The 47615-nt window shown below is 64.2% G+C and carries 43 protein-coding genes (1 of these 43 cut by a window edge); 30 read left to right on the top strand and 13 right to left on the bottom strand.

Translation table 11 applies throughout. From position 1 onward, the window contains the following. Positions 1–414 precede the first annotated feature (414 nt). Both BM382_RS23065 and BM382_RS23060 read right to left on the bottom strand, forming a co-directional pair. A complete protein-coding gene (locus BM382_RS23065; RefSeq protein ID WP_011059103.1) occupies positions 415–1908 on the bottom strand; it encodes a CoA-acylating methylmalonate-semialdehyde dehydrogenase in 1494 nt (497 codons plus the stop codon). A 73-nt stretch (positions 1909–1981) separates the two neighbouring features. Continuing rightward, positions 1982–3331: an omega-aminotransferase AptA gene (locus BM382_RS23060; RefSeq protein WP_011059102.1), complete on the bottom strand. Its 1350-nt coding sequence runs from the start codon at positions 3329–3331 to the stop codon at positions 1982–1984. 125 nt (positions 3332–3456) lie between these two features. On the opposite strand from BM382_RS23060, the gene BM382_RS23055 reads away from it, so the two are divergent. The 7 genes from BM382_RS23055 (at position 3457) to BM382_RS23025 (ending at position 11388) form a co-directional block, all read left to right on the top strand. Continuing rightward, entirely contained in the window at positions 3457–4377 is a 921-nt protein-coding gene (locus tag BM382_RS23055; protein WP_011059101.1) for a LysR family transcriptional regulator, read from the top strand. A 130-nt stretch (positions 4378–4507) separates the two neighbouring features. Then, positions 4508–5902 carry a uracil-xanthine permease family protein gene (locus tag BM382_RS23050; RefSeq protein WP_011059100.1) on the top strand — a complete coding sequence of 465 codons (1395 nt, stop codon included), beginning with the start codon at positions 4508–4510 and terminating at the stop codon, positions 5900–5902. Positions 5903–5989: 87 nt separating this feature from the next. After that, positions 5990–6658: a TetR/AcrR family transcriptional regulator gene (locus BM382_RS23045; RefSeq protein ID WP_011059099.1), complete on the top strand. Its 669-nt coding sequence runs from the start codon at positions 5990–5992 to the stop codon at positions 6656–6658. 5 nt (positions 6659–6663) lie between these two features. After that, positions 6664–7245: an IMPACT family protein gene (locus tag BM382_RS23040; RefSeq protein WP_019092788.1), complete on the top strand. Its 582-nt coding sequence runs from the start codon at positions 6664–6666 to the stop codon at positions 7243–7245. A gap of 533 nt (positions 7246–7778) precedes the next feature. Then, positions 7779–9344 carry an ABC transporter ATP-binding protein gene (locus BM382_RS23035; protein WP_072444013.1) on the top strand — a complete coding sequence of 522 codons (1566 nt, stop codon included), beginning with the start codon at positions 7779–7781 and terminating at the stop codon, positions 9342–9344. Between the two features lie 11 nt (positions 9345–9355). Beyond that, on the top strand, positions 9356–10462 hold the full coding sequence (locus BM382_RS23030) for an ABC transporter permease (protein ID WP_053156213.1): 1107 nt from the start codon (positions 9356–9358) through the stop codon (positions 10460–10462). Beyond that, on the top strand, positions 10462–11388 hold the full coding sequence (locus tag BM382_RS23025) for an ABC transporter permease (protein ID WP_072444011.1): 927 nt from the start codon (positions 10462–10464) through the stop codon (positions 11386–11388). The genes BM382_RS23030 and BM382_RS23025 overlap by 1 nt, the downstream gene beginning before the upstream one ends. Here the strand turns inward: BM382_RS23025 and BM382_RS31915 are convergent. Further along, on the bottom strand, positions 11385–11537 hold the full coding sequence (locus tag BM382_RS31915) for a hypothetical protein (RefSeq protein WP_170866339.1): 153 nt from the start codon (positions 11535–11537) through the stop codon (positions 11385–11387). The genes BM382_RS23025 and BM382_RS31915 overlap by 4 nt on opposite strands. A gap of 162 nt (positions 11538–11699) precedes the next feature. On the opposite strand from BM382_RS31915, the gene BM382_RS23020 reads away from it, so the two are divergent. The 3 genes from BM382_RS23020 (at position 11700) to BM382_RS23010 (ending at position 15054) form a co-directional block, all read left to right on the top strand. Further along, positions 11700–12383 carry an SDR family oxidoreductase gene (locus tag BM382_RS23020; protein WP_011059094.1) on the top strand — a complete coding sequence of 228 codons (684 nt, stop codon included), beginning with the start codon at positions 11700–11702 and terminating at the stop codon, positions 12381–12383. A 192-nt stretch (positions 12384–12575) separates the two neighbouring features. Beyond that, positions 12576–13934: an 8-oxoguanine deaminase gene (locus BM382_RS23015; protein ID WP_011059093.1), complete on the top strand. Its 1359-nt coding sequence runs from the start codon at positions 12576–12578 to the stop codon at positions 13932–13934. A gap of 199 nt (positions 13935–14133) precedes the next feature. Then, a complete protein-coding gene (locus BM382_RS23010; protein ID WP_019095709.1) occupies positions 14134–15054 on the top strand; it encodes a formylglycine-generating enzyme family protein in 921 nt (306 codons plus the stop codon). On the opposite strand, the gene BM382_RS23005 is transcribed toward BM382_RS23010, so the two are convergent. Next, positions 15051–16139, bottom strand: coding sequence for a calcium:cation antiporter (locus BM382_RS23005; protein ID WP_072444009.1), 1089 nt, complete (start codon positions 16137–16139; stop codon positions 15051–15053). The genes BM382_RS23010 and BM382_RS23005 overlap by 4 nt on opposite strands. 324 nt (positions 16140–16463) lie before the next feature. Between BM382_RS23005 and BM382_RS23000 the strand changes: the two genes are divergently transcribed. From BM382_RS23000 to BM382_RS22990, 3 genes are all read left to right on the top strand, one after another. Then, positions 16464–17546 (top strand): BMP family ABC transporter substrate-binding protein, encoded by a 1083-nt coding sequence (locus tag BM382_RS23000; protein ID WP_011059090.1) that lies wholly within the window; start codon positions 16464–16466, stop codon positions 17544–17546. A 65-nt stretch (positions 17547–17611) separates the two neighbouring features. Next, on the top strand, positions 17612–18577 hold the full coding sequence (locus BM382_RS22995) for a 2-oxoglutarate and iron-dependent oxygenase domain-containing protein (RefSeq protein ID WP_072444007.1): 966 nt from the start codon (positions 17612–17614) through the stop codon (positions 18575–18577). A 179-nt stretch (positions 18578–18756) separates the two neighbouring features. Continuing rightward, complete coding sequence (locus BM382_RS22990) at positions 18757–19710, top strand: adenosine deaminase (RefSeq protein WP_011059088.1); 954 nt, start codon at positions 18757–18759, stop codon at positions 19708–19710. Positions 19711–19788: 78 nt separating this feature from the next. Here BM382_RS22990 and BM382_RS22985 read toward each other — a convergent pair whose 3' ends face one another. Together BM382_RS22985 and BM382_RS22980 are read right to left on the bottom strand one after the other, a co-directional pair. Beyond that, complete coding sequence (locus BM382_RS22985) at positions 19789–21165, bottom strand: MFS transporter (protein WP_072444005.1); 1377 nt, start codon at positions 21163–21165, stop codon at positions 19789–19791. A 135-nt stretch (positions 21166–21300) separates the two neighbouring features. Then, entirely contained in the window at positions 21301–22212 is a 912-nt protein-coding gene (locus BM382_RS22980) for a LysR family transcriptional regulator (protein ID WP_065364934.1), read from the bottom strand. A 116-nt stretch (positions 22213–22328) separates the two neighbouring features. On the opposite strand from BM382_RS22980, the gene BM382_RS22975 reads away from it, so the two are divergent. The 3 genes from BM382_RS22975 to BM382_RS31910 all read left to right on the top strand — a co-directional run bounded on the left by BM382_RS22975 (position 22329) and on the right by BM382_RS31910 (position 23990). Further along, positions 22329–22622, top strand: coding sequence for a putative quinol monooxygenase (locus BM382_RS22975; protein WP_011059085.1), 294 nt, complete (start codon positions 22329–22331; stop codon positions 22620–22622). Between the two features lie 34 nt (positions 22623–22656). Then, positions 22657–23670: a zinc-binding alcohol dehydrogenase family protein gene (locus BM382_RS22970; RefSeq protein WP_072444003.1), complete on the top strand. Its 1014-nt coding sequence runs from the start codon at positions 22657–22659 to the stop codon at positions 23668–23670. 143 nt (positions 23671–23813) lie between these two features. Continuing rightward, entirely contained in the window at positions 23814–23990 is a 177-nt protein-coding gene (locus BM382_RS31910) for a hypothetical protein (protein WP_015634024.1), read from the top strand. Between the two features lies 1 nt (position 23991). On the opposite strand, the gene BM382_RS22965 is transcribed toward BM382_RS31910, so the two are convergent. Next, the gene (locus tag BM382_RS22965; protein WP_011059082.1) at positions 23992–25188 is read right to left on the bottom strand and encodes a multidrug effflux MFS transporter; all 1197 of its coding nucleotides are present in this window, start codon (positions 25186–25188) and stop codon (positions 23992–23994) included. Positions 25189–25281: 93 nt separating this feature from the next. Next, complete coding sequence (locus BM382_RS22960; protein ID WP_011059081.1) at positions 25282–25479, bottom strand: heavy-metal-associated domain-containing protein; 198 nt, start codon at positions 25477–25479, stop codon at positions 25282–25284. A gap of 145 nt (positions 25480–25624) precedes the next feature. Here BM382_RS22960 and BM382_RS22955 point away from each other — a divergent pair, with 145 nt between their 5' ends. The 3 genes from BM382_RS22955 (at position 25625) to cueR (ending at position 28955) form a co-directional block, all read left to right on the top strand. After that, positions 25625–26008 (top strand): hypothetical protein, encoded by a 384-nt coding sequence (locus BM382_RS22955; protein ID WP_011059080.1) that lies wholly within the window; start codon positions 25625–25627, stop codon positions 26006–26008. A 149-nt stretch (positions 26009–26157) separates the two neighbouring features. After that, on the top strand, positions 26158–28554 hold the full coding sequence (locus BM382_RS22950) for a heavy metal translocating P-type ATPase (RefSeq protein WP_072444001.1): 2397 nt from the start codon (positions 26158–26160) through the stop codon (positions 28552–28554). Then, positions 28551–28955 (top strand): Cu(I)-responsive transcriptional regulator, encoded by a 405-nt coding sequence (gene cueR, locus BM382_RS22945; protein ID WP_011059078.1) that lies wholly within the window; start codon positions 28551–28553, stop codon positions 28953–28955. The genes BM382_RS22950 and cueR overlap by 4 nt, the downstream gene beginning before the upstream one ends. Positions 28956–29193: 238 nt before the next feature. On the opposite strand, the gene BM382_RS22940 is transcribed toward cueR, so the two are convergent. After that, positions 29194–30090, bottom strand: coding sequence for a PA4780 family RIO1-like protein kinase (locus BM382_RS22940; RefSeq protein ID WP_011059077.1), 897 nt, complete (start codon positions 30088–30090; stop codon positions 29194–29196). Positions 30091–30533: 443 nt separating this feature from the next. On the opposite strand from BM382_RS22940, the gene BM382_RS22935 reads away from it, so the two are divergent. Beyond that, on the top strand, positions 30534–32480 hold the full coding sequence (locus tag BM382_RS22935; RefSeq protein ID WP_011059076.1) for a methyl-accepting chemotaxis protein: 1947 nt from the start codon (positions 30534–30536) through the stop codon (positions 32478–32480). Between the two features lie 83 nt (positions 32481–32563). Here BM382_RS22935 and BM382_RS22930 read toward each other — a convergent pair whose 3' ends face one another. Next, complete coding sequence (locus BM382_RS22930; RefSeq protein ID WP_072443999.1) at positions 32564–33841, bottom strand: acetyl-CoA C-acetyltransferase; 1278 nt, start codon at positions 33839–33841, stop codon at positions 32564–32566. A 130-nt stretch (positions 33842–33971) separates the two neighbouring features. Between BM382_RS22930 and BM382_RS22925 the strand changes: the two genes are divergently transcribed. Together BM382_RS22925 and BM382_RS22920 are read left to right on the top strand one after the other, a co-directional pair. After that, positions 33972–35324 (top strand): 3-oxoacyl-ACP reductase, encoded by a 1353-nt coding sequence (locus BM382_RS22925; protein WP_072443997.1) that lies wholly within the window; start codon positions 33972–33974, stop codon positions 35322–35324. 2 nt (positions 35325–35326) lie between these two features. Next, positions 35327–36181 carry a MaoC family dehydratase gene (locus BM382_RS22920; RefSeq protein ID WP_011059073.1) on the top strand — a complete coding sequence of 285 codons (855 nt, stop codon included), beginning with the start codon at positions 35327–35329 and terminating at the stop codon, positions 36179–36181. Between the two features lie 6 nt (positions 36182–36187). Here the strand turns inward: BM382_RS22920 and BM382_RS22915 are convergent, their stop codons facing one another. Then, entirely contained in the window at positions 36188–36637 is a 450-nt protein-coding gene (locus BM382_RS22915; protein WP_011059072.1) for a DMT family transporter, read from the bottom strand. A 416-nt stretch (positions 36638–37053) separates the two neighbouring features. Here BM382_RS22915 and BM382_RS22910 point away from each other — a divergent pair, with 416 nt between their 5' ends. Both BM382_RS22910 and BM382_RS22905 read left to right on the top strand, forming a co-directional pair. After that, positions 37054–38673 (top strand): collagen-like triple helix repeat-containing protein, encoded by a 1620-nt coding sequence (locus BM382_RS22910; RefSeq protein ID WP_053148892.1) that lies wholly within the window; start codon positions 37054–37056, stop codon positions 38671–38673. A gap of 191 nt (positions 38674–38864) precedes the next feature. Then, positions 38865–40541 (top strand): ShlB/FhaC/HecB family hemolysin secretion/activation protein, encoded by a 1677-nt coding sequence (locus BM382_RS22905; RefSeq protein WP_011059070.1) that lies wholly within the window; start codon positions 38865–38867, stop codon positions 40539–40541. A 75-nt stretch (positions 40542–40616) separates the two neighbouring features. On the opposite strand, the gene BM382_RS22900 is transcribed toward BM382_RS22905, so the two are convergent. Further along, positions 40617–41027: a response regulator gene (locus BM382_RS22900; protein ID WP_011059069.1), complete on the bottom strand. Its 411-nt coding sequence runs from the start codon at positions 41025–41027 to the stop codon at positions 40617–40619. Positions 41028–41209: 182 nt separating this feature from the next. After that, entirely contained in the window at positions 41210–41416 is a 207-nt protein-coding gene (locus BM382_RS22895) for a Flp family type IVb pilin (protein WP_011059068.1), read from the bottom strand. 327 nt (positions 41417–41743) lie between these two features. Between BM382_RS22895 and cpaB the strand changes: the two genes are divergently transcribed. The 6 genes in view from cpaB to BM382_RS22865 are tightly spaced (at most 19 nt apart) and all read left to right on the top strand, a layout consistent with a single transcriptional unit that may run on beyond the window. Continuing rightward, entirely contained in the window at positions 41744–42679 is a 936-nt protein-coding gene (gene cpaB / locus BM382_RS22890; protein ID WP_011059067.1) for a Flp pilus assembly protein CpaB, read from the top strand. 19 nt (positions 42680–42698) lie between these two features. Beyond that, entirely contained in the window at positions 42699–43952 is a 1254-nt protein-coding gene (locus tag BM382_RS22885; RefSeq protein ID WP_011059066.1) for a type II and III secretion system protein family protein, read from the top strand. Continuing rightward, a complete protein-coding gene (locus tag BM382_RS22880) occupies positions 43949–45136 on the top strand; it encodes a CpaE/TadZ family protein (RefSeq protein WP_011059065.1) in 1188 nt (395 codons plus the stop codon). The genes BM382_RS22885 and BM382_RS22880 overlap by 4 nt, the downstream gene beginning before the upstream one ends. Then, a complete protein-coding gene (locus BM382_RS22875) occupies positions 45133–46407 on the top strand; it encodes a TadA family conjugal transfer-associated ATPase (protein WP_072443995.1) in 1275 nt (424 codons plus the stop codon). Before BM382_RS22880 ends, BM382_RS22875 begins: the two co-directional genes overlap by 4 nt. A 16-nt stretch (positions 46408–46423) precedes the next feature. Further along, the gene (locus tag BM382_RS22870; protein WP_011059063.1) at positions 46424–47305 is read left to right on the top strand and encodes a type II secretion system F family protein; all 882 of its coding nucleotides are present in this window, start codon (positions 46424–46426) and stop codon (positions 47303–47305) included. 1 nt (position 47306) lies between these two features. Continuing rightward, positions 47307–47615, top strand: partial view of a type II secretion system F family protein gene (locus BM382_RS22865; RefSeq protein ID WP_011059062.1) — the start only. It continues 576 nt past the right edge of the window; only the first 309 of its 885 coding nucleotides appear in the window; its start codon is at positions 47307–47309; the stop codon falls past the right edge of the window.

Below are 47615 nucleotides of genomic sequence, written 5' to 3'. Positions count from 1 at the left end.
CATTTGCTGTCAAGTGATTTTTTTAAGAAGTTTTCAAAGTTTCCTTTTTAACTTCAACCACTTGCGCTTCCGATCTCTCGTTAGCGGGAGGCGAATTCTACAGCGTTACACGCTGCTGTCAACACCTCTTTTCAACCGCTTTCGACCGAGAGGATCGAATCGTTAACAAGGCGAAAACTGACTGCCTTACCAACTGCTTCTGGCTTCGATGAACTGAAGCGTAACCGCTATCGAAAACTGCATAACTCGTTGAATCTCAAGGAGTTTTCCGTTTCGACTGCGCCGGAAGTGGGGCGAATTATAGACCTGTAGAATCTGCCGTCAACAGTTATTTTCATAAATCTGTCATATCGGTCAGAAAAGCCCATAAAAGCAAAGGCCGGCCCCAAGGGGCCGGCCTTTATCGCTTCACTCTTACAGGCTAGGGAAGGCGAACTGCGAGGCTTCGTGGCTGGCGCGTTGCGGCCAGCGCTGGGTGATCGCCTTGCGACGGGTATAGAAACGCACACCATCGGGACCGTAGGCATGCAGGTCACCGAACAGTGAACGCTTCCAGCCACCGAAGCTGTGATAGGCCACAGGTACCGGCAGCGGCACGTTGACGCCCACCATGCCCACTTCGATCTCGTCGCAGAACAGACGTGCCGCTTCACCGTCACGGGTAAAGATGCAGGTACCGTTGCCGTACTCGTGATCGTTGATCAGTTGCATGGCCTCCTCCAGGCTGTTGACCCGGACGATGCACAGCACCGGCCCGAAAATCTCTTCCTTATAGATGCGCATCTGCGGGGTAACGCGGTCGAACAGGCAGCCACCGAGGAAGAAGCCGTCTTCATGACCGGCTACGCTCAAACCACGACCGTCCACCACCAGTTGCGCACCTGCGGCCACGCCGTCTTCTACATAACCACTGACCTTGTCACGCGCCTGGGCGGTAACCAGCGGCCCCATATCCAGGCCACAGGAAGTACCGGCACCAATCTTCAGCGCCTTGATCTGTGGCACCAGCTTGGCCACCAGGGCATCGGCCACCTGGTCGCCCACGCACACGGCTACCGAGATCGCCATGCAACGCTCACCACATGAACCGTAGGCCGCGCCCATCAACGCACTGACGGCGTTATCCAGATCGGCATCCGGCATCAGCACCGCGTGGTTCTTCGCCCCGCCCAGAGCCTGAACGCGCTTGCCGCGCTTGGTGCCTTCGGCATAGATGTACTCGGCAATCGGCGTCGAACCGACAAAACTCAGCGCCTTGACTTCCGGTGCCTCGATCAGCGCGTCCACCGCAGTTTTGTCACCGTGCACCACGTTCAGCACGCCCTTGGGCAGGCCGGCTTCATGCAGCAGCTCGGCAATCAGCAGGGTCGAGCTTGGGTCACGCTCAGAAGGCTTGAGGATGAAGCAGTTGCCACAGGCGATCGCCAGCGGATACATCCACAGCGGCACCATGGCCGGGAAGTTGAACGGGGTAATGCCGGCCACTACGCCCAGCGGCTGGAAGTCGGACCAGGCGTCGATGTTAGGGCCCACGTTACGGCTGTACTCACCCTTGAGGATTTCCGGCGCGGCGCAGGCGTATTCCACGTTCTCGATACCGCGCTTCAATTCGCCAGCAGCATCTTCCAGGGTCTTGCCGTGCTCTTCGCTGATCAGCTTGGCAATACGGGCTTCGTTCTGCTCCAGCAATTGCTTGAAGCGGAACATCACCTGGGCGCGCTTGGCCGGTGGCGTATTGCGCCAGGCCGGGAATGCCGACTTGGCCGAGTCGATGGCTTGCTGGATGGTTTCACGGCTGGCCAGCGGCACTTTATGGATCGCCTGACCGGTGGACGGGTTGAATACGTCGGCGCTGCGACCGTTGTCGCTTACCAGCTCACCGTGGATCAGGTGTTGGATCAGACTCATGCGGGGACTCCTGAAAGAGGGAAAGCGCAGGCGCGAAACACTTCGCGCCTGCTTCTATATAAGAAGGATCGAATCAGTCGAGCTTGCTCAGCACTTCGCCAACCGCGTCGAACAGGCGATCGAGGTCCTGCGGCTTGCTGTTGAAGGTTGGGCCGAACTGCAGGGTGTCGCCGCCGAAGCGCACATAGAAGCCGGCTTTCCACAACGCCATGCCAGCCTCGAACGGACGCACGATGGCATCGCCATCACGGGGTGCAATCTGGATCGCGCCAGCCAGGCCGAAGTTACGGATGTCGATCACGTTCTTCGTGCCCTTGATGCCGTGCAGTGCATTCTCGAAATGCGGGGCAACCTCGGCCACGCTCTGCACCAGGTTTTCCTTCTGCAGCAGGTCCAGTGCCGCCAGGCCCGCAGCGCACGCCACCGGGTGCGCCGAGTAGGTGTAGCCGTGGGGGAATTCCACCGCGTACTCGGGTGTCGCCTGGTTCATGAAGGTCTGATAGATCTCGGAGCTGGCAATCACCGCGCCCATGGGGATCGCGCCGTTGGTGACCTGCTTGGCCACGCACATCAGATCCGGCGTCACGCCGAAGCTGTCAGCGCCGAACATGGCACCGGTACGGCCGAAGCCGGTGATCACTTCGTCGAACACCAGCAGGATGTTGTGCTGGTCGCAGATTTCCCGCAGGCGCTTGAGGTAACCCTGTGGCGGCACCAGCACACCAGCGGAGCCGGCCAGAGGCTCGACGAAGACCGCGGCAATGTTGGAAGCGTCATGCAGTTCGATCAGTTTCAGCAGCTCATCGGCCAGAGCGATACCGCCCTGCTCCGGCATGCCACGGGAATAAGCGTTGCTGGCCAGCAGGGTATGGGGCAGGTGATCGACATCCATCATCGCCTGGCCGAACAACTTGCGGTTGCCGTTGACGCCACCGAGGCTGGTGCCGGCGATATTCACCCCGTGGTAGCCACGGGCACGGCCGATCATCTTGGTCTTGGTCGACTGGCCTTTCAGGCGCCAGTAGGCGCGCACCATCTTCACTGCGGTATCGGCGCATTCGGAGCCGGAGTCAGTGAAGAACACGTGGTTCAGGTTGCCCGGGGTCAGGTCGGTGATCTTCTCGGCCAGCTGGAACGACAGCGGGTGGCCGTATTGGAAGCCTGGGGAATAGTCCAGGGTGCCCAACTGCTTGGCGACCGCTTCCTGGATCTCCTTGCGCGAGTGACCGGCACCGCAGGTCCACAGACCGGACAGCGAGTCATAGATCTTGCGGCCCTTGTCGTCCACCAGCCAGCTGCCTTCGGCGCCGACGATCAGGCGCGGGTCGCGCTGGAAGTTGCGGTTGGCGGTGTAGGGCATCCAGTGAGCGTCGAGCTTGAGCTGGCTGGCCAGGGACTGAGGGGCGGTTTCCGGCATGTTCATGAGCAAAACCTCGCAAGGCAATGAAGCGGCGTAGGAATGAAAAGCGTTGTTGCAGCTAAGTTGCCACGGCTATAAAGTCGGTGAAATCCAACTTTAATAACCTTCAGTCTGGCATCCACTAAACTATGAGCAGCCGTCGAGCCGACCCGCTGGCGCAAGTCAGCGACTTTGATATCCGCCTGCTGCGGATCTTTCGCAGCGTGGTGGAGTGCGGTGGTTTCTCCGCCGCGGAAACCGTGCTCGGCATCGGCCGCTCGGCCATCAGCCAGCAGATGAGCGACCTGGAACAACGGGTCGGCCTGCGCCTGTGCCAGCGCGGGCGCGCCGGGTTCTCTCTGACCGAGGAGGGCCGCGAGGTCTATCAGTCGACCCTGCAGCTGCTCAGTGCCCTGGAAAGCTTCCGTACCGAGGTCAACGGCCTGCACCGCCACCTGCGCGGCGAATTGATCATCGGCCTCACAGACAACCTGGTGACCCTGCCCCACATGCGCATCACCCACGCCCTGGCGCAATTGAAGGAGCGTGGCCCGGACGTGCAGATCCAGATCCGCATGATCGCCCCCAACGAAGTCGAGCAAGGGGTGCTCGACGGCCGCCTGCATGTCGGCGTGGTGCCCCAGGCCAGTGCCCTGCCCGGCCTGGAATACCAGCCGCTGTATGACGAACGCTCGCTGCTGTACTGCGCAGTGGGTCACCCGCTGTTCTATGTGGATGACCGGCAACTGGACGACCAGCGCCTCAACGACCAGGACGCCATCGCCCCGACCTTTCGCCTGCCGGCCGAGATCCAGGCCCACTACCAGGCGCTGAATTGCACCGCCAGCGCATCCGATCGGGAAGGCATGGCCTTCCTGATTCTCACCGGCCGCTACATCGGCTACCTGCCGGACCACTACGCCAGCCTCTGGGTGCAGCAGGGCCGGTTGCGTGCCCTCAAGCCCAAGTCACGCTTCTACGACCTGAGCCTGGCATCGGTCACGCGCAAGGGTCGGCGCCCTCATTTGGTGCTCGAAAGCTTTCTGGAAAGCCTGGCGGCAACCCGCTAGAGCGTCTCCACTCACCAGCAAGGCCCCGTATTCAAAGGCCCGCACCGCAAAGCAGACAAAATAACCTGAGCACCTGGACAGCTTTTTGCAAAGACCTCGGCACCTTGAACCCCAGCCCGAGCTCCACGCCATGCAGCCAGATGCTTCCCGCCCCAGCGAACTGATCTACGGCCTCGACGACCGCCCGCAACCCCTGCCCGCGCTGCTGGCGGCCCTGCAGCATGTGCTGGCCAGCTTTGTCGGCATCATCACCCCACCACTGGTGATTGGTTCGGCCCTGGGCCTTTCGACGCACCTGCCGTACCTGATCAGCATGGCGCTGATGGTCTCCGGGGTCGGCACCTTTATCCAGGCCCGGCGCCCCTGGGGCATCGGGGCCGGCATGATCTGCCTGCAAGGCACCAGCTTCGCCTTCCTCGGTGCCGTACTGTCGGCGGGGTTCCTGGTCAAGCAACGGGGTGGCAGCCCGGAAGACATCCTGGCGATGATCTTCGGCGTGTGTTTCTTCGGCGCGCTGGTGCAGATCGTCCTCAGCCGCTTTATCGGGCGACTGCGCCGGGTGATCACCCCGTTGGTGACCGGCATCGTCATTACCCTGATCGGCATCAGCCTGATCAAGGTCGGCATCACCGACCTGGGCGGCGGCTTCAATGCCGCGGACTTCGGCGCCCCGGGCAATCTCGGCCTGGGCCTGCTGGTGCTGCTGACCATCATTCTGCTCAACCGCAGCAACACCCCGTGGGTGCGCCTCAGCGCCATCATCATCGGCCTGGCCCTGGGCAGCCTGGCGGCCTGGTTCAGCGGCAAGCTGGTGCCCCAGCCGCTGCCGGACCTGCCGTTGATCAGCCTGCCCCTGCCCTTCAGGTACGGCTTCAGTTTCGACTGGAGCGCCTTTATTCCCGTAGCCCTGATCTACCTGATCAGCACCCTGGAAACCGTGGGAGATCTGACCGCCAACTGCATGCTGGCGCGCCAGCCCATTAGCGGCCCTTCCTATATAAGCCGGCTCAAGGGCGGGGTCCTGGGGGACGGCGTCAGTTGCATGATCGCCGCCACCTTCAGCGCCTTCCCCAACACCACCTTCGCCCAGAACAACGGGGTGATTCAGTTGACCGGTGTGGCCAGCCGCTTCGTCGGCCTGTACATCGGCCTGATCCTGTTCTGCCTGGGCCTGTTCCCGCTGATCGGCGCGCTGCTGCAACAGATCCCCAAGCCGGTACTCGGCGGTGCCACCCTGGTGATGTTTGGCAGCGTCGCCGCAGCCGGGGTACGGATCCTCGCCCAGGCCCCGCTGGACCGGCGCAGCATGCTGATCATCGCCACTTCGTTCGGCGTCGGCCTGGGCATCGCCGCGCAACCGAACCTGCTGCACCTGCTGCCCAAGGTGGTGCAGAACCTGTTCGATTCGGCGATCACCAGCGGCGGCCTCACCGCCTTGCTGATGAGCCTGCTATTGCCGGAAAGCAAGGGCGCGGCGAATGACGCAAATCCGATTCCGGAAAACGACACCCTAAAGGCCCACTGAGGCTTTTGTAGCGCCAAGGCTTGTCTGATCCACGTGGGTGCGCTATCAACGCACAGGTTGCACCCACAGACTTGCTCGGAAACCTCCATGACCTTTGAAGTCCCCGCCCACAGCGCTCCTCACCCCGGCAAACCCGCCAGCCGCATTCGGCAGAAGAATGAAGAGGCCATCCTCCAGGCCGCCGAGGACGAGTTCGCCCGTCACGGTTTCAAAGGCACCAGCATGAACACCATCGCGCAGAAGGCCGGCCTGCCCAAAGCCAACCTGCACTACTACTTCACCAACAAGCTGGGGCTGTACATCGCGGTGCTGAGCAACATCCTCGAACTCTGGGACAGCACCTTCAACACCCTCACCGCCGAAGATGATCCGGCCGAAGCCCTGACCCGCTACATCCGCGCCAAGATGGAATTCTCCCGCCGCCAGCCGCAAGCCTCGCGGATCTTCGCCATGGAGATCATCAGCGGTGGCGAGTGCCTGAGCGAGTATTTCAGCCAGGACTACCGCGCCTGGTTCCAGGGCCGCGCCGCGGTGTTCCAGGCCTGGATCGACGCCGGCAAGATGGACCCGGTAGACCCGGTGCACCTGATCTTCCTGCTGTGGGGCAGCACCCAGCACTATGCCGATTTCGCCACCCAGATCTGCCGCGTCACCGGGCGCACCCGGCTGACCAAGCAGGACATGGAAGACGCCGGCAACAACCTGATCCGCATCATCCTCAAAGGCTGTGGCCTGACACCTGCACTGAAAGACTGACCCCCATGCCCTTTACCCTGGCCGGCCTTTGCGAATACCGCGAGGAAATTCGCAAAAGCCGCTTCATCACCTTTGCCGCGCCCATCAGCAGCGCGGCCGAGGCCCAAGCCTTCATCCAGCAGTACAGCGACCTCAACGCTTCGCATAACTGCTGGGCGTGGAAACTCGCCGACCAGTACCGCAGCAACGACGACGGTGAACCCGGCGGCACCGCCGGGCGACCGATCCTCGCGGCCATCGAGGCCCAGGACTGCGACCAGGTGGCGGTGCTGGTGATCCGCTGGTACGGCGGCATCCAGCTGGGCACCGGCGGCCTGGCCCGAGCCTATGGCGGCGGCGCCAACAAGTGCCTGCAAGGCGCCGAGCGCATCGCCCTGGTCAACCGCGTACCGCTGCGTTGCGCCTGCAGCTTCAGCGAACTGGCACTGGTCAAGCTGCGGGTTGCCGAACTGGGTGGGCTGCTGGTCCAGGAAGACTTCACCGCCAACGGCGTAGAGCTGCAACTGGCCCTGGGCGAAGAGCAGATCGATACCCTGCAGCAACAGCTGGCGGACCTCAGCCGCGGGCGCATCCTTTTGCAGCGCTGAAGGCACCAACCCGGCCCGGACCACCTTGTGCATAACCCGCAAGGGCCCCGGGCACTTGCCCACATCTACTGTGCACCCGACTGTGGATAAGCTGAGCACATAGCGCTGTAACCCTTCTGCAACGTGGCTTTGCGGGCTTTGTTCATTTTTTGTCCAAAGCGCCCCCAGGAAGCTTTTTTCCACAGCGAAACAGCCACTTAAGCCGGTTTATCGCAGTTCACGGGCAAGCCAGTGGTGCTGATGCCCAAGCGCCGCTCTTGCACACAATTACTGTGGAGCAAGCTGTGGATAACCCGTGCAAGGCTGCTCCAGCCCCTGATTGCGCAGGGTCTGCAGGCAACTGATCATTTTCTGCGCAACGGCCTGGGGACAAAAACAGCGCCTTTTCAAACACCTTGCCCCGAAGTGGTGCCAGGACCCTGGTCCTGTCAGCCAGGCAGGATGCCGCCCGGGAGCGCTTCACCGGCTTTCCTGACCCACTGGCCAGGAAATTGCTTTATCCACAGGCACAACTCCCAGAAGCCGAGCCTGTCATGTCCAATCACCCTGCACCCAGCAGCCAGGCACCACGCCTGCAACTGCGCCGGATCAGCAAACGCTATCCCGGCTGCCTGGCCAACGACGCCATCGACCTGAACATCGCTGCGGGTGAAATCCATGCGTTGCTGGGCGAAAACGGCGCCGGCAAAAGCACCTTGATGAAGATCATCTACGGGGTGGTCCAGGCCGATTCGGGGGAACTGCTCTGGCAAGGACAGCGCCAGCTCATCGACAACCCGGCCCAGGCACGCAGCCTGGGGATCGGCATGGTGTTCCAGCATTTCTCGCTGTTCGAAACCCTCAGCGTGGCGCAGAACATTGCCCTTGCCATGGGCGCCGGCACCGGTACGCCGAGCCAGCTGGAAGGCAGAATCCGCGAGGTTTCCCAGCGTTACGGCATGGCCCTCGAACCCCAGCGCCTGGTGCACAGCCTGTCCATCGGCGAACGCCAGCGGGTGGAAATCGTCCGCTGCCTGATGCAGGACATCCGCCTGCTGATCCTCGACGAGCCGACCTCGGTCCTGACCCCGCAGGAGGCCGACGACCTGTTCGTCACCCTGCGCCGGCTGGCCGACGAAGGCTGCAGCATCCTGTTCATCAGCCACAAGCTCGCCGAGGTGCGCGCCCTGTGCCACAGCGCCACGGTGCTGCGCGCGGGCCGGGTGGCCGGGCACTGCAGGCCGGCGCAGTGCTCGGATCGCGAGCTGGCGCGGCTGATGGTGGGGGACGCGGCGGCGATGATCACCGACTACCCGAAAGCCCGCGGCACGAACGACTTCCTGCGCCTGGACAACCTCAGCTGGGACAACCCCGATCCTTTCGGCTGCTCACTGAAGAACATCGACCTGCGCCTGCGCAGCGGCGAGATCGTCGGCATCGCCGGAGTCGCCGGCAATGGCCAGGACGAACTGCTGGCCCTGCTCAGCGGTGAACAGCGCCTGCCCCGTGGCGAAGCCGAACGTATCTGTTTCGCCGGCCAGGGGGTGGCTCATCTGTATCCCGACGCCCGACGCCTGCGCGGCCTGGCTTTCGTTCCCGCCGAACGCCTGGGCCACGGCGCGGTGCCGGAACTGAGCCTGGAGGACAACGCCCTGCTCAGCGCCTTTCAACAGGGCCTGGTGCGCCACGGGCTGATCCAGCGACGCAAGGTGCGGGAACTGGCCGAGCGCATCATCCAGCGTTTCGGGGTCAAGAGCGCCGGTTCCCAGAGCCCGGCCCGCAGCCTGTCCGGCGGCAACCTGCAGAAATTCATCCTGGGCCGCGAGATTCTCCAGCAGCCTCGCCTGCTGATCGCCGCGCACCCGACCTGGGGCGTGGATGTAGGGGCCGCCGCCACTATCCACCGGGCACTGATCGCCTTGCGCGATGCCGGCGCGGCGATCCTGGTGATCTCCGAAGACCTGGACGAGCTGTTCCAGATCAGCGACCGCCTCGCGGCCCTGTGCGCTGGACGCCTATCGCCCCTCAAGGCCTGCGCCGACACCTCGCTGGTGGAGGTTGGCGGCTGGATGGCCGGCCACGCCGATTCCCTGAACTCACCCGCTGCCCTGGCGATTTAACGGAGCTGTCCATGCTGCTTTCACTCGAACCCCGTGGCCGCCAGTCGCGGCTGATGCTCTGGTGCTCGCCACTGCTGGCGGCGCTGCTGACCCTGGGCTGCGGTTCCCTGCTGTTCATGACCCTGGGGCATGACCCCTGGCTGACCTTGCACACCCTGCTGATCGCCCCGGTCAGCGACTTGTATGGTGTGTCCGAACTGCTGGTCAAGGCGCTACCTATCCTGCTCTGTGCCCTGGGCCTGGCGGTGGCCTACCAGGCGCGGGTGTGGAACATCGGCGCCGAGGGCCAATTGCTGCTCGGGGCCCTGGTCGGCAGCGCCCTGGCGGTCAATCTCATCGAACTGCAAAGCCGCTGGGCGCTGGTGCTGATCCTGCTTGCCGGAACCCTGGCCGGGGCTGCCTGGGCCGGGCTCACCGCCTGGTTGCGCACCCGCTTCAACGCCAATGAAATCCTCACCAGCATCATGCTCAACTACATCGCCCTGAACCTGTTGTTGTACTGCGTGCATGGCCCGTTGAAGGACCCCGCCGGGTTCAACTTTCCCGAGTCGGCGATGTTCGGCGACGCCAGCCGCCTGCCGCTGCTGATGGAAGACGGCCGGGTCCACGCCGGGGTGTACTTCGCCCTGCTGGCCCTGGTGGCGGTCTGGGTGCTGCTGCAGAAAAGCTTTGTCGGCTTCCAGATCAGGGTGCTCGGCCTGGACCAGCGTGCCGCCGGCTTCGTCGGCTTTCGCCAGAAGCGCCTGGTCTGGCTGGCGCTGTTGACCAGCGGTGCGCTGGCAGGGCTGGCCGGGGTCTGCGAAGTCGCCGGCCCCATCGGCCAACTGGTGCCCCAGGTGTCTCCCGGCTACGGCTACGCGGCCATTACCGTGGCTTTTCTCGGCCGCCTGAACCCCATCGGCATTGTGTTTTCCAGCCTGCTGATGGCGTTGCTATACATCGGTGGCGAGAGCGCGCAGATGAGCCTCAACCTGCCCCAGGCCATCACCCAGCTGTTCCAGGGAATGATGCTGTTCTTCCTCCTGGCCAGCGACGTGCTGATTCTCTATCGCCCGCGCCTGAACCTGCGTTGGATGCGCCGCAACGCCAGCGCCACTGCTACCGCCGGAGCCCTGTGATGGATATCGATCTGCTGAGCAATATTCTCTACGCCATGGTCCGCTGCGGCACCCCCCTGCTGCTGGTGGCCCTGGGGGAACTGATCTGTGAAAAGAGCGGCGTCCTCAACCTGGGGCAGGAAGGCATGATGCTGTTCGGCGCGGTGATAGGTTTTATCGTCGCCCTCAACAGCGGCCATTTGTGGCTCGGGGTGCTGCTGGCGATGGCCGCCGGAATGCTGCTGGCGGCGCTGTTCGCCCTGGTGGCCCTGGTGTTCACCGCCAACCAGGTGGCTACCGGGCTGGCGCTGACGATCTTCGGGGTCGGCCTGTCGAGCTTTGTCGGCGCGGCCTGGGTCGGCAAGCCCCTGGCCGGCTTCGAACCGCTGGCGCTGCCGCTGCTGAGCGAAATCCCGCTGATCGGCCGCATGCTGTTCGCCCAGGATTTGCTGGTGTACCTGTCCTTCACCCTGTTCGCCCTGGTGGCCTGGGTGGTGCTCAAAAGCCGGGTCGGGCTGATCATTCAGGCTGTCGGCGAGAACCCCGACGCCGCCAGCGCCATGGGGCTTCCGGTGTTGCGGGTGCGCGCGCTCGCGGTGCTGTTCGGCGGCGCCATGGCGGGGCTGGCCGGGGCCTACCTGTCCCTGGCCTATACCCCGATGTGGGCCGAGAACATGAGCGCCGGACGCGGCTGGATCGCCCTGGCGCTGGTGGTGTTCGCCAGCTGGCGGGTGTGGCGGCTGCTACTCGGCGCCTACCTGTTCGGCCTGGCGAGCATCCTGCACCTGGTGGCCCAGGGCCTGGGCCTGGCGATTCCTTCCAACCTGCTGGCGATGCTGCCCTATGCCGCGACCATCCTGGTGCTGGTGCTGCTATCCCGGGATGCCTTGCGCACCCGGCTGTATGCACCGGTGTCCCTCGGCCAGCCGTGGCAGTCGGGACACTAGATGGCTGCCGGGGCCTTACCGACAGCCGCTCGCACCGGCAGCAACTGGGCCACGCACCAGGCCAGCTCGAAGAACAGGATCACCCCGATCAATGCCGTGGCTGCGTGGGCCAGGGCGTGGTCCACATAGATGTCGCTCCATCGATTCAAGGAGCGCGCAGGCCAAAGCCTGGAGTATGCTTCAGGGTCAGCCCTTTCGAGCCCCATGCTTGCACATCGGAGAACCGGGCCAGTTGCGCCCCGTGCTGCAACTGCGACTGGGGCAAGCCTGTCCATTGAATCCGTGATCCTCATTTATCAAGGAACCTCATCATGTCCACGGCAAAAACCGCACTGATCATCGGCGCCTCCCGGGGCCTGGGCCTCGGCCTGGTCCAGCGCCTGCTGGAAGACGGCTGGCAGGTCACCGCCACCGTGCGCAACCCGCACAAGGCCGAGGCGCTGCAAGCCCTGGGCAAGGTGCAGATCGAGCAACTGGACATGGACGATCAGCAAGCGGTGATCGCCCTGAGCCAGAAGCTCAAGGACCAGGTGTTCGACCTGCTGTTCGTCAACGCCGGGGTCAAGGGCCCGGACAACCAGTTGCCGGGGCAGGCGACCCTGGCCGAAGTCGGCCAGCTGTTCTTCACCAACGCCGTGGCGCCGATCAACCTGGCCCAGCGCTTCGTCGGGCAGATCCGCAAGGACAGCGGCGTGCTGGCGTTCATGAGTTCGGTGCTGGGCAGCGTGACCATGCCCGACGCGCCGGAGCTGGCCCTGTACAAGGCCAGCAAGGCCGCGCTGAACTCCATGACCAACAGCTTCGTGACCCAGTTGGGGCAGAAGCTCACCGTGCTTTCGCTGCACCCGGGCTGGGTGAAGACCGACATGGGCGGCGAAGGCGCCGATATCGATGTGCAGACCAGCACCCGCGGGCTGATCGCCCAGGTCAATGCCTACACCGGCAAGGGCGGTCATCACTTCGTCAACTACAAAGGCGAAACCATCCCCTGGTAAGGCCGCGGCTGCCCCGGGCAGCCCTTGCACAGGCCAGCGAAGGCTCTGGAACGGGGGGCAAAATGCAAGTTTTGTCCCCCGGCAAATCTTTCGCTAGACTGCGCACCTCGCCCCTTGCGGCGACCCTGGATCAGCAGACAGGGCATCACTGAGCTGGCTAACCTGAACCCACTTTCAGAGGAGCCGGCAACCATGCCTGCGATCCGTACCTGGTTAAAAAATCCCCTGGCCATCTTCACCGGCAATGCCCTCGACGCCCGTGGCGGCCTGGTGCTGCAAGACGGCCTGATCGTTGAAGTGCTGGGCCTCGGCCAGCAACCTGCAAGCCCCTGCCAGCAGGTCTTCGATGCCCGCGAGCACGTGCTGCTGCCGGGCCTGATCAACACCCACCATCACTTCTATCAAACCCTGACCCGCGCCTGGGCGCCGGTGGTCAACCAGCCGCTGTTTCCCTGGCTCAAGACCCTGTACCCGGTCTGGGCCCGGCTGACCCCGGAAAAGCTCGCCCTGGCGACCAAAGTGGCACTGGCCGAACTGCTGCTCTCCGGCTGCACCACCGCCGCCGACCATCACTATCTGTTCCCGGACGGCCTGGAAAACGCCATCGACGTGCAAGTCGAAACCGTGCGTGAACTGGGCATGCGCGCCATGCTCACCCGCGGCTCGATGAGCCTTGGCGAAAAGGACGGCGGCCTGCCACCGCAACAGACCGTGCAGGAAGGCCAGGTGATTCTCGACGACAGTCAGCGCCTGATCCAGCAGTACCACGAGCGTGGCGACGGTGCGCAGATCCAGATCGCCCTGGCACCGTGCTCGCCGTTCTCGGTGACCCCGGAAATCATGTCGGCCAGCGCCGAACTGGCCAACGGGCTCGATGTGCGCCTGCACACTCACCTGGCCGAGACCCTCGACGAAGAAGACTTCTGCCTGCAGCGTTTCGGCCTGCGCACGGTGGATTATCTGGACAGCGTCGGCTGGCTCGGTCCGCGCACCTGGCTGGCCCACGGCATCCACTTCAACCCGGATGAGATCGCCCGCCTCGGCCAGGCCGGTACCGGCATCTGCCATTGCCCGAGTTCGAACATGCGCCTGGCGTCCGGCATCTGCCCCAGCATCGAGCTAACCGATGCAGGGGCGCTGTTCGGCTTGGGCGTGGACGGTTCGGCGTCCAATGACGCCTCGAACATGATCCTCGAAGCGCGTCAGGCGCTGTACATCCAGCGCCTGCGTTACGGGGCCGAAAAGATCACCCCGGAGCGTGTACTGGGCTGGGCGACCCAGGGGTCGGCAAGCCTGTTGGGCCGTACCGACATCGGCGAACTGGCGGTAGGCAAGCAGGCAGACCTGGCGTTGTTCAAGCTCGATGAACTGCGTTTCTCGGGTAGCCATGATCCGGTTTCAGCGCTGCTGTTGTGCGCCGCGGATCGAGCGGACCGGGTCATGATTGGCGGCAAGTGGCGGGTGATTGATGGCCAGGTCGAAGGGCTGGATCTGAAAAACCTGATCGCCGATCACAGCCAGGCGGCCCGGCAACTGATCGCCGGCACCTGATCTTTGGCGCCCACGGCGAGGGAGCGTATCCCTCGCCTGTGCGTTGAACGGTATCAGAGGGAGGAAACATGTTAGTTTGCCGCCCTCATCCGAACCGTTATAGGGACATTACGTGAAACAAAAGCACGGACTGGCGCTCTGCGTCGCGCTGCTGATTTCGGGCTGTGGGAAACAGGAGGTTGCAGGCCCCGCCAGCAAAGTGCTGTCACCTGAAAAAGTTGCAGACATTGCTTCGACCATCAGCCGCAGATACCCGGACCTGTCCCCGCAAGTCCGCGATGCGGTGCTCAACACCGTCGTGCGTTCGATGGACAACATGGTGCTGATTGAAGGGGGCGAATTCCAGATGGGGGATTTCGGCTGGCCCCGTGGCTTCGACCCACAGGCCTTGTGCCAATGGCCCTGTGGCGTGGACCCGGCAAACATGGAACGGATCAGCCTCGACATCGATGACGACTTCGTTCACCCGGTCAAGTTGAGCAGCTACTACCTGTCCTCGCTGCAAACCACCTTGGGCGATTTCGATCTGTTCTTCCTGGCGCAAGGCCGGCCGCAATTCGACGCGGCACTGCGCAACCGCGCCGACATGAAACACCTCTACCAGGAAAACCTGCCCGCCCCGGCGTCTCGAAAATGGCAAGAGGCCAAGGATTACTGTGGCTGGCTGGCAGACCTCAGCGGCTATGCCGTGGATCTTCCGACCGAGGCCCAATGGGAATATGCGGCGCGCAACCGTGGCCAGCCGGTGATGTTCGCGACCGACAACGGCAATCTGGACTATGGCCGCAACTTTCCGGCGCCTGACGACAACGAAACCTTCGCCGTGGACAGGTTTGTGCCTAACCCGCTGGGCCTCTACAACCTCACCGGCAATGCCAGTGAATGGGTCAACGACTGGTACGACAAACACTACTACCGCGAATCTCCCGTGGAGAACCCGCAAGGGCCTGAAACAGGCATTTATCGAGCGCAACGGGGCGCCAACAACAAGTTTGCCAACGACCCGACCTTTTCTCCTTCGGCCAGCACCGTCCGCCGTTGGCGTTGGGGCGCACTCGCGGCCTGGAATGCCCCCGGGGTCAGCTTTCGCTGCGCTATCCAGTCGGCGCAACCCCTTTAAAGACCGAGCAGCGACAGCATGATGAAGGTCGCAAACAGCACGAAGTGAGTCATGCCTTCTATGGCATTGGTTTCACCGTCGTTGAGGTTGATCGCGCTGACGATCAGGGTGATGAACACCATCACCGTCTGCACCGGGGTCATGGCCATCTGGAAGGGCTGGCCGGTGTACAAGGCCATGGCCTCCATCACCGGCACCGTGAGGATCACCGTCGACAGGGAAGCGCCCAGGGCCACGTTGACCACCGACTGCATGCGGTTGGCCAGGGCGGCGCGCAGGGCGGTCAGGATTTCCGGCGCGGCGGAAATCGCCGCCACCAGGATCGCCGTGATCACCGGCGGTGCGCCCGTGCCTTCCAGGCCCAGGTCCAGGGTCTTGGACATCACCTCGGCCAGGGCGCCGATTACCACCACCCCGAACACCAGGATGCCGATGCTCCAGGCCAGGTTGATGGCATGGGGCTGTTCCTGGACCTCTTTATTGCGGCGTTTTTCCGGGTAGCTGTAGCTGAAGAAATAGCTGTGCGGCCCGACCTGCATGCGCAGGAACAGGGTATAGAGCACCACCATGGCGCCGATGGTGAAGGCCGAGTAGACCTTCCAGTCGGCCTCGGGGATGAACTCCGGCACCACCATCGACACGCCCATGGCGGTGAGGATCATCACGCTGTAGGTACGCGCCGAGTCGTCGTTGTAGGGCTGCTCGCCATGCTTGATGCCGCCCATCAGTGCGGCCAGGCCGAGGATGCCGTTGATGTCCAGCATCACCGCCGAGTAGATGGTGTCGCGCACCAGGGTCGGCGAGGCTTCGTTGCTCATCATGATCGCCAGGATCACCACTTCCACCAGCACCGCGGCCAGGGTCAGGATCATGGTGCCGTAGGGGTCGCCGACCTTTTCCGCCAGCAGTTCAGCGTGGTGGGCGACGCGCATCGAAGCCATGACGATAAAGCCGATCAGCACCAGCCCGGCGCTCAGGGCGATGCCCTGGCCACTGCCCAGCAACAGGTGTTCAAGCGGATAGGCAGCCACGGCGGCCAGCAGCGCAAGCAGTAGAAACTTTTCTTGCTTGAGGGAATTGAGCATTGCAGTCCTTTGACGGGAATAAAAACGAGTACAGGAGATGACTGAAAGACTGCACCAAGTCACTAACGTTTCGTTACATGTTAGTGCACCAGCCCCAGGCGCCGCGCACCGGGTTGGTTCTTGAAAAGCCCTTCGCCGGCAAGCAGCCTCCTGCATTCCAGCCCCGTAGAAGCTGGCTTGCCAGCGAAAAGCGCGCCCCAAAGCCCCCGTAGAAACCGCCTCGCCGGCGCAACGGCCATCTTTGTTGTCCTGTTGGTCAGCTATTTGCATTGCCCTCCAGTGCTTGCCGCCCCAGCCCCCCACAACAAGATGGAGCTCCCATTCATGCATACACGCCCGTTGCACAAGTTGCTCTGCACCCTGGCCGCCGCCATCGGCCTGAGTGCCAGCCTTACCGCCAGCGCCGCCGATCCGCTGAAGGTCGGTTTCGTCTACATCGGCCCCATAGGCGATCACGGCTGGACCTATCAGCATGAACAGGGGCGCAAGGCCCTGGTGGAAAAATTCGGCGACCAGATCAAGACCAACTACGTGGAGAACGTAGCCGAAGGCGCCGACGCCGAGCGGGTGATCCGCAACATGGCCAAGGACAACTACGACCTGATCTTCACCACCTCCTTCGGCTACATGAACCCCACGCTGAAGGTTGCCAGGCAGTTCCCCAAGGTGACCTTCGAACACGCCACCGGCTACAAGCAGGACAAGAACCTCGGCACCTACCTGGCGCGCACCTACGAGGGCCGCTATGTGGGTGGTTTCCTCGCGGCGAAGATGACCAAGAGCAAGAAGATCGGCTACGTCGCCTCCTTCCCCATTCCGGAGGTGATCCGCGACATCAACGCCATCCAGCTGGCCTTGAACAAATACAACCCGGGCACCGAGATCAAGGTGGTGTGGGTCAACTCCTGGTTCGATCCGGGCAAGGAAGCCGACGCCGCCAATGCCCTGATCGATCAGGGCGCCGACGTGATCTTCCAGCACACCGACAGCCCGGCGCCGATCCAGGCCGCGGAACGGCGTGGCGTGTACGCGGTGGGCTATGCCTCGGACATGGCCCACTTCGGCCCCAAGGCGGTGCTGACCTCCATCGTCAACAACTGGGGCCCGCACTACATCCAGGCCACCCAGGGGGTGATGGACCACAGTTGGAAACCCCAGGACTACTGGGGTGGGCTGAAAGAGGGTACGGTTGAACTGCCCCTCAGCGACCTGCTGCCGGCCCCGGTGAAAACCGAGGCCGAACAGATCATCGCCAGCATCAAGAGCGGCGAGTTCCACCCGTTCACCGGCCCGATCAAGGACCAGGCCGGGGTCGAAAAAATCGCCGCGGGGGTCAGCGCCAGCAATGCCGAACTGGCCTCGATGAACTACTACGTCGAAGGCCTGAAGGCGGACATCCCCAAATAATCTGGCCGTCGCTGTCGGAGCATCCGCCAGCGACGACGGACCGCCAACAGGATGGGAGCACTTTCATGAATCAACTGCCGATCATCGATATCAGCCCGCTGTATCAGGATGAGCAGCAAGGCTGGGACAGTGTCGCCAAGCAGATCGACCGCGCCTGTCGCGAATGGGGCTTCTTCTACATCAAGGGTCACCCGATCAGCGCACAACGCATCGAGCAATTGCTGAGCACGGCCAAGCAGTTCTTCGCCCTGCCCAGTGTTGAAAAACTCAAGATCGATATCACCCAGAGCCGTCACCATCGCGGCTACGGCGCCATCGCCACCGAGCAGCTGGACCCAAGCAAGCCCAGCGACCTCAAGGAAACCTTCGACATGGGCCTGCACCTGCCGGCCGAGCACCCGGACGTGCTGGCGGAAAAACCCCTGCGCGGGCCCAACCGCCACCCTGACCTGCCCGGCTGGCAAGCCCTGATGGAGCAGCACTACCAGGACATGCAGGCCCTGGCCCAGACCCTGCTGCGGGCCATGACCCTGGCCCTGGGCATCGAACGTGATTTCTTCGACCGCCGCTTCCAGGACCCGGTGAGCGTGCTGCGGATGATCCACTATCCGCCGCGCCACACCGCCAGCAGCGCAGAGCAGCAAGGCGCCGGCGCCCACACCGACTACGGCTGCATCACCCTGCTCTACCAGGACGCCGCTGGCGGCTTGCAGGTGCGCAACGTCAAGGGCCAGTGGATCGACGCCCCGCCCATCGACGGCAGCTTCGTGGTCAACCTCGGCGACATGATGGCGCGCTGGAGCAACGACCGTTACCTGTCGACCCCGCACCGGGTCATCAGCCCGCTGGGGGTGGACCGCTACTCGATGCCGTTCTTCGCCGAGCCGCACCCGGATACCCGCATCGAATGCCTGCCCGGCTGCCAGGACGCGGAGCACCCGGCCAAGTACCCGGTGACCACCTGCGCCCAATTCCTGCTCTCGCGCTTTGCCGATACCTACGCCTACCGCCGGGAGCTGGAGCAGGCCTGACCGCCCCCCCGGTCAGGTTTTGCCGAACATTTGCGCCGCCAGATGTAGAATGGCGGCTTTTTCGGGCCCGGTGAAAACCTGGCGAAAGCCGCAAGCCACAGCCAGTTCCCCACAGAAGGGCACGGCCCCGGCAGCGCATCACTCTCGCAGCGCCCGCCTGCACCTGATGAGACGACACCATGTATGACTGGCTGAACGCCTTGCCCAAGGCCGAGTTGCACCTGCACCTGGAAGGTTCCCTGGAACCGGAACTGCTGTTCGCCCTGGCCGAACGCAACAAGATCGCCCTGCCCTGGAGCGACGTCGAGACCCTGCGCAAGGCCTACGCCTTCAACAACCTGCAGGAATTCCTCGACCTGTACTACCAGGGCGCCGACGTGCTGCGCACCTCCCAGGACTTCTACGACCTGACCTGGGCCTACCTGCTGCGCTGCAAAGAACAGAACGTGATCCACACCGAACCCTTCTTCGACCCGCAGACCCACACCGACCGTGGCGTGCCGTTCGAAGTGGTGCTCAACGGCATCGCCAGCGCACTCAAAGATGGCGAGCAGCAACTGGGCATCACCAGCGGCCTGATCCTCAGTTTCCTGCGCCACTTGAGCGAAGAAGAGGCGCAGAAGACCCTCGACCAGGCGCTGCCGTTTCGCGATGCATTCGTCGCCGTGGGCCTGGACAGTTCGGAAATGGGCCACCCGCCGAGCAAGTTCCAGCGGGTATTCGACCGCGCGCGCAGCGAAGGCTTCCTGACCGTCGCCCACGCCGGTGAAGAAGGCCCGCCGGAGTACATCTGGGAAGCCCTGGACCTGTTGAAGATCCAGCGCATCGACCACGGTGTACGTGCCTTCGAAGACGAGCGGCTGATGCAGCGGATCATCGACGAGCAGATCCCGCTGACTGTGTGCCCGCTGTCCAACACCAAGCTCTGCGTGTTCGACCACATGTCCCAGCACAACATCCTGCAAATGCTCGAGCGCGGGGTGAAGGTCACGGTCAACTCCGATGACCCGGCCTACTTCGGCGGCTACGTCACCGAGAACTTCCACGCCCTGCACACCGACCTGGGCATGACCCAGGACCAGGCCCGGCGCCTGGCGCAGAACAGCCTGGATGCACGGCTGGTCAAGCCGTAACGGCCTTCGCCGGCCAGCCGGCTCCTACACGAATCTGTAGGAGCCGGCTGGCCGGCGAACAGGTCCCCCCCGTCTCTATCAGCTCCCCGCCTCGCTCAACTCCTCCAGGGTCTTGCCCCGGGTTTCCATCCCGAACAGCCAGACCACCCCCGCGGCAATCACGAAGCACGCCGCCCCCAGGGCGAATACGCCGCCCTGCCCGGTCAACGGAAACACCAGCCCGGTCACCAGCGGCCCCAACAGCGAACCGATGCGCCCCACCGCCGAAGCGAACCCCGAGCCCGTGGCCCGGGCCGACGTCGGGTACAACTCGGGGGTATAGGTGTAGAGCACCGCCCACATGCCGAACAGGAAGAACTGCATCAGCAGCCCGGTGCCGATCAGCAGGCTGACGTTGCCGCCAAAGACCGCACTCTGCCCGTAGAAGAAGGCCATGACCCCGCCGCCGAGCAAGGTCACGATGCACACCGGCTTGCGCCCCCAGCGCTCCACCAGCCAGGCCGCCATGAGGAACCCGGGAATCCCGCCCAGGGAAATCAGCACCGTGTAGTACACCGACTGGGTCACCGCGAAACCGGACTGCTGGAGCAAGGCGCTGAGCCAGGACGTCAGGCCGTAGAAGCCCAGCAGGGCGAAGAACCACAGGCTCCAGATCATCATCGTGCGCTGGCGATAGAGCGGCGACCAGATCTGCTTCAGTGCCGAGAAAAAGTGCCCCGGCGCACTGTCGATACGCGGCAGGCGCAGCGGATCCGGCAATTGCGCTGTGCCCAGGGAAGCGCGCACCTTGTCTTCGATGCCACACAGCACCCGATTCGCATCGGCGTGGCGCCCGGCCTGTTCCAGCCAGCGCGGTGACTCGGGAATGAAGAAGCGGATCACCAGCACGAACACCGCCGGTACTGCCAGCACCAGGAAGATGTCACGCCAGCCGATCAGCGGCAGGAGGAAATACGAGAGCACCCCCGCGGCGACGAAACCCAGGGGCCAGAAGCCGTCCATCAGGGCGATGTAGCGCCCGCGACGCTGGGCCGGAATCATCTCCGAGAGCATCGACTGGGCGATGGGAAACTCCATGCCCATGCCGATCCCCAGCAGCACCCGGAACAGGGTCAGGCTGTCCACGCTCTGGGCGGTGGAACACAGGTAACTGGCCACGCCCCAGAGCACGATGCTCCACTGGAACACCGGCTTGCGCCCATAGCGGTCGGCAAGCATGCCCGACAGCGAGGCGCCCAGCACCATGCCGAAGAAACTGGAGCTGGCCAGCAGGCCGGCCTGGGCCGAACTCAGGCCAAACTCGGTTTTGATCGAGCCGAGGAGGAAAGTCATCATCGCCAGGTCCATAGAGTCGAAGAAAAACGCCAGGGCGATGATGATGAAGATCACCCGGTGATAACCGCTGATGGGTAGCCGTTCCAGGCGCTCTGCGGCGCTGTATTCCTGTATGCCCATGCCCGTTCCCCCGGTTGAATGCTTGACCGCCCGAGTGTGCGGGATCGAGGCCGGGGCTGATTGCCGAGGGCGACCTGTTCGCGTCCACCAGCGACGCCGAGGGCACGGTGCCCAGGCTCGCCGGCAAGCCGGCTCCTATCGCGGGCGTTGCGCGCTGATCTGCGCGCAACGCTCCTGGAGCAGGTCACGCAGTAGTTTCACCGGTTTGCTCAGGTGCGCCCGGTGGGTGCACAGCAGGTTCAGCGACGCGCCTTCGCAGCGCAGTTCCGGCAGCAGTATCTGCAGGCGGCCGGCCAGCACATCGGCGGCCACATCCAGCCAGGACTTGTAGGCAATCCCCTCACCGGCCACGGCCCAGCGCCGCACCACATCGGCGTCGTCGCTCAGGCGGTCACCACTGACGGTGAGGCTCACCTCGCGCTTGCCGTCATGAAAGCTCCAGAGGTCATGAGCCCGGCTGTCGAGCATGTACAACAGGCAGTTGTGCTGGGCCAGTTGCTCCAGCTGGCGCGGCTCGCCGTAGCGGACCAGATAACTGGGGGCGGCGCACAGCACCCGGCGGTTGTCCGGAGCCACTGGCAGCGCCACCAGGCTGGAGTCCTCCGGTTCGCCGTAACGCAGGGCAATGTCCACCGGCTGGCGGAACAGGTCGGCAATCCGGTCCCCCAGCAGCAGGCGCACGCTGAGCTTGGGATGTTCACGCTGGAACTCGTCGAGCCAGGGCAACAGCAGATTGCGGCCAAAATCCGAAGGGGCAGAAAGCTGCAACACGCCACTGACCTGATCCTGACCGCTGGCCAGCAGGCGCCGGCCTTCATCCAGGTTGCTCAAGGCCGCCCGGGCGTATTCGAGAAAGCCCTCGCCCTCGGCGGTGAGCCGCAGGCTGCGGGTGGAACGGGCCAGCAGCCGTGCGCCCAGGTGTTCCTCGATGCGCTTGAGGGCAGCGCTGGCCACCGCCGGCGACAGGTCCATGACCCGGGCCGCCGCCGACAGGCTGCCCAGGTCTGCGGCACGCACGAACAACTGCAGGTCATCGAATCGCAGCATGAGGTCTTCCTGGATTATCAAAAAAATATTGAAAGAGCCTGCTCTTTTAGCCGGTTTTATCCTCGGGAGAAATAGCCAATCATCCCTTCCATCGCCCAACACCTGAGGAAGCCCACATGTCCCAAGCCTTCACCGCGATTGCCACCCTGATCGCCAAGCCCCAGCAGCAAGACGTTCTCAAGCGCGAGCTCAGCGCCCTGGTCTTGCCCAGCCGCGAGGAAAGCGGTTGCCAGTACTACGAGCTGCACCAGGATGCCGAGCAACCGGGCACCTTCTACGTGCTGGAGCGCTGGGACGATGAAGCAGCCCTTGAGTTTCACAACAACACCGCGCACTTCCGGCATTTCCTCCATCAGACCCGCGAGGCGATCGAGCACTTCGAGCTCAAGCGTCTGCAGTTGATTGTCTGAGCCTTTTTTCCCTACTCATCATCAGGAACTCAACATGAAAGCCATCGCTTATTACGCTTCCCTGCCCATCGACGATCCCAAGTCCCTGCAAGACATCGAGCTGCCCGAGCCCGTGGCCGGCCCTCGCGATCTGCTGGTGGAAGTCAGGGCCATCTCGGTCAACCCGGTGGACACCAAGGTGCGCCAGAACGTCCAGCCCGAAGGTGGCGCGGCCAAGGTGCTGGGCTGGGACGTGGCCGGGGTGGTCAAGGCCGTGGGCAGCGACGTCAGCCTGTTCAAGGTCGGTGACCGGGTGTTCTACGCCGGCTCCATCGCCCGGGCCGGCGGTAACAGTGAGATGCACACTGTGGATGAACGGATCGTCGGCCACATGCCCAAGAGCCTGGACTTCGCCGCGGCCGCCGCCCTGCCGCTGACCGCGATCACCGCCTGGGAGCTGCTGTTCGAACGCCTGCAGATCAGCCAGGAGCCGGCTGACAAAGGCCAGAGCCTGCTGATCGTCGGCGCTGCCGGCGGGGTCGGTTCGATCCTCACCCAACTGGCCCGTCAGCTCACCGGCCTCAAGGTGATCGGCAGTGCCTCCCGCGAACAGACCCAGGCCTGGGTCCGCGAGCTGGGCGCCCATGCGGTGGTGGACCACAGCCAGCCACTGAGCGCCGAACTCCAGCGCATTGGCGCAGGCCAGGTGACCCACGTCGCCAGCCTGACCCAGACCGATGCCCACCTCGACCAACTGGTGGAAGCCCTGGCACCCCAGGGCAAACTGGCGCTGATCGACGATCCGAAAAGCCTCGACGTGACCAAGCTCAAGCGCAAGAGCCTGTCGTTGCACTGGGAGTTCATGTACACCCGTTCGCTGTTCGAAACCGCCGACATGCAAGAGCAGCACGTGCTGCTCAACCGGGTCGCCGAACTGATTGACGCCGGCACCTTGAAGACCACGGTGGGTGAGCACTTCGGCCAGATCAACGCAGCCAACCTGCGCCGCGCCCACGCCCTGCTGGAGAGTGGCAAGGCTCGCGGCAAGATCGTCCTCGAAGGTTTCTGAGGCGTTAACGAACGGCAGCCGGCACCGGTAAAAGGTGCTGGCTGCCGTCAGTCCGAGAGTTGATTCCGGTCATATTTGTGACCGTATTCGGGTCTACACTGGGGGCCCTTGCAGCGCAGTCTTTTACCGTTAGGAGGTCAGCAATGAAGATCCTGATAAAAGAATTGGCACACCCCCAGGGCTCTCAATGGCAGGTACGGCTCGACCAGCATGTGGTGACGTTCCGCAGCGAGGCCGAAGCCCGGGCCTTCACCCAGACCCTGCAAAGCCGCCTGCAAGCCCCCCACCCGATTCCCCAGAGCCAGCGCGCCACCGGCTGACTCAGAGCTCGGCAGCCTTCAGCGCCCGGGCATTCTGCAAGCGCCGGGTCATGACCGCCATGCTCACCGCCAGCACACCGCACAGGCTGATGACCATGGCCATCGGCATGGCGCTGCCGTCATGCAGCACACCCACCAGGTACGCCGCCCCTGCCGCCACGCTGAATTGCAGGCAACCGAGCATCGCCGAGGCGCTGCCGGCCCGTGCGCCCTGACCATTCATGGCGCAGGCTGCGGCATTGGGAATGATGCAGCCCAGGCTGGCGATACACACGAACAGCGGCAGCAGCAGCGGCCAGAGCGCACTGGTGTGCAAGGCGCTGACGCCGAGCAGGGTCAGGCCCGCTGCCAGGTAGATCCACACGGTGCGCGCCAGCAGGAACGCCGGGCCACGCTTGGCCAGCAGGCGCGCATTGATCTGCGCCACCAGGATGAAGCCCCCGGCATTGATCCCGAAGAACCAGCCGAAGTGCTCCGCTGGCACGCCGTAGAGTTTGATGAAGACAAAGGGCGAACCGGCAATGTAGGAAAACATCCCGGCAATGGCGATCCCGCCGGTCAAGGCGTGGCCGAGAAATACCCGGTCCGACAGCAGCAGGCCATATTGGCGCAGCGCCCCGGACAGAGGCAGGCGCGGGCGGGTGGCCGGCATGCTTTCCGGCAGGCCCAGGGCCACTGCCAGCCCGGACAGTGCACTGAACACCGTGAGCATGATGAAGATCGACTGCCAGCCGTAGAGGTTGACCAGCAGGCCGCCCAGCATTGGCGCCAGGATCGGGGCCAGGCCCATCACCAGCATCAGTTGGGAGAAGACCTTGGCCGAACCCACCGCATCGCACTTGTCGCTGACCACGGCCCGGGAAATCACCATCCCGGCGCATCCGCCCAGGGCCTGGACAAAGCGTGCGCCGATCAGCCATTCCAGGTTCGGCGCATAGGCGCAGGCCAGGGAGGCCAGCGTGAACAGGCCCACCCCCGCCAGCAGCGGCAGACGCCGGCCAAAACGATCGGCCACCGGGCCATAGGCCAACTGGCCGATGGACAGGCCGAGGAAGTAGGCGGCCAGGGTCAGCTGAACGTGTTTTTCATCGGTGCCGAAAGCCAGGGCCATCGAGGGGAAGGCCGGCAGGTAGAAGTCGATGGCCAGCGGGCCGAAAGCGCTCAGAGCGCCGAGAATCAGGATTGTGCGGAGGTTCATGGCATCCAAACGAGCGTTGGTCAGCGGTCGCACAGTCTAGCCGCGCTTGGACGCCTTGAACATTCCGATAGGTCGCTAACTATATAAAAAGGCTCAGGCAACCTTGACCGCGTAGCCTTCCTCGCTGATCAGGCTGATCACCTCATCGCTGGACAGGCGGCTCTCGACTCCGACTTCCTTGGCCGCCAGATCCACCCGCACGGTGGCCGCCGGGTCCTTGCTTTGCAGCGCCTGGGTGATGGCACGCACACAGTGACCGCAGGACATGCCTTGAACGTTGAATACTTGCATTGCGCTTCTCCTGTATTGGGTCGGAGCAAGTCTTGTCCTTGCCACCGTGGCAAGGTCAAGTTCCGGATTGATCTGCCGGGCTGGAAATCGGCGGCGCGCTCGGCCAAGCTGCACGTCTTACGACATCACAGCGGGAGATTCAGCCATGCGCTGGTCAACTTTCAGCCTCGTCGGCCTCCTGGGCCTGTTCGCGGCAACCCCATCGGCGCTGGCCGCCGGAGAGGACTACGGCGTGCTGATCATTTCCAGGGAGCGGCTGGAAGTCGCCACGTCCTGCGAGATCGGCCTGTACATCCAGGACCAGCTCGCCGGCCGGCTGTTCCAGGAACAAAGCGCCTCGTTCAACCTGCCGCCGGGCAAGGTTTCTCTGCGCCTGAAACTGCTGCCAGGCCAGGCCCCGGGCTGCAATGCCGGGCTGCTTGCCCCGAGTTCCCAGGACATCAGCCTGCGGGCTGGCGATGTGCTGAAGTTCCGCATCGCCATGAACGCCTCGGGCATGTACCTCAAGCCCGCCGCCCTGGAATACTGACACCCCGCCCCCTGCCGAGCTCCCGGGGCCTGCTGTTCGCGCACTGCGAGCAGCCCCTGGGACAAAATGAAGCACCCGTGCAATGCCCCCTTGACCTTGCCTGCGTGGCAAGGTTGATCCTGTAGGCAACATTCACAGGGAGCGTCGCCATGCCTGAATCAACCACTTTCGACCTGCCGATTGCCGGCATGACCTGCGCCAGTTGCGCCGGGCGCGTAGAGCGTGCCCTGGGCAAGGTCGCCGGCATTCGCACGGTCAGCGTCAACCTGGCCACGGAACAGGCTCGGGTCGAAGCACCGCAAGACAGCCTGCCGGCCCTGCTGGAAGCCGTGGAAAACGCCGGCTACAGCGTGCCGGTGCAAGCCGTCGAACTGAGCATCGGCGGCATGACCTGCGCCACCTGCGCCGGGCGAGTCGAACGCGCCTTGAACAAACTCCCCGGCGTGCGCAGCGCCAGCGTCAACCTGGCCACCGAGCGTGCCCATGTCGAACTGCTGGGCCAGGTCGACCCGGCGCTGCTGGTCAATGCCGTGACCCAGGCCGGCTACTCCGCCAGCCTGTGGCAGGCCGAGCAGAAACAGGGCGACGAGCAACAGCAGAACCTGCGACGCGAGCGCTGGAGCCTGGTGCTGGCCATCCTCCTGGCCCTGCCCCTGGTGCTGCCGATGCTGGTGCAGCCGTTCGGCCTGCACTGGATGCTTCCGGCCTGGGCCCAGTTCGCCCTGGCCACCCCGGTGCAGTTCATCTTCGGTGCACGCTTTTATGTCGCGGCCTGGAAGGCCGTGCGCGCCGGCAGCGGCAACATGGACCTGCTGGTGGCCCTGGGCACCAGCGCCGGCTATGGCCTGAGCCTGTACGAATGGGCCACCGCCGCCGCGGGCAGCATGCCGCACCTGTACTTCGAGGCCTCGGCGGTGGTAATCGCCCTGGTGCTGCTGGGCAAATACCTGGAAAGCCGCGCCAAGCGCCAGACCGCCAGTGCCATCCGCGCCCTGGAAGCCCTGCGTCCGGAACGGGCGATCCAGGTTATCGACGGCCGCGAACAGGAAGTCGCGATCAGCGCCTTGCGCCTGGGTGACCTGGTGCTGGTCAAGCCCGGCGAGCGCTTTCCGGTGGACGGCGAAGTCATCGAAGGCCAGAGCCATGCCGATGAAGCGCTGATCAGCGGCGAGAGCCTGCCCGTGCCCAAGCAACCCGGCGACAAGGTCACCGGTGGCGCCATCAACGGCGAAGGCCGGCTGCTGGTGCGCACCCTGGCCCTGGGGGCGGAAACCGTGCTGGCGCGGATCATTCGCCTGGTGGAAGACGCCCAGGCCGGCAAGGCACCGATCCAGAAACTGGTGGATAAAGTCAGCCAGGTGTTCGTGCCCACTGTCCTGGTACTGGCGCTGATCACGCTGGTGGGCTGGTGGCTGTACGGCGCACCGCTGGAAACCGCGGTGATCAACGCCGTGGCGGTGCTGGTGATCGCCTGCCCTTGCGCCCTGGGGCTGGCCACACCCACGGCGATCATGGCCGGCACCGGCGTGGCGGCCCGCCACGGCATCCTGATCAAGGATGCCGAAGCCCTGGAGCGGGCCCACGAAGTCAGTTCGGTGGTCTTCGACAAGACCGGCACCCTGACCTCCGGCACCCCGCGCATCGCCCATATGCAGGCGGTGGAAGGCGATGAAAACAGCGTGCTGCAACTGGCCGGTGCCCTGCAGCGCGGCAGTGAGCACCCTCTGGCCAAGGCCGTGCTGGACCTGTGCCAGGAACGCCAACTGCCGGTGGCTGACGTCAGCGCCAGCCAGTCCCTCACCGGGCGAGGCATCGCCGGCACCCTGGAGGGCCGCCAACTGGCCCTGGGCAACCGCCGCCTGCTGGAAGAAAGCGGCCTCAACCCCGGCGACCTGGCCCAGGCGGCCAGGGACTGGGAACACGAAGGCCGGACCCTGTCCTGGCTGATCGAGCAGAGCCCGCAATCCCGGGTGCTGGGCCTGTTCGCCTTTGGCGACACCCTCAAGCCCGGCGCGCTGCAGGCGGTGCAGCAACTCAATGCACGGCATATCAGCAGCCATTTGCTGACCGGCGACAACCGCGGCAGCGCCAAGGTGGTGGCCGATGCCCTGGGCATCACCGACGTGCACGCCGAAGTGCTGCCGGCGGACAAGGCGGCCACGGTGGCCGAGCTGAAAAAGACCAGCGTGGTGGCCATGGTCGGGGATGGTATCAACGACGCCCCGGCCCTCGCGGCGGCGGACATCGGCATCGCCATGGGCGGCGGCACCGACGTGGCCATGCATGCGGCCGGCATCACCCTGATGCGCGGCGATCCACGGTTGATCCCGGCGGCCCTGGAAATCAGCCGCAAGACCTACGCGAAGATTCGCCAGAACCTGTTCTGGGCCTTCGTCTACAACCTGATCGGCATCCCGCTGGCGGCCTTCGGCCTGCTCAACCCGGTGCTCGCCGGGGCGGCCATGGCGCTGTCCAGCGTCAGCGTGGTCAGCAATGCGCTACTGTTGAAAACCTGGAAACCCAAAGACCTGGAGAACGCCGAATGAACATCGGCCAAGCAGCCCGAAAGAGCGGCCTGAGCGCCAAGATGATCCGTTACTACGAGTCCATCGGCCTGCTCAAGCCCGCCCATCGCAGTGACAGCGGCTATCGCCTGTATGGCGATGACGACCTGCACAGCCTGGCCTTCATCAAGCGCTCCCGGGACCTGGGGTTTTCCCTGGAGGAGGTGGGCAAGCTGCTGACCCTGTGGCAGGACCGGCAGCGGGCCAGCGCCGATGTGAAGGCCCTGGCCCGCCAGCATATCGACGAGTTGAACCAGAAGATCCGCGAGCTGGCAGGGCTGCGCGACACCCTGCAGGACCTGGTGGAGCACTGCCAGGGCGACCACCGCCCGGACTGCCCGATCCTCAAGGAACTGGCCTCGGGCAGTTGCTGCGGATCCTGAGCCTGTGACCTGCTGGCCCATGTAGCCGCTGCCGAGCCCTGGACGAGGCTGCGAAAAGGCCCGCAGGACCTTGCTTGGCGATCTCCCGCCAGACCTCGGCGCCCTCAAGATCCCTGCGTCCCTTCGGGCCGTGCGCAGCCTTCGGCAGCGGCTACAAGGTGCAAGGGGCCAAGGGGCCAAGGGGCCGGGTAGTTTGCGGGAATGAAAAATCCGGCCAAGGCCGGATTTTTTTATGGCATCACTGCATCCAGGGCGGAGGCGGTGGTTCTTCGGATTTGCCCGGCGGCGCATCATCCGCCGCGCGTACTGCCTGGCGACGCTCCTCGTCCAGGCGCGCCGCTTCGATCTCGCGGATCACGCTGCCGACATCCGCCAGTTCTTCGGGGTCGTCGAACTCGCCGGTCAGCACGCTGCCCGGATGCAAGGTGCCAGCCTCGTACAGGGCCCACATTTCCTTGGCATACCGAGTGCCCTTGAGTTCCGGGGCAAAACGCCCGAAATAGGACGCCATGTTGCCGACGTCACGCTCCAGCATGCTGAAGGCATGGTTGTTGCCGGCAGCATCCACCGCCTGGGGCAGGTCGATGATCACCGGGCCATCCGGGGTCAGCAGCACGTTGAACTCGGAAAGGTCACCGTGCACCAGGCCGGTACACAACATCAGCACGATCTGGGAAATCAGGAAGGCGTGATATTCACGGGCCTGGTCCGGTTCCAGCACCACATCGTTGAGCCGCGGTGCCGCATCGCCGTACTCGTCGGCCACCAACTCCATCAACAGCACACCTTCGAGGAAGTCGAACGGCTTGGGCACCCGCACCCCGGCATTGGCCAGGCGGAACAACGCCGCCACTTCGGCGTTCTGCCAGGCGTCCTCGGTTTCCTTGCGCCCGAACTTCGAGCCCTTGGCCATGGCCCGCGCCTGACGGCTGTTACGAACCTTGCGCCCCTCCTGATACTCCGCCGCCTGACGGAAACTGCGTTTGTTCGCCTCCTTGTAGACCTTGGCGCAACGTAGCTCGTTGCCGCAGCGCACCACATACACAGCTGCCTCTTTACCACTCATGAGTGGGCGCAGCACCTCGTCTACCAGACCGTCTTCGATCAGCGGTTCAATGCGTTTTGGAGTCTTCATCAGCTTTTATTGTGGGTCCCTTGTTACCAAACACGCGAAAGTCACTCGTTATACGGCAATCCTCCCACGACGGGAAAGGGCTGCCGACCACCGAGCGACAGCAATGCACTCAATGTGCCAGATCAATCCATCGACGCCGCCAAGGATCATAGCCGAGACGGCGTCCGCAACCGTCCATCAGTGGCACTCAGGCCAGCCCCTTCGCGGGCCTGCCCGCGGAAGTTTTTTTCTGCCTGAGGCTCAATATTGCCCGGCGCCAGCCGAAGCCCTCAGAGAGACAGGGAGTTTGTCCGACAATCCAATAAAGACGTCAGCCACCGGCCAAGGTTCGATCGCCGCGGGCTCGACTTCACCCCAGGGATGCAATCAGCGTCATCTTTCAAGCTGCCGATAAATCCGCGAGTCGCCTGCACTTCGTGGTCTTACAAAAAACTGGAGCGCGGATGAACATCAAACAGAAATTGACCTGGGCCTTTGCCGTCATCGCCAGCCTGCCCGTGGTGCTGGTAGCCACGCTGGTGGTGATCAACCTGCGCAGCGAGGCCGAAAACACCTTCGTCGACGGCAGCGGCCGCGAGATCCGCCAAGTGGCCAACGCCATGCAGCTGTTCTTCGAAGGCATCAGCCAGAACATCGATTACCTGGCCGCTCAACCCTTGATCACCCAGGCCGGCGACAACCTCAAGACCTGGATGAGCGCCGATGCCGCGAAGGCCCCGGAAGGCGAGCAGGACAAACGAATCTTCGAGCTGTTCGCCGCCATGGCCGCCAGCCATCCTGCCTATTCCTATGTGTCCTATGGCGTGAGCAACGGCGGATACGTCTCCTGGCCCGCCGACCTGAAGCTGGCCAACTACGACCCCCGCGTACGCCCCTGGTACAAGACCGCCCAGGCCAACCCGGGCAAGACCCTGCGCACCGAGGCCTACTACTGGGCCAGCGACGATGCGGTGCTGGTCAGCACCGTGCGCTCGCTGGCCAACCAGTTGGGCCCCCAGGGCGGCGTGGTCGCAGTCGACGTGTCGCTCAAGCAGCTCACCGAGATCGTCAAACAGATCAAGCTGGGCGAATCGGGCTACCTGATGCTGATGGAAAACAACGGCACGGTGCTGGTGGACCCCAAGCAGCCGGAGCACAACTTCAAGGCCCTGGGCAGCCTCGGCGAGGGTTACGCGCAACTGGCCAAGGCCGGCAAGGGCCTGGTGCAGGTGGAACTGGGCGGTGAGCACTACATGGCCAACGTCTGGCCTTCGGAGCAACTGGGCTGGACCTTCATCGGCCTGATCAAGCAGAACGAAGTCATGGGCGCGGCCACCCAGCTGACCTGGATCATCGCCGGTATTGCCGCGATCCTGGCGGTGCTGTTCGCAGTGCTCGGGGCGAGTTTCGCCAGCCTCATCGTGCGGCCGATCCGCGGCGTGGCCAGTGGCCTGGAAGGCATTGCCCAAGGCGAAGGCGATCTGACCCGCAGCCTGAATATCCGTGGCAGCGACGAAACCGCGCAGTTGGCCAACTGGTTCAACCAGTTCCTGGCGGCAATCCGCAACCTGATCCAGAGCATCGGCCAGGCCGCGCAGAAGATCCTCGCCACTTCCCACAGTTCGACCCAGGTCTCCAGCGACATGGCCGAAGCCGCCGGGCGCCAGCGCGAAGCGGTGGACATGGTGTCCACCGCCTTCCACGAAATGGTCGCCACCGCCAACGAAGTGGCCCGCTCCTGCAGCCAGGCCGCCGAGTCGGCGGACAGTGGCCAGCGCCAGGCCCGGGAAGGCCAGCAGCAGATCGATGACGCGGTGCACAGCGTCGATCGCCTGAGCCAGGAGATCGAACAGTCGGCGCAGTCGATGCAGCAACTGGAACGCGACAGCACCGACATCCAGTCGATCCTCGGCACCATCCGCTCGATCGCCGAACAGACCAACCTGCTGGCGCTGAACGCGGCCATCGAGGCCGCCCGGGCCGGGGAGCAGGGTCGCGGTTTTGCCGTGGTGGCCGACGAGGTGCGGGCCCTGGCCAAGCGTACCGCCGACTCCACTGCCGAGATCGACGGGCTGCTGGGCAACCTGGCCAAACGCACCAGCGCCGTGACCCAGCAGATGCACGCCAGCCTGGAAGTGTCCCAGCAGTCGGTGAACCGCATCGGCCTGGCGCGCAACAGCTTCGGGCAGATCCGCGAATCGGTGGACGTGATCCGCGACATGAACACCCAGATCGCCACCGCCGCCGAAGAGCAGCATCAGGTGGCGGAAGACATCAACCGGCACATCAGCCAGATCCATGGCGATGCGCAACTGGTGGCGGAACTGGCGAACTCGGCGCGCCTGGACTCCCAGAGCCTGGCGGGGCTGTCCAATGAGCTGGACGCCCTGGTACGGCGCTTCAAGACCTGAAGACGCCTTCGCCGGCAAGCCGGCTCCTACGGATGGGCGGCATTTCTGTGTAGGAGCCTGCGTGCCGGGGAAGGCCACGAACCTCAGCGCTCGATGATCGCCGTCACACCCTGGCCGCCCGCGGCACAGATGGAAATCAGCCCGCGCCCCTGCCCCGCCACACTCAGCAGCTTCGCCAGGTTGGCGACGATGCGCCCGCCGGTGGCGGCAAACGGGTGCCCTGCCGCCAGGGAACTGCCTTTGACGTTGAGCCGGGCGCGATCGACGCTGCCCAGAGGTGCCTCCAGGCCCAGCCTGGCCTTGCAGTACTCGGGGTCTTCCCAGGCCTTGAGAGTGCACAGCACCTGGGCGGCGAAGGCTTCGTGGATCTCGTAGTAGTCGAAGTCCTGCAGGCTCAGGCCATTGCGCGCCAGCAAGCGCGGCACGGCGTATACCGGGGCCATCAGCAGCCCCTCGGCGCCGTTGACGAAGTCCACCGCCGCGGCCTCGCCGTCGCGCAGGTAGGCAAGAACCGGCAGGCCCCGCTCCCTGGCCCACGCTTCACTGCCCAACAGCACCAGCGAGGCGCCATCGGTCAGGGGCGTGGAGTTGCCCGCCGTCAGCGTGCCGCTGGCGCTACGGTCGAAGGCCGGCTTGAGGCTGGCGAGCTTTTCCAGGGTCAGGTCCGGGCGCAGGTTGTTGTCCCGGGTCAGGCCGAGGAAGGGAGTGATCAGGTCGTCCTGCCAGCCTTCGGCGTAGGCGGCGGTCATTTTCTGATGGCTTTCCAGGGCCAGTTGATCCTGATCGGCGCGGGCAATGTTCCAGGTCTTGGCCATCTGCTCGCAGTGCTCGCCCATGGACAAGCCGGTGCGCGGCTCGCCATTGCGCGGCAGTTCCGGCTTGAGGTGATGGGGCCGCAGTTGCAGCAGGGTCTTGAGCTTGTCGCCGGTGCTCTTGGCGCGGTTGGCCTGCAACAGGATCTTGCGCAGGCCTTCGTTGACCCCGATCGGCGCATCCGAAGTGGTATCCACCCCGCCGGCGATGCCGCAGTCGATCTGCCCCAGGGCGATCTTGTTGGCCACCAGCAGCGCCGCTTCCAGGCCCGTGCCGCAGGCCTGCTGGATATCGTAGGCCGGGGTGGTGGGCGAAAGCCGCGAGCCGAGGACGCATTCGCGGGTCAGGTTGAAGTCCCGGGAATGCTTGAGCACCGCACCGGCGGCCACCTCGCCAAGGCGCAGGCCGTGCAGGTTGTAGCGCTCGATCAGGCCCTCCAGGGCGGCGGTGAGCATCGCCTGGTTGCTGGCGGTGGCATAGGGGCCGTTGGAACGGGCGAAGGGGATGCGGTTGCCGCCGATAATCGCGACGCGACGCAGCTGTGTCATGGAAAGCTCCCTATTCTGTGAGTGCGACTGCGGTGGGTACCTCCTCCAGCGTAGGAGGGATCTGGCCGATCGAACGACCCAGGGCCATTCATGGTCCACACTTTGAACCCCAACCTTCGGAGTGCGTTCCATGTCTGACCGTTATATCGACTTCGCCAACTCGTCCATCGGCCAGCGCCTGGTCGGGGCTCTTGGCCTGCCGTCGCCGGTACGCCTGGAGCGCTGGCAAGCCGGTCGCCTGCGGCCTATCGAAGGTGCGCTGTTGCTCGGCGGCGGCGCGCTGGCACAACAGGTGGCCGCCCTGGCGCCGCGCCTGACCGATGGCATCTACAGCTATGGCGCCGACCCGTCCCTGGCCACCCCCTGGATTCCCGGCCACGGGCCCAGGCTCAAGGCCGTGGTGTTCGACGCCAGCGAGCTGCTGCACACAGACCAGCTCAAGCAATTGCGGGAATTCTTCCAGCCACTGCTGAGAAACCTCGAGCCCAGCGCCCACCTGGTCATCCTCGGGCGTGCCCCGGAAACCCTTGACGAGCCCTTCGCCGCCAGCGCCCAGCGCGCCCTGGAAGGCTTCAGCCGCTCCCTGGCCAAGGAACTGCGCAACGGCGCCACCCTGCAATTGCTGTATCTGGCAGCCGGAGCGGAAGAACAGCTGGAAGGCGCCTTGCGCTTCTTTCTCTCGCCCAAGAGCGCCTACGTTTCCGGGCAGGTGATCCGCTTGCAGCCCTGCGCGACCCAGGTCCAGGACTGGAGCCGCCCGCTGGCCGGGCGCAAGGCCCTGGTCACCGGCGCCGCCCGCGGCATTGGTGCGGCCATCGCCGAAACCCTGGCCCGGGACGGCGCCCAGGTCCTGCTGCTGGACGTGCCCCAGGCCAAGGCCGATCTGGAAGCCCTGGCGGCCCGTCTCGGCGGCCGCGCCATCTGCCTGGACATCTGCGCCGAAGACGCTCCGGCACAGTTGATCGAGCAACTGCCGGAGGGCATCGACATCCTGGTGCACAACGCCGGCATCACCCGGGACAAGACCCTGGCCAACATGACCCCGGAATACTGGGACGCGGTGCTGGCGGTGAACCTCAATGCGCCCCAGGTGCTGACCCAGGCCCTGCTGGACAGCGCACGCCTGCACGACCATGGCCGGGTGATCCTGCTGGCCTCCATCAGCGGCATCGCCGGCAACCGCGGGCAAACCAACTACGCCGCCAGCAAGGCCGGGCTGATTGGCCTGGCCCAGGCCTGGGCGCCGCTGCTGCACGCCCGGGATATCAGCATCAATGCCGTGGCGCCGGGCTTCATCGAGACCCAGATGACCGCCAAGGTGCCCTTCGCCCTGCGCGAAGCTGGAAGGCGCATGAGTTCCCTGGGCCAGGGCGGCCTGCCCCAGGACGTTGCCGAAGCGGTGGCCTGGCTTGGCCAGCCGGGCAGCGGCGCCGTCAGCGGGCAGGCCCTGCGGGTCTGCGGACAAAGTCTCTTGGGGGCCTGAAAATGACTGCACACTGGCACGAACTGAACCTGCCCGCGTCCCTGCCGCCGCTGTTTCTCAAAGCGGCAATGCGCCGACGGATCAACGGCACGCAGTTACCCGAATACGGCCTGCGCTGCTGGATCAGCCTGACCCCCGGGCAACTGGCGGGCTACCGCAAGGTCTGCGGCTTTGCCGATAACGGCCTGCTGCCCGCGACCTACCCCCATGTACTGGCGTTTCCCTTGCAGATGCAGCTGCTCACTGCCCGGGACTTTCCATTTCCGCTACTGGGGCTGATTCACCTGGGCAACAGGATTCGTGTGTTGCGCCCCATGGGCAATGTCAGCAGCGTTCGAATCGGGGTCCAGGTGTGCAACCTGCAACCTCACGCCAAAGGCGCAACATTCGACCTGGTGACCACAGTGGACGATTTGCTGGGCCCCCTCTGGGAAGCGCAAAGCCGCATGCTCTGCCGTGGAGTCAAGTTGGCGGGAGAACCTTCCAGCCAACACTTGCCCAACGCCGACAACCTCGGCGAAATCGCCTGCTGGCGCGCCGAGCGCGATATCGGCCGGCGCTACGCCAGGGTTTCCGGCGACTACAACCCGATCCACCTGAGCGCCTGGAGCGCCCGGCTGTTCGGCTTTCCCCAGGCCATCGCCCATGGCCTATGGAACAAGGCGCGCACCCTGGCAGCCCTGAGCGAGCATCTGCCAGCAGCGAACATCGAAGTGACGGTGCAGTTCATGAAGCCCGTGCTGCTGCCCGGCGACGTACGCCTGCTAGCCAGTGCCGGGGGTTCAAGCGGAGAACTGCAGTTGCTGGGCAGCGGCGAGTTGCAGCATATGCTGGGCAACTGGCAGCCCATCGCCTGAGGGGCCTCAGCCCCGGCGGATCAGCACCACCCCGACGACGATCAGCAGCAATCCGGCAATCTTGCCGAGGCTGACCGGCGCTTCCCGAAACCCTACCCAGCCAAAGTGGTCCAGCGCCAGAGCCATGCTCAACTGGCCGGCCAGCACCAGCGACATGAACAGCAGGGCGCCGACCCGCGGCCCGGCAAAGGCGGCCGTGGTAATGAAGAACGCCCCCAGCAGGCCGCCGCACCAATGCCACCAGGTCAGGCCCTTGAGGGCACCCAGGGTCGGCATTTCGCGCTGCAGCACCACCAGCACCAGCAGCGCCGCGGTGCCGACGAAAAAAGAGATCAGGGCCGCAGCCAGCACCCCGCCGACCTGCTTGGCCAGTTGACCGTTGATTCCGGCTTGCAGGGCGAGAAAGGCTCCGGCAACAAACGGCAGGCACAGCAGCCACCAGACAGGCGTCAGCATATTGAGCTCCAGAGAGTTTTGGGCGGCGCAGTATAAACCAGGCCACCATCCCATCCCCCTGCCAGCCATTAAACGCCAGCGAAAAAGTGCAAGTACCGCGAGCTCAGCACAAAAACTGCCTATTAATTGTGTATATATAACTTTAGTTGAACGAGCACTTTTCAAGGACACTACAAAACATCAAATCATTGTTTTAAAACAATTCATCACACACTAGGAGCGCCAACCAATACTTTGAGACTAGCTACTTGTAAATCAATTAACCGAACAAAATAAGTCATTAATACCAAGTTCATAATTGTTCAATTTATTCCCTGCGCCTTTTATGTAGACAACGGACGAAGGTATCTCCAGCGCAAGAACTGGAGAGCTATCGAAAACAACGAACGTTGTAACAGGTGCAAGGAATACCAGACATGAAAACTCAATTCGGATGGAAAGCGTTAACGGCAATAACCATGATCCTGACCCTCAGCCTGGCAGGCTGCAGCGGCGGTGGTGGCGGTCATAAAAGTGGTGGCAGCAGTTCGCCAGCCAGTGCCAGCGGCGGTACTGACGGCACCGGTGGCACTGGTGGCGGCACCGGCGGAACAGGAGGCACTGGAGGTGGCACTGGTGGTACCGGTGGAGGCACAGGCGGTACCGGCGGCACTGGCGGAGGCACAGGTGGCACAGGTGGAACTGGCGGCACCGGAGGAACTGGCGGTACCACCACTCCCCTGACGACCAGCAGCCTGGTCTCGGATCTGGGTACCACCCTCAGTGGCGTCGGTACCGGTGTCAGCGGCCTGGGCACTTCCCTGGCCACCGTACCCGTGGTTGGAGGCGTGGTACAAAGCGCCGTCAACACCACCGGCAACGTGGTGGACACCGTCGGTGACGGCCTGACCAACGGCCTCGGCACTTTGGGCACCGATCCCAAGGCCCTGAGCAAGACCACCGCCACCGTCGGCAACGTGGTCAGCGATGTGGGTACCGGGGTCACCGACCTCAGCGGCAAACTGGCAACCACCACCCAGAGCGTTCCGGTAGTGGGTGGCCTGGTGACCAGGGTGGCTCCGGTAGTCGGCGGCGTAGGCACCCGGGTGACCATGCTCGGTAATACCCTGAGCACCGTCACCAGCAGCGGACCTCTGGGAACACTGACCGACAATGTCGGCGACAAGGTACTGGTTCCAGTGGTCAGCCTGGCGGAAGACGTGACCGGCAATATCGGCGGCGCCACCGGTCTTGGTTCCCCTGTAAAAGGTCTGCTCAATGGCGTAGCTCAGGCCGTGGACAGCACCGGTAACAAGATCACTGACGCTGGCAACGGCAACCCTGTAACAAATCTGTTGGGCAACACCCTGAGCAACGCAAGTACGGCCGTGGGCACTGCCGGCGGTTATGTGAGCAACTCGGGTAGCGGAACCGGGAATGGCAGTGGCCTCGGCGGCAACAACGGCCTGCTGGAAACTGTCGGCGGTGCAGTGGCCAACTTGAGCAACGGCCTGAATGCCGGCAATACCAACGGTACCGTTAGCGCAGGCGGGGTCACCGGAGCGGCAGCCGGCAACCTGATCGCCTCGGTAGGCGGCGCTCTGGGCGGCAGCGGTACCCCTAACCTGGTAGTCACTGCACCATTGGCCAGCGTCGGAGTGAGCCTGGGCTCGGCATTGAACCCCGTCACCAGTTCGGTTGCCGGCCTGACTCAGCAAGTAGGTGCAGCTACCGGCCTGGGTAGCCCGACCAGCAGTCTTCTGGGCCAGGTGGGCGGCGCAGTCAGCAACGTAGGCGCGGGCGTGGCCAGCAATAGTGGCGCCAATCCGATAGGTACCGCCTTGGGCGGCACCCTTGGAGCCGTGGGCAACACCGTGGCTTCGGTTGGCGGCCTGGTCAACGGCGGCACAGCGCCCAGTGGCGGCTTGCTCGGTGGCCTTGGCGTAGGCGCCAACGCCAGCGCCAGTGGCAGCGCCTCTGCCGGTGCGGGCCTCAATGGCGGCCTGGGTGGCGTGCTCGGCGGCCTGACCGGCGCCCTGGGCGGCAACAAGAAATAATTTGCACCTGGCCGATTCGACGGCCTCACCTGCAGCGCCTACGCTTGGTTGAGGGCGAGAGATTCCCATGAGTCTCTCGCCTTTTTGTTTATCCAGAGACAAGCATCCAGAGCCAGATCGTGGCCAAGACCCGAGCGGCAACTGGAGCCAGGAACTTTCTACACCGCTGCGGCTCGACCATGGAGTGTCCTATGCGCACGTTGGCCAGTTTGTTGTTAGTTGGATGCTGTACCTCCGTTTACGCCGACTCCCTTCCGCGCTTTCTCAACAGCAATGACAGCATCAACAACCTGCCCCAACCCAACCTGCCGGTGGATGCCTACCGCCCGGCAACCCCGCAACCGCAACTGCCCGAGCAACCCACTGCGCCGCAAGGCCAGCAGCCGCTGATGATGGGCACCAAGGTCACGGTGCGCCAGGTGCAGATCGAGGGCGGCACGGTCTACCCCCTGGAAGAACTGGCAGCGATCTACCAGCCACTGATCGGCCACGAGGCCAGCTTCGGCCAGTTGATCGAAGCCACGCGCAGCATTACCCGGCGCTATCAGAAGGACGGCTACCTGCTGTCCTACGCCTTCATGCCACAGCAGAACTTCGACCAGGGCGTGCTGCGGGTAGTGCTCGTGGAAGGCTACATCCGGGACTACCAGCTGCAGGGCGACATCGGCCCGGTATCCGCCTACCTGGACAAACTGGTGAGCAAACTCAAGGCCGAGCGCCCGCTGACCCGCAAGACCTTCGAACGCTACACCACACTGATGAGCAAGGTTCCCGGGGTCACCCTGCAGGCGGTAGTGCCGCCACCGGGCACTACCGACGGCGCAACCCAACTGGTGGCCGTGGCCAGCCGCAAGGCCATCGCCACCACCCTCAACAGCACCGACGACAACCGCAACGGCCTGCAGGCCCTGGTGGGCATCACCAGCAACTCGCAGACCGCCTGGGGCGAACAGCTCAGCCTCAGCGGGCTGTTCCCGCCGGGCCACGACAAGGAACACTACTACCGCCTGGACTACAGCCAGTTGCTGGGTTCGGAAGGCACGCAACTGAGCCTCTATGGCGCCCGCTACCGCGCCGACCCACGGAGCAACGTGCAGCTGGACAACGGGATCGAGCTGGAGCCCCATCGGGAGAACGACCGCTTTTCCATCGGCGTCAGCCACCCTTTCATCGCCTCGCCCAATGAAATGCTCACCGCCGGCACACGCCTGTATGCGGTAAATGACAAGACCCGTTACCGGGTCAGCAACAGCCCGCTGACCCTGGAAGAAAAAACCGACATCCGCGCCCTGGCGCTTGAGGCGGACTGGAGCAAGTCCGATCCGCGCCAACTGCGGATTCTCAGCGCCGGCCTGTATCGGGGCCTGGACAGCATGGGCGCCGAGACCAACAACAGCCTCTACGATCTGGATTTCTTCCGCCTGCGCCTGGCCGGGGTACAGAGCGATCGTTTCCTGGACAATTGGCAAGGCGTGCTTTCCGCCGCCTGGTACTGGAGCAACGACAACCTGCCCGACAGCGAGCGGGCGTCCTTTGGCGGGCAGAACTTCGCTCGCGGCTACCCCGATGACCAGGCGACCGGGGACAAGGGCTGGGGCGTGGCCTACGAAGTGAACTACAGTTTCAACCGCGAGGGGCCCTGGGTGCGTGTGCTGCAGCCCTATGTGGTGCTGGACCGCTCCAAGACCTGGTTCAACCAGCTGCCGGTCAGGGGCAGCAGCCTGTCATCCGCCGCGGTCGGTTTGCGTTTCGGTGATGCCAAGCACTACAACATCGCCCTGGAAGCGGCCAAGCCAATGTCCGATGAAGCCCTCGACACCTACAACCGCAAGCCACGCTATACCTTGAGCTTCAGCTATCAACTTTGAGCATCCGGATGACTGAGACCCGCTTTCGAGCGGGTCTTTTTTTGCCGCCAGGACAGCACCGGCCAAACCCTGGGGTCAGGGGCCAACGATATGCAGCCGGGGTTCGGGAAACAGATTGTTGAGGGTTTCCAGCAGGCGCACGTGGTAGATCGGCTTGCGAAACAGGTCCAGGACCTGCAGCCGCAGCAGGTCGCTGACGTCATCCATGTCGGCATGCCCCGACATGACGATCACCGGCAGGTGCTGGCGCGCGGTGTGCTCGCGCAGGCGCTTGATCAGCGACAGGCCGCTTTCCTCGGGCATGCGCAGGTCAGTGATTACCAGGGCGATATCCGGATGCCGGGTGAGGTGGTCCAGGGCAAGTTTCACCGAGGTGGCAGTGAAGCAGCAGAAACCCTCGCCTTCGAGCAGTTCGGCAAGCTCCAGCAATGCATCCTCTTCGTCATCGACCAGAAGAAGTTGCTGACGTGAGGATGGGGAAGTCATGGACGGTACCCTGGTGTGAACTTCATGCAAGTAGGTGAACGCAGCCAATGCACAGCCGGCCGGGCGCAACCCAACCATCAGCAGGCCTTTGGTTAGGCAAACCGCAGGCCTGCACGAGACCCGGAGGGCTGGAAGGTCGGGCGATCACAGCCCAGCGGCTGCTCAGCTGGGCCCCTCCATGCTCAAGGGGTAGGACGGGTGACGGTGGTGCCTCCGAGGTTAGTCAGGATGTTGTTGAAAATGGCCAGAACACGATCGCCCAGGGGGGTGACGAACGCCACGACCACAACGGCCACCATGGCCACGACAATGGCGTACTCGATGGCGGATGCGCCTTCGGTGCGGTCAAAAAACTGGCGCGCCCTGAGCAACAAGTATTGGAAAATCATCCTAGCTCTCCTTGCGCCGCAAGGCGCCGTTGGAACAGCACCGGGCAAATTCCCCGGTGCCACCTGAGCATTGTCAACAAAGACCGGCCCAGCAACTGTAAGAACTGATTAGTCAGTAAGTATTAATTGGAAGGTAGGTGCCAAAAAACCTGCCCATGTGGACAGACTCATACCTTTGTTAGCTATTTTTGGATGAGTTAATGGCATTTCGTCCTAGCTCTACTACCTTCACATAGCGAAATAGTTGCATGTTCATAGCTGCCTGATTGCGAAATTAACTCGTTTGGAATCACGGGCTGGTAGTGCAGCAGGAAAGGGAGAGCCTTCATGAACAGTCGCCTCACCATGGGTCTGGCCGGACTTCTTCTGGTAGGTGCGGTGTTTTTCGGTTACTGGGGCCTGGTTCTCAGTCGTAAACCCGAACCAGCACCACCGGTTCAACCCGTGGCGCCCAGTGTCGTCGAACCAACCACCACCAGCGCAGAAGACCAGACCCGCCAACCGGTGGTCGTGCTGGTGCGCGATGTGCCGCCCTTCGTGCCCCTCGCCGCCGACGATCTGGCGCTGGAAAAACTGCGTACCGCGCCGGCCGGCAGCCTCAGCGCCATCAGCCAGGCGGTGGGCCGTACACCCTGGCGGCAGTTGAATGCCGGCACCTGGCTCAATGAGCAGAGCTTCAGTACCGGCGGTGCCCTGGCGCGGATGATTCACAGTGACGAACGAGCCCTGGCGGTCGCGGTCGACGAGGTGATCGGCGCCGCCGGGCAACTGAGCCCGGGGGACTATGTCGATGTCGTGCTGTTCCTGCGCCAGGACACCAGCAACCCGCAGCAGTCGGCACAGATCGCCGTACCCGCCATGCGCGTGCTGGCTGTGGGCGAACAGCTGGGCCTGGCCAATGACGGGCAGCCCGCCTCCCCCGGGTTGAGCAACGAAGAAAAGCTCAAGCAGGACCAGCGCCGGCTGAATGCGCGCACGGTGGTCCTGGCCGTCCCCGAACAGCTCTTGAGCCGGCTGATGCTCGCCACCCAGGTCGGAGTGCTGCGCCTGGCCGTGCGCAGCAGCGAGGAACAGCGCCTGGCCCATTACTGGGCCGGCAACGAAGAAGCCCGCGAGCACCTCGATGCCGCCAACAGCAACCTGTTCCAGTTCACCCAACTTGCCCTGGGCAGCGCCCCGCGCGCACCGGCCGCCCAAGGTGGCGCCGCACGGTCGGCGGTGGAAGTGATCCGGGGCAACCAAGTCACTCAACAAACTCCCTGATTGAGCAAGGATGCACTACATGCGCAGTCGTTCCATGCCACTGTTCTCCGCACTGCTGACCCTGAGCCTGGGCCCGCTGCTCTGCACCCAGGCCCTGGCTGCGGCGGTGGCAGGCTGTTCGAGCCTGGCACCGTTGCCCGCAGCGCTGGAGATCGGCGAAGGCTTGCAGCAGGAGCTGCAATCTGCTGTGGCCATCACCCGCCTGGCGGTGGGCGACCCGAAGATCGCGGACGTCCAGACCACCGGCAACAAAGCCTTCCTGCTCACCGGCATGGCGCCCGGCGCCACCAGCCTGATGGTCTGGACCGCCTGTGCCAGTACCCCACGCCAGAGCATGGTGTTTGTCCAGGGCCGGGCCACCGCCGACATGAGCACCGGCCGCCTGCCGGCCAGTGACGATCCACTGCTGCCCAGCCAGGTGCAGACCGACATCCGTTTTGTCGAAGTCAGCCGCACCAAGCTCAAGGAGGCCAGCGTTTCGATCTTCGGCCGCGGGCACAACTTCCTGTTCGGCGCGCCCGGCACCGCCCCCGTCACCGGTGGCACCTCCGGCAGCGTGACCCCGACCTTCGGCGGCCGCCGGACCAACATCCCGCTGGACAACGGCACCTTCAACATCGGCTTCGGCAACGGCCGGGTGCTGACCCTGATCAACGCCCTGGAAGGCAGCGGCTTCGCCTATACCCTGGCAAGGCCTTCCCTGGTGGCCCTCAGCGGCCAGAGCGCAAGCTTCCTGGCCGGGGGCGAAATCCCCATCCCGGTGCCCAGCACTGGCAGCAACAGCGTGACCATCGAATACAAGGAGTTCGGTATCCGCCTGACCCTCACGCCCACTATCGTCGATCGCGGGCGTATCTCCCTTAAGGTTGCCCCGGAGGTCAGCGAACTGGACTACAGCAACGCCGTGACCATCGCCGGGACCCAAGTCCCGGCGCTGACCGTACGCCGCACCGATACCAGCATTTCCCTGGCCGACGGCGAAAGCTTCGTCATCAGCGGCCTGATCAGCACCAACAACAGCTCTCAAGTGAACAAGTTTCCAGGGCTGGGGGACATTCCGGTGCTCGGTGCCTTCTTTCGCGACACCACGATCAATCGCGAAGAGCGTGAACTGCTGATGGTAGTGACTCCGCACCTGGTCCAGCCCCTGGCCGCGGACGCCAAGCTGCCGGCCCTGCCCGGCGAACGGCTGCGCAACTACGACCCGAACTTCTACCGCATGTTCTTCCTCGAGAACGGCAACTTCGACAAGCGCAGCGGGTTGTCGCAATGAACCAGGACCTGAGCCAGACGTTTCTCGCCATCACCCGCAACAGCACCGACCTGGAGTGGCTGCAAGGCGCCCTGGCGCCCCTGGGCCAGGTCGTGGGTGCCGATGGCAGTCTCGACGAACTGCTGGCACTGGTGGATGTGACCTTCGCCAACCTGGTGTTCGTCGGCCTCGATCGCGAACACGTGGTGGCCCAGGCGGCCCTGATCGAAGGCGCCCTGGAGGCCAAGCCGATGCTGGCGATCGTCGCCCTCGGTGATGGCATGGACAACCAGCTGGTGCTCAATGCCATGCGCGCCGGCGCCCGCGACTTCGTCGCCTACGGCTCGCGCTCCAGTGAAGTCGCCGGGCTGGTCCGGCGTCTGAGCAAACGCCTGCCGGCAGTGACACCCAACACGCAACTGGGCGGCCTGACCGTGCTCTATGGCGCCCAGGGCGATGGCGACGGCGCCCTCCTGGCCAGCCACCTGGCGCTGGTGGTGCAAAAGAGCGGCCAGCAGACCCTGCTGCTGGACCTGGGCCTGCCCCGGGGCGACAGCCTGGCGCTGCTGGGCCTGGAAAGCTCGTTCCACTTCGGCGACGCCCTGCGCCACCTGCGGCGCCTGGATGCCACGCTGATCGACAGCGCCTTCACCAGCGCCGAGGCGGGCCTGCGGATCCTCGCCTACGCCAGCCACGACGCGCCTCTGGAGCACACCAGCGCGGCGGAGCTGTACATGCTCCTCAGTGCCTTGCGCCAGCACTTCCAGCACATTGTGGTGAACCTTGTCGGCCAGCCGGACAGCGAGGCCCTGCGTACCTTCGTCAGCCATTGCGACAAGCTGCTGTGGTGCACCGACCAGAACGTGCTCGACTGCCGGCGCAACCTGGCCGTACTCAATCACTGGCGTGAAAAAGGCATGAAACTCGAGCATGCGCGCTTGCTGGTCGACCGCTACCTGCGCACCGTGGCACCGGATTCCGAAACCCTGGGCAAGACCTTCGGCCTGGAGGTGATCGCGGTGCTGGCCTACAGCCCCGAGGTGCGCCTGAACGCCAAGAACCAGGGCGTTACCCTGTTCGAACTGGCCCCGCGCGAGGCCCTGACCCAAAGCCTGCGTACCCTGGGCGAGCGGCTGGCGAAACGCTCCCAGGGCCTGCCCAAGCCCAAGGCCGGCTGGCTCAATCGCATCATGGGGGGCAGATGAGCGGCGAAAAACTCTTTGGCGCCCCACCCCGCGCAGGCGCCGGCAACAGCGACCACGAAGGCCTGAAGCTGGTGCTGCATCGCTACATCATCGATGCCATCGAAGAGTCGGGGAAAAACCTGCTGGAAAGCTCCCGGCAGAACCTCTCGCAATTCGTCACCGACAAGGTCGCGGAGTACATCGCGCGCATGCACCTGGCGATCTCGCGCTATGAAATGGAGCGGCTGGCCGAGGAGATCGTCGACGAGCTGACCGGCTTCGGCCCCCTGGAAGTGCTGTTGCGCGATCAGGCGGTGACCGAGATCCTGGTGAACGGGCCGCATCGGGTGTTCGTCGAACGTGAAGGCGTGCTGCACCAGAGCGACCTGCGCTTCATCGACGCCCACCATGTGGAGCGGGTGATGCAGCGGATTCTCGCGCCCCTGGGCCGACGCCTCGACGAGTCCTCGCCGATGGTCGATGCGCGCCTGCCGGACGGCAGCCGGGTCAACGCGATCATCCCGCCCATCGCCCTGGACGGGCCCTGCCTGTCGATTCGAAAGTTTCGCAAGGACATGCTCAAGAGCAGCGACCTGATTGCCATGCAGACCATCGACCTGGCGATCTTCGAATTCATCCAGGAAGCGGTGGGCAAGCGCTGCAACATCCTGATCAGCGGCGGCACCGGCACCGGCAAGACCACCCTGCTGAACATCCTCAGCCAGTTGATCAACCCCCATGAACGGCTGGTCACCATCGAGGACGTGGCCGAACTGCAGCTGGGCCACCCCCACGTGGTCCGCCTGGAAACCCGCCCGCCCAATGCCGAGGGGCACGGCGAGGTGAAGGCTAGCGACCTGATCCGCAACGCCCTGCGGATGCGTCCGGACCGGATCATCCTCGGCGAGATCCGTGGTGTGGAAGTACTGGACGTGCTGACCGCAATGAACACCGGCCACGACGGCTCCATGAGCACCGTGCACGCCAACAACGCCCAGGATGCCCTGCTGCGCCTGGAAACCCTGGTGGGCCTGACCGGCCGCCAGATCGCCGAGCGCACCCTGCGGCAGATGATCTGCGCCGCCCTGGATGTGGTGATCCAGTTGACCCGGATGCCCGATGGCCGGCGTTGCGTTAGCGAAGTCGTGGAAGTGGTGGGCATACGTGACGACATCTACGTCACCAATACCCTGTTCCGCCTGGATCGTCGTACCGGCTTCGGCTTCCTGCGCGAGGCGATGAACCCTGCGGGTGACAAACTGCGCCGCGAAAGCGGGCTGGGCGTCAATTGAACCGGCGAGGTGGCCCATGATCGGTCTGCTGTTTACCTTGATCTGCCTGCTTCTGCTGGGGCTTTCCGGCTGGCTGTTCTACCACGGCGTGCACAAGACCGAGCGGGAACGAGTGCTCAACCGCCTGGCCGAAGGGCAGCCCGACCTGACGCCGCAACGCACCTCCTGGGGTGGCCTGGAGCGCGCGTTCGCCCGGGCCGGCCTCGGCCAGCCCAGCGAGCGCCTGGGCCTGTGGCTGGCGGTGTGGGTGGTGCTGGTGCTGCTGGGCTATGTGCTGGCGAGCTGGCTCGGCCTGTTGGGCGGCATCCTCCTGCCACCCCTGCTGCTGCGGCTGTATATCGCCTGGCTGTATCAGCGCCGGCTCAAGCGCATGATCGAACAACTGCCGGCCTTGCTCGATCACAGCGTGCGCAGCCTGAAGTCCGGGCGCACCCTGGCGGACGCCGTGCTGGGTGCCATCGAGGCCAGCAACGACCCGCTGAAGAGCGCCATGGGCCGCATCCAGCGCAACGTGCAACTGGGGGTCAACCTGCCGGACGCGGTCAGCGATTTTGCCGAGTTCTACGAGCAGGACGAACTGCGCATGTTCGCCCTGGGCCTGAAGGTCAATCATCGCTACGGCGGCAACGCCAGCGAGTTGCTGGAAAACCTGATCAAGCTGATCCGCGAGCGCGAGCAAGGGGCGCGGCAACTGAGCGCGATGACCGGGGAAACCCGCATGACCGCCTGGGTCCTGGGGACCCTGCCGCTGTTGCTGGTGGGCTACTTCATGCTGACCAACCCGGGCTACATGCTGGGCATGTGGCACGACTCCGCGGGGCAGAAAATGCTGATCACCGCGGTGTGCCTGCAGATCTTCGGCTGCCTGGCCCTTTGGCGCATGTTGAGGAGCATCTGAAATGCTGGTTCTGGCCGCTGCACTGATGTTTCTCGGGGCGTTGCTGCTGCTTGGCAACGGTGTGCTGGAACAGCGCCGGCGCGAGCGCCAGATCGCCCAGCGCTTGCAGGGCAACATGACTCGCGACAGCCGCCTGGGCAACTGGCTGCGACTGCTGGGCGACAGCCGCTTCGGGCAGCGCGCGGTGAGCATGGACAGTGAAACCCAGACCCTGCTCAACCGTCTGGGCTGGCGCCGCGCCAGAGAGCGCTCACTGTTCGCCGCCAGCCAGATCGCCACGCCGGTGCTGGCCGTGTGCCTGGTGATCTTC

The sequence above is a fragment of the Pseudomonas sp. NFPP25 genome (genome assembly GCF_900116505.1).
GTDB lineage: Bacteria > Pseudomonadota > Gammaproteobacteria > Pseudomonadales > Pseudomonadaceae > Aquipseudomonas > Aquipseudomonas protegens.
This window is presented reverse-complemented; position numbering and strand designations above follow the sequence as displayed.

What these genes read in the sequence shown, in the direction of transcription:
- BM382_RS22915 (WP_011059072.1), bottom strand. Translation starts at nt 36,637, where the DNA reads ATGCTGACGCCTGTCTGGTGGCTGCTGTGCCTGCCGTTTGTTGCCGGA.
- BM382_RS23040 (WP_019092788.1), top strand. Translation starts at nt 6,664, where the DNA reads ATGCCCTTTACCCTGGCCGGCCTTTGCGAATACCGCGAGGAAATTCGC.
- BM382_RS22955 (WP_011059080.1), top strand. Translation starts at nt 25,625, where the DNA reads ATGCGCTGGTCAACTTTCAGCCTCGTCGGCCTCCTGGGCCTGTTCGCG.
- BM382_RS22975 (WP_011059085.1), top strand. Translation starts at nt 22,329, where the DNA reads ATGTCCCAAGCCTTCACCGCGATTGCCACCCTGATCGCCAAGCCCCAG.
- BM382_RS23045 (WP_011059099.1), top strand. Translation starts at nt 5,990, where the DNA reads ATGACCTTTGAAGTCCCCGCCCACAGCGCTCCTCACCCCGGCAAACCC.
- BM382_RS22990 (WP_011059088.1), top strand. Translation starts at nt 18,757, where the DNA reads ATGTATGACTGGCTGAACGCCTTGCCCAAGGCCGAGTTGCACCTGCAC.
- BM382_RS22980 (WP_065364934.1), bottom strand. Translation starts at nt 22,212, where the DNA reads ATGCTGCGATTCGATGACCTGCAGTTGTTCGTGCGTGCCGCAGACCTG.
- BM382_RS22875 (WP_072443995.1), top strand. Translation starts at nt 45,133, where the DNA reads ATGAGCGGCGAAAAACTCTTTGGCGCCCCACCCCGCGCAGGCGCCGGC.
- BM382_RS22960 (WP_011059081.1), bottom strand. Translation starts at nt 25,479, where the DNA reads ATGCAAGTATTCAACGTTCAAGGCATGTCCTGCGGTCACTGTGTGCGT.
- BM382_RS22885 (WP_011059066.1), top strand. Translation starts at nt 42,699, where the DNA reads ATGCGCAGTCGTTCCATGCCACTGTTCTCCGCACTGCTGACCCTGAGC.
- BM382_RS31910 (WP_015634024.1), top strand. Translation starts at nt 23,814, where the DNA reads ATGAAGATCCTGATAAAAGAATTGGCACACCCCCAGGGCTCTCAATGG.
- BM382_RS23020 (WP_011059094.1), top strand. Translation starts at nt 11,700, where the DNA reads ATGTCCACGGCAAAAACCGCACTGATCATCGGCGCCTCCCGGGGCCTG.
- BM382_RS22905 (WP_011059070.1), top strand. Translation starts at nt 38,865, where the DNA reads ATGCGCACGTTGGCCAGTTTGTTGTTAGTTGGATGCTGTACCTCCGTT.
- BM382_RS22965 (WP_011059082.1), bottom strand. Translation starts at nt 25,188, where the DNA reads ATGAACCTCCGCACAATCCTGATTCTCGGCGCTCTGAGCGCTTTCGGC.
- BM382_RS23055 (WP_011059101.1), top strand. Translation starts at nt 3,457, where the DNA reads ATGAGCAGCCGTCGAGCCGACCCGCTGGCGCAAGTCAGCGACTTTGAT.
- BM382_RS22935 (WP_011059076.1), top strand. Translation starts at nt 30,534, where the DNA reads ATGAACATCAAACAGAAATTGACCTGGGCCTTTGCCGTCATCGCCAGC.
- BM382_RS22940 (WP_011059077.1), bottom strand. Translation starts at nt 30,090, where the DNA reads ATGAAGACTCCAAAACGCATTGAACCGCTGATCGAAGACGGTCTGGTA.
- cpaB (WP_011059067.1), top strand. Translation starts at nt 41,744, where the DNA reads ATGAACAGTCGCCTCACCATGGGTCTGGCCGGACTTCTTCTGGTAGGT.
- cueR (WP_011059078.1), top strand. Translation starts at nt 28,551, where the DNA reads ATGAACATCGGCCAAGCAGCCCGAAAGAGCGGCCTGAGCGCCAAGATG.
- BM382_RS23000 (WP_011059090.1), top strand. Translation starts at nt 16,464, where the DNA reads ATGCATACACGCCCGTTGCACAAGTTGCTCTGCACCCTGGCCGCCGCC.
- BM382_RS22900 (WP_011059069.1), bottom strand. Translation starts at nt 41,027, where the DNA reads ATGACTTCCCCATCCTCACGTCAGCAACTTCTTCTGGTCGATGACGAA.
- BM382_RS23050 (WP_011059100.1), top strand. Translation starts at nt 4,508, where the DNA reads ATGCAGCCAGATGCTTCCCGCCCCAGCGAACTGATCTACGGCCTCGAC.
- BM382_RS22880 (WP_011059065.1), top strand. Translation starts at nt 43,949, where the DNA reads ATGAACCAGGACCTGAGCCAGACGTTTCTCGCCATCACCCGCAACAGC.
- BM382_RS22910 (WP_053148892.1), top strand. Translation starts at nt 37,054, where the DNA reads ATGAAAACTCAATTCGGATGGAAAGCGTTAACGGCAATAACCATGATC.
- BM382_RS23030 (WP_053156213.1), top strand. Translation starts at nt 9,356, where the DNA reads ATGCTGCTTTCACTCGAACCCCGTGGCCGCCAGTCGCGGCTGATGCTC.
- BM382_RS22970 (WP_072444003.1), top strand. Translation starts at nt 22,657, where the DNA reads ATGAAAGCCATCGCTTATTACGCTTCCCTGCCCATCGACGATCCCAAG.
- BM382_RS23025 (WP_072444011.1), top strand. Translation starts at nt 10,462, where the DNA reads ATGGATATCGATCTGCTGAGCAATATTCTCTACGCCATGGTCCGCTGC.
- BM382_RS23005 (WP_072444009.1), bottom strand. Translation starts at nt 16,139, where the DNA reads ATGCTCAATTCCCTCAAGCAAGAAAAGTTTCTACTGCTTGCGCTGCTG.
- BM382_RS22925 (WP_072443997.1), top strand. Translation starts at nt 33,972, where the DNA reads ATGTCTGACCGTTATATCGACTTCGCCAACTCGTCCATCGGCCAGCGC.
- BM382_RS22995 (WP_072444007.1), top strand. Translation starts at nt 17,612, where the DNA reads ATGAATCAACTGCCGATCATCGATATCAGCCCGCTGTATCAGGATGAG.
- BM382_RS23015 (WP_011059093.1), top strand. Translation starts at nt 12,576, where the DNA reads ATGCCTGCGATCCGTACCTGGTTAAAAAATCCCCTGGCCATCTTCACC.
- BM382_RS22920 (WP_011059073.1), top strand. Translation starts at nt 35,327, where the DNA reads ATGACTGCACACTGGCACGAACTGAACCTGCCCGCGTCCCTGCCGCCG.
- BM382_RS22985 (WP_072444005.1), bottom strand. Translation starts at nt 21,165, where the DNA reads ATGGGCATACAGGAATACAGCGCCGCAGAGCGCCTGGAACGGCTACCC.
- BM382_RS22870 (WP_011059063.1), top strand. Translation starts at nt 46,424, where the DNA reads ATGATCGGTCTGCTGTTTACCTTGATCTGCCTGCTTCTGCTGGGGCTT.
- BM382_RS23035 (WP_072444013.1), top strand. Translation starts at nt 7,779, where the DNA reads ATGTCCAATCACCCTGCACCCAGCAGCCAGGCACCACGCCTGCAACTG.
- BM382_RS22950 (WP_072444001.1), top strand. Translation starts at nt 26,158, where the DNA reads ATGCCTGAATCAACCACTTTCGACCTGCCGATTGCCGGCATGACCTGC.
- BM382_RS22930 (WP_072443999.1), bottom strand. Translation starts at nt 33,841, where the DNA reads ATGACACAGCTGCGTCGCGTCGCGATTATCGGCGGCAACCGCATCCCC.
- BM382_RS22895 (WP_011059068.1), bottom strand. Translation starts at nt 41,416, where the DNA reads ATGATTTTCCAATACTTGTTGCTCAGGGCGCGCCAGTTTTTTGACCGC.
- BM382_RS23060 (WP_011059102.1), bottom strand. Translation starts at nt 3,331, where the DNA reads ATGAACATGCCGGAAACCGCCCCTCAGTCCCTGGCCAGCCAGCTCAAG.
- BM382_RS23065 (WP_011059103.1), bottom strand. Translation starts at nt 1,908, where the DNA reads ATGAGTCTGATCCAACACCTGATCCACGGTGAGCTGGTAAGCGACAAC.